Here is a 55,223-nt window from a genome sequence, read left to right as displayed (position 1 = left end):
GGCGTTTTTCGGCATGACGGTGGCCGATGCCATCAAGGAAAAGTCCAAGTCCGAATTGCTGCTGGGGTTCGCCTCGCTCGGCCGGCACGGCAAATTCTCGCCCTATGTGGCGGGAGACAGCCTGAGCATTGCCGACCTGTATTTCTACTACAGCCTTTCGCTGGCCTTGCAAGTGGGCAGGAAGGTCTTCGATATCGATTGGCTGGCAGACATGCCGGCGGCCAAGGCACTGATGGAGCGCTTGGAGCAGAACCCGAACGTGCAGCGGATCGCTGCGGACAGGGAGGCAGAGATGCCGGCGTTTTTGGCGATGATTGCTGCCAAGAAGTGAGCTTTTCGGAGATTTGAAGTCAGCTATCGCGAGCAAGCTCGCTCCCACATTTGAATCTCTGAATGTTCACAAGATTTGTGTCTACTGAAGATCTATTGTGGGAGCGGGCTTGCTCGCGAAGCTTTTAGCGGCTGGCGAGCAACGCCTGGCCGCGCACGACCGCTGCCTTGACCTGCGCCGGCGCGGTGCCGCCGATGTGGTCACGGGCATTGACGGAGCCTTCGAGGGTCAGCACGGCAAACACGTCCTGTTCGATCTGGTCGCTGAACTGGCGCAATTCGTCCAGGCTCATTTCCGCCAGGTCCTTGCCGGTGTCCACGCCATATTTCACGGCATGGCCGACAATCTCATGGCAATCACGGAACGGCAGGCCACGGCGCACCAGATAGTCGGCCAGGTCGGTGGCGGTGGAGAAGCCGCGCAGGGCCGCTTCGCGCATCACCGCGTGCTTGGGCTTGATGGCCGGGATCATGTCGGCGAAGGCCCGCAGCGAGTCGCGCAAGGTGTCGGCGGCGTCGAACAGCGGCTCCTTGTCTTCCTGGTTGTCCTTGTTATAGGCCAGCGGCTGGCCTTTCATCAGGGTCAACAGGCCCATCAGTGCGCCGAATACCCGGCCGCTCTTGCCGCGCACCAGTTCCGGCACGTCGGGGTTTTTCTTTTGCGGCATGATCGAGCTGCCGGTGCAGAAACGGTCGGGCAAATCGATGAATTGGAATTGCGCGCTGGTCCACAGCACCAGCTCCTCGGAGAAGCGCGACAGGTGCATCATCGCGATGCTCGCGGCGGCGCAGAATTCGATGGCGAAATCGCGGTCCGAGACGTTATCCAGCGAGTTGCCGCCCACGGCGTCGAAGCCCAGCAGTTGCGCGGTGTATTCACGATCGATCGGGTACGTGGTGCCGGCCAGCGCGGCGCTGCCCAGAGGCATGCGGTTGGTGCGCTTGCGGCAGTCCACCAGGCGCTCGTAGTCGCGGCTGAGCATTTCGAACCAGGCCAGCATGTGATGCCCAAACGTTACAGGTTGAGCGGTTTGCAGGTGCGTGAAGCCCGGCATGATGCTCTCGGCTTCGCGCTCGGCCTGTTCCAGCAGGCCTTTTTGCAGGCGCGTGATTTCGCCCAGGATCAGGTCGATTTCATCTCGCAGCCACAGGCGGATGTCGGTGGCGACCTGGTCGTTGCGGCTGCGGCCGGTGTGCAGCTTCTTGCCGGTCACGCCAATGCGGTCGGTCAGGCGTGCTTCGATGTTCATGTGCACGTCTTCAAGGTCGACGCGCCAGTCGAACTGGCCGGCCTCGATTTCAGTCTCGATGGTCTTCAGGCCATCGATGATGCTGTCGCGCTCGGCATCGGTCAGCACGCCGACCTTGGCCAGCATGGTGGCGTGGGCGATCGAGCCCATGATGTCGTGGCGATACAGGCGCTGGTCAAAGTTGACGGAGGCGGTGAAGCGGGCGACGAAGGCGTCGACGGGTTCACTGAAGCGGCCGCCCCAGGACTGATTGGTCTTGTCAGTGCTCATGAATTCGCTCGTGATCGGCTGTGGAGAAAGTAGCGGTTAAAGGCTGCGGCGGATGATAGCAGGGTTGCCGGGACTGGCGCTGGCACTGGTCGGCAGGTTTTTTCGATCGAGACCCGGGATCCAACCGGGTTTTCGCACAACGATATTTTTCGATTGAGCAATATCGTCGTGGCAACCGTCTACAGTGGACGGTAGGACTTTTGCTTTTTCCATCCATGGCGCACCGGACATATAGAAAAGGGGGGAGCTCATATTGGTCAGATCGACAGTTAATAATCCCTACGGCAACGCCGTGCGACAACGGGCCTCGGGCATCGGTCGGCAAGCGCTGGTAAAGATAGGCAACCGCCTCGCGGCACTTTTTGGCCCTCGAGCGAGTCTTAGCGTGGATCGCGGTGACGGATGTCACTTCCCCTGTCTACGCTATCCTTGTGCGAGACTCACGCAGGAATCCAGCGCAATATGAATGTCCTGATCGTTGATGACGAACCACTGGCCCGCGAGCGCCTGAGCCGAATGGTTGGCGAGCTCGAGGGTTACAGTGTCCTGGAGCCGAGCGCCACCAATGGCGACGAGGCATTGGCCCTTATTGACAGCCACAAGCCGGATATTGTGCTGCTCGACATTCGCATGCCTGGCCTGGACGGTTTGCAGGTGGCGGCGAAGTTGTGCGAACGAGAGTCGCCGCCCGCCGTGGTGTTCTGTACCACCCGGGACGACTTTCCGCCCGAGGTGTTGCAGGCCGGTGCCGTGGGCTACCTGGTCAAGCCGGTGGCGTCCGAGGCGTTGCTCGAAGCCTTGCGCAAGGCCGAGCGACCCAACCGCGTGCAACTGGCGGCGCTGACCCGTCCGGCCGCCGAAAGCGGCAGTGGCCCACGCAGCCACATTAGTGCGCGGACCCGCAAAGGCATCGAGCTGATCCCCCTGAACCAGGTGGTCTACTTCATTGCCGACCATAAATACGTGACCTTGCGCCATGAGAGTGGCGAGGTGTTGCTGGACGAGCCCCTCAAGGCCCTTGAAGACGAGTTCGGCGAACGCTTCGTACGCATCCACCGCAACGCCCTCGTGGCCCGCGAGCGCATCGAGCGTCTGCAACGCACCCCCCTTGGGCATTTCCAGCTGTTCCTCAAAGGTCTCAATGGCGACGCGCTGATTGTCAGCCGGCGGCACGTGGCCGGCGTGCGCAAGATGATGCAGCAGCTTTAAGCCAGGCGGTCCAAGGCGTTCAACGCGTTTCATTTCCAGGATCTGGCGGCCAGGGAGGCCTTGGGGTCGTGATTCAAATCAAAGCGGTTTTGACTGAGCTGTTATTATCTGCCGTATCTTTTAAGTACGGATTGATCAATGTCCCCTCGCGAGATCCGCATCGCCACCCGTAAAAGTGCCTTGGCCCTCTGGCAGGCCGAATATGTCAAAGCCCGCCTGGAAGCGGCCCATCCCGGCCTGATCGTGACCCTGGTGCCCATGGTCAGTCGCGGTGACAAGCTTTTGGACTCGCCGCTGTCGAAAATCGGCGGCAAGGGCCTGTTCGTCAAGGAGCTGGAAACCGCGCTGCTGGACAACGAAGCCGACATCGCCGTGCATTCGATGAAAGATGTGCCCATGGACTTTCCCGAAGGCCTGGGCCTGTTTTGCATCTGCGAGCGGGAAGACCCGCGCGATGCGTTCGTCTCCAACACCTTTGCCAGCCTTGAGGCGCTGCCTGCCGGGAGCGTGGTGGGCACGTCCAGCCTGCGTCGCCAGGCCCAATTGCTGACGCGTCGTCCAGACCTGCAAATCCGTTTTCTGCGCGGCAACGTCAACACGCGCCTGGCCAAGCTCGATGCCGGTGAGTACGACGCCATCATTCTCGCCGCCGCCGGCCTGATCCGCCTGGGCTTTGAAGACCGCATCACCTCGGCCATCAGCGTCGACGACAGCCTGCCCGCCGGTGGGCAAGGGGCGGTGGGTATCGAGTGCCGCAGCGCCGACAGCGACATCCACGCCCTGCTGGCGCCATTGCACCATGCAGACAGCGCCACGCGAGTATTCGCCGAACGCGCGCTGAACAAACACCTCAATGGCGGCTGCCAAGTGCCGATTGCCTGTTACGCCATACTGGAAGGCGAACAGGTCTGGTTGCGCGGCCTGGTGGGGGATCCCAACGGTGGCCGGCTGCTCAGCGCCGAGGCCCGGGCACCGCGCCAGGATGCCGAGGCGTTGGGCGTGCGGGTGGCTGAAGATTTGTTGAGCCAGGGTGCCGCCGACATTCTCAAGGCGGTCTACGGCGAGGCCGGCCACGCGTGACGGATTGGCGGCTGTTGCTCACCCGGCCGGCGGACGAGTCGTCGGCGCTGGCGGCTGTCCTGGCTGAAGCGGGGGTCTACAGCAGCAGCTTGCCGTTGCTGGATATCGAGCCGGTCCCGCTGTCCGATGCCGGGCGGGCGATATTCCAGGCACTGGATCAATACTCTGCCGTGATCGTGGTCAGCAAGCCGGCCGCACGCCTATGCGTCGAGCTGCTGCGCCAACACTGGCCCCAGCCTCCAGACCAGCCCTGGTTCAGCGTGGGCGCGGCCACCGGACAGATCCTTGCCGATGCCGGTCTCACGGTGTTTTATCCCGATAACGGCGACGACAGCGAAGCCTTGCTGGAACACTTGGTCTTGCGCCAGGCTGTTTCGCGGCCCGACCCCAAGGTCTTGATCGTGCGTGGCGAAGGTGGGCGTGGCTTGCTGGCAGAGCGTTTGCGCGAGCAAGGTGCTAGTGTCGATTATCTGGAATTGTACCGCCGCCACCTGCCCAGTTACGGTGAAGGAGCGTTGCCGGCGATAGTCGAGGCGGAACGCTTGAACGCACTGGTGGTCAGCAGTGGGCAGGGCTTCGAGCATCTGCGGCGGTTGGCCGGCGATGCGTGGCCGGCCCTGGCGCGATTACCGTTGTTTGTTCCAAGCCCAAGGGTTGCCGAGATGGCGCGTGCCGCCGGGGCCCGAACAGTTGTGGATTGCCGTGGCGCCAATGCCGCGGCTTTGCTGGCGGCTTTACGGGAACACTCCGTGCCGTTTTCTAATGCAAAGGATGGATACGTGAGCGAAACAGCCTTGCCAAAAGAAGATTTAGACCAGCCAGCGATCGATGCGCCGGTTGAACCCTCGCCCCCAGTGGCGCCGCGCCGCGGCAATGGGCTGGTCGTTGTTGCCTTGCTGCTCGGCGCCGCCGGTGTCGCCGTGGGCGGTTGGGGCGTATGGCAGGTACGGCACCTGCAAACCAATAACCAGCAGCAGTCCGCCCAGGTGCAGGCGCTGAACGACCAAGCCCAGACCCTCAAGCTCAACGAGCAACGCCTGAGCGAGCGCCTGGCGCAATTGCCCCCGGCCGAAGAGCTGGAGGAGCGGCGGCGCCAGGTGGCCCAGTTGCAAGGTGATCAGCAGCACCTGAACCAGCGCCTGGAAACCGTGCTGGGTGCCAGCCGCAAGGATTGGCGCCTGGCGGAGGCCGAGCACCTGTTGCGCCTGGCCAGCCTGCGTCTTTCCGCCCTGCAAGACATCGACAGTGCCCAGGCGCTGGTCCAGGGCGCTGACGAAATCCTGCGCGAACAGAACGACCCCGGTTCGTTCGCCGCCCGCGAGCAACTGGCCAAGACCCTCGCTGCGCTGCGCAGCACCGAGCAACCGGATCGTACCGGGCTGTTCCTGCAACTGGGCGCCTTGCGTGACCAGGTGTTGCAACTGACCGAACTGGCACCCGAGTACAAGGATCGTGGAGAGTCGCTGCTGGGCCTGACCGCCGATGGCGATGGGGCCAGCCGGTGGGCGCAGTGGTGGGACCAGATCTCGCGCTATATCCGCATCGACTTCAACGCCGACGAGAACGTCCGTCCGCTGTTGGCCGGGCAAAGCCTGGTGCAAGTGCGCCTGGCCTTGAGCCTGGCTCTGGAGCAGGCGCAATGGGCCGCCCTCAATGGTCAGGCGCCGGTATACACCCAGGCGCTGACCGAGGCCCGGGACGTATTGAAGAACAACTTCAACCAGGACAATCCGCAAAGCAAAATCATGCTCGAGCGCGTGGGTGAGCTGTCCAAGCAGCCGGTGACGGTGGTCACCCCGGACCTCACGGGCACGCTGAGCAGCGTCCAGGCCTACCTTGAGCGTCGCAACCTCAATGCCCAGGAGTCGGTCAAGCCGCTGCCCGCGCCAGGCGCGCAGGAGGCCACGCCATGAAGCGTCTCTACGTGATTCTGTTCGTGGTCATCGCTGCTGCGGCTTTGCTGGGCGTGGCGATTGCCGAGCATTCGGGTTACGTGCTGGTGGCATACAAGAACTTCCGTTATGAAGCTGGCCTGTGGGTCACCCTGGCCCTGGTGGCGGTGCTCTGGCTGGTGTGGCGAGGCCTGAGGGCGCTGATTGGGCTGGTGACCACGTCCAGCGGCGTGGTCAACCCGTGGTCGCGGCGCAACCGCAGTCGTCGGGTGCAAGTGGCGATCGAACACGGCCAGTTGGACCTGGCCGAAGGTCGCTGGGCCAGCGCCCAGCGACACCTGCATCGTGCCGCCGAAGCCGAGCGCCAACCGTTGCTGTATTACCTGGGCGCCGCCCGCGCTGCCAACGAACAAGGGCTTTACGAACAGAGTGACAGTTTGCTGGAGCGCGCCTTGGAGCGTCAGCCCCAGGCGGAACTGGCCATTGCGCTGACGCACGCGCAATTGCAGATGGATCGAGGTGACACGGATGGCGCATTGAGCACGCTGCAGGCCATGCATGAGCGTCATCCCCATAACGCCCAGGTCCTGCGCCAATTGCAACGGCTGCATCAGCAGCGCGGCGATTGGTCGGCGGTGATCCGGCTGTTGCCGGAGCTGCGCAAGGATAAGGTCCTGCCGCCGGCCGAACTGGCTGAACTGGAGCGGCGGGCCTGGGGCGAGAATCTCAGTCTGGCGGCCCACCGAGAGGAGGACGGCAGCGTCGGTTTGCAGTCGCTCAATCGCGCCTGGCAACAACTGACCTCTGCACAGCGCCAGGAGCCTACTCTGGTGCTGGCCTATGCCGAGCAACTGCGTCAGTTGGGCGCTCAGGTTGAAGCCGAGGAGGTGCTGCGCGGCGCGCTCAAGCGTCACTACGACAGCCATCTGGCGCGCCTGTACGGCTTGGTTCGCGGTAATGATCCGATCCGCCAGTTGCAAGCGGCCGAAGGCTGGCTCAAGGACCACCCGACCGATCCGAGCCTGCTGCTGACCCTGGGGCGCCTATGCCTGCAGAACAGTTTGTGGGGCAAGGCGCGGGATTATCTGGAAAGCAGCTTGCGCGTTCAGCGCAACCCCGAAGCCTGCGCCGAACTGGCGCGCCTGCTGGCGCAACTGGGGGATGCCGAGCGCAGCAACCAGTTGTTCCAGGAGGGGTTGGGGCTGTTGGATGAGCGTTTGCTGGCCGCGCCACTGCCGGTTCCGGCTCAGGTGTTGTCGACTTGAGATGAGTCATTGCGGCGCTCCCGCGTGGGTGGGAGCAAAGCTTGCTCGCGAAACAGGCACCTCGGTTTCTGAAAGACCGCGTCGTCTTTAATCGCGGGCAAGCCTTGCTCCCACCGGTGGCACCCGTTTGTTTTTGGGGCTTTGGTCATACCTTCAGCAAAGTCCTACAGCTGACCACGCCGAATCCTCTGCGACCTGTCGGGAATTCCCTACACCCTTGGTGAAGTGTCTGCGCGAGGCTGCCTTGAAAGGCCCGAGGGCTTTCCTCTACCGTAACTGCTTGTCTCTTTTGTTACGGAATCGCCATGTCTTTGGCCAGCTCACGCTTCTCGTTTCTCATGGCTTCCATCGCCGCCGCCCTGGCTTTGGGCATCAGCACTTATCTGGAGTATTCGGCCGGCCTGACGCCTTGCAGTCTGTGTGTCTTGCAGCGGTTTTGCCTGATGCTGTTCCTGGCGAACAGCCTCGTAGCGTGCGTACACGGTCCAGGCCAGCGAGGCAGTCTCTTCTATGGCGCCGCGGGATTGGTTTTTGCGTCCGGGGGCATGACTCTGGCGTGGCGTCAGGTCCTGATGCAAAGCCACTCGTTCGAGCCGTTATCCGATTGTGCGGCACCACTCAACCCGACGGGTTCTTGGTGGTGCGCGTTGCGTCGTGTCCTCGACGGCGCCGTCGATTGTGCAAATATCACGTGGACGTTGTTCGACCTGAGCATCCCCGAGTGGAGCCTGTTGTTTTTTCTCGCGGTGTCCAGCGCCATGACCTACTTGCTGCTGCGCCTTGCCTGGAGTGCTCTGGTACGACCGCTCAGCGGCGAGACGTCGCAGTTGGTCCGGGCCCTGGATTAAACACTTGTATGAACTTTATCTCCTGCGTACCTTGAAGCCGTTGTCGTGCGGGCATAATCTGGCCCGCACGTGTTATTGGAATTGTGCCGCTCGATCATGTTGTGTCTGGCTTGTCCCTGGTCATCAGGCGTGCGCAGGCTGCGAGGGGGCATGACTCACAAGGGAAGAAATCACCATGCTCGAAAGTTGTCAGAATGCTCAGGAACGCTGGGGTGGGGTGCATCTGCTGATCGATCGCTGGCTGCAGGAGCGTCATGAACTGGTTCGGGCCTACGATGATCTTGGCGCCAAGCCTGAAGCCTTGAGCGAAAGCCGCAAACCCTTGCAGGATTTCTGCGGTGTGCTGGTCGACTATGTGTCTGCCGGTCACTTTGAGATATACGAACAACTGACGGGCGAGGCCAAGGCCTTCAACGACAAGCGCGGCCTTGAACTGGCCGAGACGATCTATCCGCGCATCGATGTCATCACCGAGAAGCTGCTGGCGTTCAACGACCTGTGCGATGAAGGCAAGTGCGTAGCGGAAAAATTCAAGGAGCTGGGCGGCTTGCTGCACGAGCGTTTCGAATTGGAAGACTGCCTGATCGAAGTGCTGCACAACGCTCACAAGGAAGAAGCTGCGGTCCAGGCCTGAGGGTTCGCGGTCATGAAAAAACGGTGCGCATTGCGCACCGTTTTTCGTTGGGTCAGCGTCAGGTCGTCGCGCCCAGCAACTCGATTTCAAATACCAACGGTGTGTACGGCGGGATCACATCCCCAGCCCCTTCAGCGCCATAGGCCAGGGACGACGGAATCACCAGCCGCCATTTCGCGCCGACCGGCATTTGCGGCAATGCACTGCGCCAACCGTCGATCACGCTGTCAAGATTGAACCACTGTGCCTGACGGTTTGAGTCGAATACGGTGCCGTCTGGCAATCGACCGGTATACAGCACCTGGACCTTGCCGTGGGGGCCAGCCTTCGCGCCGTGGCCGGGCTTGATTTCGGTCAGCAGGATGCCGTCGGCAAGTTGCTGGACCCCAGGCCGGCTTTTTTCTTCGGTGAGAAATTTCTGCTCGGTTTTCAGCGCGGCTTCGGCCTGCGGCGTTGTCGATGGCGCGTTCAGTTGCGCCTGGTGCTCGGCCAGGATCTGTTCGATGCGTTCATCTTTCAGAGCCAGCGGTTTTCCCAGGTAGGCCTGTTGCAAACCTTCGACCAAGGCTTTGATCTGCAGGTCCGGCACGTCCTGGCGCAGGCGTTCGCCGAGGCTGGCGCCCAGGCTGTAAGCCAGATCGTGGGCATCGTTTACGCTGGTTTTTTCAACGGCCTGGACCGTGGCGCACGCCATGCACAGGAATAAAAACAGGTGACGCGACATGTGTGCTCTCCGGCCTCGAATCGAGGAATTATGCCAGTGTCCATATCTGTAGAGGTGGATTGCCAAGGCACTGGCGCAGAAGATTTTTCGTCCCTTGCAACGCAACGTCTTGTGTACTGTCAACATGCCCTAGCGGCGGTTGCAGCAGAGGTCTAGTATGAGCCGCACTCACGTCAGTCAGGAGGTAAACCATGTCGGCCACCAAGAAGCCTGTAAACACTCCGTTGCACTTGCTCCAACAACTCTCGGGCAGCTTGCTCGAACATCTGGAAAACGCCTGCTCCCAAGCCCTGGCTGATGCTGAAAAACTGCTCGCCAAACTGGAAAAACAACGCGGCAAAGCGCAGGAAAAACTGCACAAGTCGCGCACCAAATTGCAAGACGCAGCCACCGCTGGCAAGGCCAAGGCGCAAGCCAAGGCCAAGGACGTTGTGAAAGAGCTCGAAGACTTGCTCGATGCCTTGAAGGATCGTCAGTCCGAAACCCGCGCCTACATTTTGCAACTCAAGCGTGATGCCCAGGAAAGCCTGAAACTGGCCCAGGGTGTCGGTCGTGTGCAAGAAGCTGCGGGCAAGGCGCTGTCGCTTCGTGCTGCCAAGCCTGCCGCTGTATCGGCCAAGAAGCCAGCGGCTAAACCCGCCGTGGCAAAAGCACCGGCCAAAGTCGCTGCCAAGCCCGCCGCCAAAGCACCGGCCAAGGCGGCCAGCAAACCGGCTGCCAAACCCGTCGCTGCCAGCGCTGCAAAACCTGCGGCAAAAAAACCAGCGGTCAAGGCTGCTGCCAAGCCAGCCGCAAAAACGGCGGCCGCTAAACCTGCCGCTGCCAAGCCCGCTGTAAAAGCCGCTGCTAAACCCGCCGCTAAACCTGCGACAAAAGTTGTAGCCAAGCCTGCCGCTAAAACCGCCGCTGCAAAACCTGCCGCGATGAAAACCGTTGCCGCTAAACCGGCTGCCAAAGCGGCGGTAAAATCCACTGCCAAACCTGCTGCTGCCAAACCTGCCGCCAAGCCTGCGGCAACCAAAACGGCTGCGGCCAAGCCTGTTGCGAAAACGGCTGCCAAGCCCGTCGCTGCCAAAGCGCCTGCCAAAGCGGCGGCTAAACCCGCTGCCAAACCAGCCGCTGCCGCCAAGCCTGCTGTCGCGAAGCCAACGGCTGCCAAGCCAGCCACGGCCAAGCCAGTTGCCGCCAAGCCCGCCGCTAAACCGGCCGTGAAGAAGCCAGCCGCTGCAAAACCTGCGACTGCGCCAGCCGCCAAGCCAGCGACACCGGCTCCGGCGCCGACCGCGACACCTGCGCCTACCGCCAGCACTCCGGCCACGGCGACCAGCCCAGCCGCCGTTGCGCCGACCACCAGCAGCACCCCAACCAGCGCTTCCTAAGTGCCGGACACCGCGACGCGCAGCTGATGCAGCGCGTCGCGGTTCGCTGGGTCTGCACTCGCCACCAGCCCTTGCAGCCATAGCGCTGAATCATTCGGTTGTTCCTCAGGCCAATCCCCGGCCGCCGCCTGTAATCGTTCCAGCAATCGTCGTTCGGCTTCCAATTCCAGTCGCTTGACCTGTTCGCGCAGGCTCTCGAGTGCCGTGTCTTGCCGGGCACCGGTCTTCCATTGACTGCGAAGCGCGCGCAAGGGCCTCACTACCTCTGCCTCCCAAGGCTCGGTCAATTGTCGAAGCTGTTGCAGCCGTTGTTCATTGCAGGTTACGCCGCGTCGTTCCAGCCACAGTCCGCAAAGCAGCAGGCAGACATTGACGCCGGCGCTCTGTAGCGTGAGGCAGGCAGGCTCTACGCCAGGCTTGGCATAGAGGTCGAGGGAAAAGCTCCACAGGTCAGGGGACATCGTGCTACTCGCGCCAGTTGCGAGCGAAGCTGGTAGACTCCGCCGCCATTATGATCCGACTTCAGAACCTGACTTTACAGCGTGGCCCGCAACGTCTGCTAGAAGACGCCGAGCTGACCCTGCACGCCGGCCACAAAGCCGGCCTCATCGGTGCCAACGGCGCCGGCAAATCGAGCCTGTTCGCCTTGCTGCGAGGCGAGCTGCACCCGGACTCGGGCGATTGCCTGCTGCCGGCCGACTGGCGTATCGCTCACATGCGCCAGGAGGTCGACACCCTCGATCGTCTGGCGGTGGACTACGTGCTCGATGGCGACCTGCGCCTGCGCCAGGTGCAACGCGACTTGGCGGCAGCCGAAGCGGCCCACGACGGTGCCGCACAGGCCCGCCTGCACGCGGAACTCGACAGTGCCGACGGCTATACCGCCGATGCCCGCGCGCGCAAGTTGCTCGCCGGCCTGGGCTTTACCAATGAACAGATGGACCGCCAGGTCGGGGACTTCTCCGGTGGCTGGCGGATGCGCCTGAACCTGGCGCAGGCCCTGATGTGCCCTTCGGATCTGCTGCTGCTCGATGAACCGACCAACCACTTGGACCTCGACGCCATCATCTGGCTCGAAGACTGGCTCAAGGGTTACCCGGGCACGCTGCTGTTGATTTCCCACGACCGCGATTTCCTCGACGCGGTGGTGGATCACGTGGCCCATGTCGACCAGCGCAAACTCACCTTGTACCGCGGCGGCTACAGTGCCTTCGAGCGCGCCCGTGCCGAACGCCTGGCCCAGCAACAGCAGGCCTACGAGAAGCAACAGGCGCAACGTGCGCACATGGAAAGCTACATCGCCCGCTTCAAGGCCCAGGCCACCAAGGCCCGCCAGGCCCAGAGCCGGATCAAGGCACTGGAGCGGATGGAAGAGCTGTCGGCGGCCCACGTCGATTCGCCATTCGATTTTGTCTTCCGCGAATCGACCAAGATTTCCAGCCCGTTGATCGACCTGTCCGACGCGCGCCTGGGGTATGGCGACAAGACCGTGCTGGAGAAGGTCAAGCTGCAACTGACCCCAGGTGCGCGGATCGGTCTGCTGGGCCCCAACGGGGCCGGTAAGTCGACCCTGATCAAGAACCTCTCGGGCGAACTGCAGCCATTGGCTGGACGCTTGACCCGAGGCGAAAACACCGTCGTTGGCTATTTCGCCCAGCACCAGCTCGACTCCCTGGATTCCAAGGCCAGCCCGCTGCTGCACCTGCAACGCCTGGCGCCAACCGAGCGCGAGCAAACCCTGCGCGATTTCCTCGGTGGGTTCGATTTTCGCGGGGCACGCATCGACGAGCCGGTGCTGAATTTCTCCGGTGGCGAAAAGGCGCGCCTGGCGCTGGCGTTGATCGCCTGGGGCCGGCCGAACCTGTTGCTGCTCGACGAACCGACCAACCACCTGGACCTGGAAATGCGCCTGGCCCTGACCATGGCCTTGCAGGAATTCAGTGGCGCGGTGCTGGTGGTGTCCCACGATCGGCATTTGCTCAAGAGCACCACGGATAATTTCTTCCTGGTCGCCGACGGCAAGGTCGAGGAATTCGACGGTGACCTGGAAGATTATGCCCGTTGGCTGGTGGAATACCGCCAGCGCAACGCGCCGGTCAGCAGCACGCCGGTCAACCCGGACAAGACCGACAAAAAGGCCCAGCGCCAGGCCGCCGCCGCATTGCGCCAGCAACTGGCGCCGCACAAGCGCGAGGCCGACAAGCTCGAAGCCGAGCTGGGCAAGCTGCATGAAAAGCTGCAGAAAATCGAAACCAGCCTGGGCGACAGTGGTCTCTACGAGGCGGCGCGCAAGGACGAGTTGCGTGACCTGCTGGCCGAACAGGCCAGGCTGAAAGTTCGGGAAGCGGAGCTCGAGGAGGCGTGGATGCAAGCCCTGGAACTGCTGGAAAACCTGCAAGCGGAGCTGGAGGCGTTGTCCTGATGGAAGCGTTGGCGTTGCCTGTCCCTGTCATGTGGATCGAGCCGATCTGGCTCGGTGTGCAAATCCTGCTGATCCTGTTGGTGGGATATGTCGCCCAGCGGTTCGTTGCGCGTGCGCTCACGGGCCTCGGCGAGCGCTACCCACTGCCGACGCAATTGGTGATCATCCTGCGCGGTGTGCTGCGCTGGCTGATCATGGGCAGTGCCGTGCTGGTGGCGCTGGAGCGCCTGGGTGTCTCGGCCACGGTACTCTGGACGGCGATCTCGGGTTTCGTGGCGGTGGCAGCGGTGGCGTTCTTCGCCATCTGGAGCGTGCTGTCTAACCTGTTCTGCGCCGTGTTGATCTACACCGTAGGACCGTTTCGCCTGGGCGATGTGGTCGAGCTGGTGGACACCACCGACAAGCCTGGCATCAAAGGGCGCGTGGTGGCGATCAATCTGCTGTACACCACGCTGATCGAACCCGAGGAACTCGGCACCGGCAGCGCCATGGTGCAAGTGCCCAACAGCCTGTTCTTCCAGCGTTCGGTACGGCGCTGGCGTGGCAGCGAAGCGTTTCCGGTGGGTGGGTTCGTCGAATAATCCGGCCTCGCCGATTGGCCTTTTTTTACAAAAAAGCGATGGTCAATCCTGCGGCGGCGCATTAGCTTAGCCGTTTTCGACGAATCCGAGCCGAGGTGTGCAATGGTGCTGGAAACATGGATGGCGTTTTTCGCCGCCTGTTGGGTGATCAGTCTTTCCCCGGGCGCCGGCGCCATTGCATCGATGTCCAGTGGCTTGCGCTACGGGTTTTGGCGCGGTTATTGGAATGCCCTGGGTCTGCAACTGGGCCTGGCGCTGCAAATCGTGATCGTCGCCGCCGGTGTTGGCGCGATCCTCACGGCGTCGGCCACCGCGTTCTATGCGATCAAGTGGTTCGGCGTGGCCTACCTGGTCTACCTGGGTGTCAAACAGTGGCGGGCCATCCCTGGCGATATCAGTGATGATTCCGTCGTGCGGCCTATCGGCAACCCTTTGGCTCTGGTGTTTCGCGGTTTTCTGGTCAACGTCAGCAACCCCAAGGCGTTGGTGTTCATGCTGGCGGTGTTGCCGCAGTTCATCAATCCCCACGCACCGTTGATCCAGCAATACCTGATCCTGGGCGTCACAATGATCGTCGTCGATCTCATCGTCATGGCGGGGTACACCGGGTTGGCGTCCAAGGTCCTGCGCCTGTTGCGCACACCGAAGCAGCAACGGCGGATGAATCGCACGTTTGCTGGCCTGTTCATCGGCGCGGCGGGCTTGCTCGCGACGATTCGCAAGGCTGCGGTGTAACCGGCTATACACAACACCTGTGGCGAGGGGATTTATCCCCGCTCGAGTGCGCAGCACTCGCAAAATTCTTGGGGCTGCTTCGCAGCCCAGCGGGGATAAATCCCCTCGCCACAGAAGTATCTAAGCATTTACCGAGCGGTGTGGCTCAGCGCAGGATCACCGGCGCGGTATCCCGGGGCAGATTATTGCGCTGCATCGGCTCGCCGGGCTGTTGGTAGCTCGGGCCACCGAGTTGTTCGCTCAGCTGCCGCGCCACATCTTCACCCAGGGCCTTGGACACTTCGCGCACCACCCGTGGACGGTTGAGGCTGATACGCACGTCCCGGTGGTTCAATAATTTGGTGTCCTGGCCTTCGCCCATGGCCGTAAAGGCCGAGGTGATTTCGTAGGTCTTGGTGTTGATCAGGCTGAAGTCCGCCACCAGGGTCAGCGCCAGCACGGCCGAGTAGCTGTCGGTATTGGCCAGCTCGTTGATGTCGCGGGTGAAGTCGATGTCCGACACCGTGCCGAACAGCACGTAGTCGGCACCCTTGAAGTTCCCGGCCTTGATGCGCTTGATAACGTCATAGACGTCGCCATTGGACGCTGCCGTGTGGGGCGTGCCCTGGGTCAGCTGGAACATCCCGCTGCGCAGGATCTCGCCCTTGATGTCGCCGGTGAACTTGCGCAGTTCGCCCTGCTCGATGTAGCTGCTGGTGGCTTCCATCTCGTCGTAGCTCGAGGAAGCGCTGGCGCTGTAGGGGTTCGCCTGGAAGTTGCTCTGCGCTGAAACGGTGTGGATGTATTCCTCCACCCGCTCCTGGTACGCCAGGTCAGTCACTGCGACTTTTGGGGCCGCCTGCGCGCTGAATGCGCAGGCCAGGGCCATGATGCCTATCCATGTGCGCATGGTTTAGCGCTCCGTGGTCTTGCGGATTTCTTTTTCGTCCATCCACTCGGCCAGACCGCTCTCGACGTCGATCAATTGCAGGCTGAATTTGTAGAAGACGTCCTTGTAGTCGCTGCTGCGCTTGACGATCGAGCTGATGGAGCCCTCGAGGCGGTACTTGGCAGCGATCATGTTGCCGGTCTTGGCCACGGTGCTTTTCTTGTACAGGCCGCTCTGGTTCTGCAGCTTGAGCTGGTCGACCTGGCTGTCCATGGCGGTGTTGTCGCTGGCGAAACGGGCGGCGCCGGTCTTCATCAGTTGGGTCTTGATGCTGGTGGTGATTTCGCGGGTGTCGATGTATTCGCTGGTCTTGTTCTTCACGTCATAGACCTGGACCACCGGACGGCCCTGCAGGATGCCGGACTGGGCCAGGGAGCGGGTCATGGATTCGGCGATCATTTGCAGGTCGGTGGAGCCGAACTCGTTGGTCACGGTTTCCACGGCCTTGGTATCGCCGTAGCTGATGTTCTTGTTGCCCAGGACCGGCGAGTTGTTGGCGCAGCCGCTGACCAGCAGGGCGGCGAGGGCGAGGGATGAAATGCGTACGAACATGTGTGGCTCTCGAAAACTGAAAAAAAGGGATAACGCTTCACTCGGGCGTTTGTTGTGGGAGCGAGCTTGCTCGCGATAGCCGTGTGTCAGTCACATCGTGGCTGGCTGATCCAGCGCTATCGCGAGCAAGCTCGCTCCCACAGTTTTTTTGCGTCTTTAAGGGGTATTGATTTCCAAACGGAAATCCACGGCCTTGGGCGTCGGAGCGATGGCCGGCAGGAAGCTGGTCTGTTCGCCGTACAGCGTCAGGCTTTTCCAGGTTTCTTCCTCGGCGATCGGAAAGCCTTCCGGCCCCAGCCAGGCAAAGCGGTAGTACATCGTCTTGTTGTTGTAGCTGGTGTTGCTCAACTGGACATTGACGGTCATGTAGCCGTTTTCCCGGGCCACGCGCATGGCGCCGACCACGATGTTCTTGGTCTTGCCCATCGCCACGACCTTGCTGGCGGCGCTGCCCGGTTCCGGTGGCGGCGGGGTGGCGCAACCGGCCAGCAAGGCCAGGGCGCCGACGGCGATCAGTTTTAAACGCATGTGAACAAGACTCCGTTCTTAAGGTTGCTTGAGGGCAATGGCGGTCGGGTTGGCGCTTGGCATCACCTGGGCCGCGAGGCCACCGGCGAACACTTGGTTACCCACGGCGCGAAGGCTGATGACCTGGTAGCGCTGGTCCACGGTGACCTTGACCACCGAGCCGCCCACCGCGCTTGGCAAGGTGACCTGGTGCTCGCCTTTCTTCAGGCGCAGGCGCACCACCTGGGTGTAGTCGGGCAGGGTGCGCCAGGTCCGGGTATCGGCCCCTTCGAATACCGCCGAAGTGAGGCCGACGGCCAGGCCCGCCAGGGGATTGGTCTCGTTGATCTGCTTTTGCGCCACGCCACGGGTGACGGCGCGCACAGTCGTGCGCAGGATGATGCCCGGCATGTCGTCGCGCAGGGCCCGACGGGACATGGCGGTGGTGCTGTTGAGTTGGGTCAGGTCCAGCTGACGGCCGTCGACACCGATCTGGCCGAAGGTGGCCGTGGAAGTGTCGGGCTTGATCAGTGGGAACGACAGCGGCGTGATGACCAGGTTGCCGCTGATTGGCAAGGGCAAGGGAATGCGGATCGAATCCCGGGACGGTGCCAGGCCACTCTGCACCACGATCAGGATGTCGCTGTCGTCGCTCTTGGCGACGGGCTTGTCGAGGTTACGCAGGGCCTGCTCCAGCAGCGGTGTGTTGGGGCGCAGCTCGGCGGCCTTGCGATAACCCGGTGCGGCCAGGTCCTTTTCACCCAGGGCTTCGTAGACGAAACCGGCCAGGTAATGGCTGAATGCGCTCTGGTAACTGTTCTTGAGGCTGACCACTTCCGGGGCGTCGAGGCTGGCCACCGGGTAACCCTGGAGGTCCTTGTATTCGGTCTTGACCCCTTGTTTCTCGGCTTCTTCCTCGCGCTTGAGGTATTCCTTGTCCCGCAGGTCGGCGATCACCGCTTCGCGTTCGTGGGTCTTCTTGATCTGGGTCCGCGCTCCGTCGAAGTCATTCACCGCCAGCAGGTTCAGGGCCATCTGCGTGGTCAGCATGACCTTTTCGTAGTCATAGCCTTCGTAGCGGCGGACTTTATCGTTGACCAGGAAACTGCCGAACTGGGCCAGGTACTTGGCCGTGTCGAGCTTGACCGAATCTTCCCACTGGGCAACTTGTCGGTCGGCACTGCTCCAGGCGGTCTGGCTGCCGGACAAGTCACCCTTGGCACGCAACAGCTCACCTTTCTCGAAGTAGTACAGCAGGTCCTTGTCTTGGCTGGAGTTGTTCTTTTCCAGCAGGGTCAATGCGCCGTCGACGTTGCCGGACGCCAATTGCTGGTTGGTCTGGGCCAACTCGTTGTCATAGTTGCGAAAGGCCGAGCAGCCGGACAACAAGGTGATCGCGCCGAGGGCGACCGAAAGAACGGCACGGGATGCCATGAACATTTTCTTCCCTGATAACAGCCGGGGTGTGCGGGTCGGGCTGGAGCGATCCCACGGACAAACGTCGGAACGCTGTCGGTTCCTCATAAAAAGAGGAGCTTTTATGCCATCGAATAATAAGAAGGCGGCGGGATTATAAACATGGCGCTTGGCTATGTAATGGCTTTTCAATTCCTAAATGCTGTTTTTGTGACATCACCTCCAAAGCATTAAAATCCGATGAAAATCGGCGCCCAGGCCACATCCGCCCTTGAGCCGAAGCCATTGGAAGTGAACAATGTGTTACTTCTTATTACCAACTGAGAGTCATTCATGACTGCGCCGTTCCGTTTCCTGGCCTGGCTTGTACTGCCATTGCTTGCTTTGTGCAGCTCTGCGCTGCAGGCCGACACCCTCGAGAGTGCCCCCCAGGCGCTGCATTTGTTGGATTACATCGGGGCGGATTACCCGGCGACGGTCGAGGCGGGCAAGGTCATCGACGAGGCGGAATACCACGAGCAGCTGGAGTTTACCCAGGCGCTGGACGGGGTGGTCGCCGGGTTGCCGGCCAAGCCGGAAAAGACTGAGCTGGTTCAAGGTATTGGGGCCCTGCGCACGGCGATCACCCAGCGCCAGGACGGCGGCGATGTCGCCCGCCTGGCGCGGCAACTGGGGGCCAAGCTGGCGGTAGCGTATGAAGTCAGCCAGGCACCGGTCATCACGCCCGACCCCGCCCGCGGCGCGCCGCTGTATGCGCAGAATTGCTCGGTGTGCCACGGCGCCAACGGTGCCGGCGACGGTCCTGCCGGTGTTGGCCTGGAACCGCCGCCCGCCAACTTGCGCGACGCCCAGCGCCTGGATCGCCTGAGTCTCTATGGGATCTACAACACCCTCGGCATGGGTATCGAAGGCACCGACATGCCGGCTTTCGCCGATCAGCTCGACGACCGTCAACGCTGGGACCTGGCAACCTACATCGCCAGTTTCAGCGCCGACCCGGCCGCGGCAAAAAGTGAGCAGGCCTTTAATCTCGCTGATCTGGCGCGCCAGACCCCGGCCGAAGTGCTCGCCGCGCAAGGCCCCGCAGCGGCGGCGACATTCCGTGCCCAGCGTGCCCAACCGCCGCAGGTGCAACGTGGCCCGGCGCAGTTGCTCGACTACACCGCCGCTACCTTGGATAAAAGCATCGCGGCGTATCGCGCCGGTGACCACGACCAAGCCTATGACTTGTCGGTAGCGGCTTACCTGGAAGGTTTCGAGCTGGTGGAAAGCTCGCTGGACAACGTCGATGCCAACGTGCGCAAGGACACCGAAAAGGCCCTGATGGCCTACCGTCAGTCGTTGCAGGACGGTTTGCCGGTGGAGCAGGCCGTACAGCGCCTGGACGTGGCCAAGGCCAAACTGAAAGAGTCCGCTGGCCTGCTGGGTGGCGATGGCTTGAGCTGGTCGCTGAGCTACATCTCCGGGTTGCTGATCTTGCTGCGTGAAGGGTTGGAAGCGATCCTGGTGCTGGCGGCGATCCTGGCGTTCCTGCGCAACACCGGCCAGCAGTCGGCGGTGCGCAGCGTCAACGTCGGTTGGGGCCTGGCGCTGCTGGCCGGCCTGGCGACCTGGGGGCTGGCGGCGTATGTGATCGACGTCAGCGGCGCACAGCGAGAGCTGCTCGAAGGCGCGACGGCGTTGTTCGCCAGTGTGATGGTGCTGTGGCTGGGTGTCTGGATGCACGACCGTCGTCACGCGGCGGCCTGGCAGGATTACATCAAGAGCAGCCTGGTGGGCGGCGGTGGTCGGTTTGGGTTTGCGATCCTGGCGTTCTTCTCGGTCTATCGCGAACTGTTCGAAGTGATCCTCTTCTACGAAACCCTGTGGTTGCAAGCGGGTCCTGCCGGGCATAACGCAGTGCTGGCCGGCGGTGCGACAGCGCTGGTGTTGCTGGTGGGGCTGGCCTGGGTGATCCTGCGCGGCTCGGCGAAACTGCCGCTGGCGCTGTTCTTCAGCATCAACGCCGCGTTGCTATGCGCACTGTCGGTGGTGTTTGCCGGTCATGGCGTGAAGGCGTTGCAGGAAGCCGGGATTTTCGGCACCCATCCGGTGGCCTTCTTCGACTTCGACTGGCTGGGCATTCATGCCGATGCCTATTCGCTGGCCGCTCAAGTGGTGGCGATCCTGGCGATCGTGGTGCTGTATGGTCGCAGTTGGGTAGCGGAGAAGCGTCGGGTCCAGGTTTCCTGAACAGCGGCATTCGCTGCGCTCATGATCGCGAGCAAGCTCGCTCCCACACGATGTAGGCTGTCCTGTGTGGGAGCGAGCTTGCTCGCGATGCATTTAAAAAGAGGAAAAACTCCAATGCGCGTATGGATCGACGCCGATGCCTGTCCCAAGGCGGCGAAGGAACTGGTGGTCAAGTTCGCCCTGAAGCGCCGGTTCGAGGTGGTGCTGGTGGCCGGTCAACCGCAGATCAAGCCGGCTCTGGCCTGTGTGAAGCTGATCGTGGTGCCCAGCGGCCCTGACGCGGCGGACGACTACCTGGTGGAACATGCCGTGCCGGGTGAGCTGGTGATCTGCAGCGACGTGCCCCTGGCAGATCGGTTGGTGAAGAAGGGCGTTGCGGCCCTGGACCCGCGAGGCAAGGAGTTTGACGCGCAAAACATGGGCGAGCGGCTGTCGGTGCGTAACCTGTTCACCGATCTGCGCGAACAGGGCCATATGGGCGGCGGCCCGGCGGCGTACAGCGAGCGGGACAAGCAGGGGTTTGCCAATGCTTTGGATCGGATTCTGACGCGCCTGGCCCGAATGGCTTGAGTCCTGTGTAACCCCTGTGGGAGCGAGCTTGCTCGCGATAGTGTCGGATCAACCGGCATCTCTATCGGCTGACACACCGCCTTCGCGAGCAAGCTCGCTCCCACCGGGGCTCGGCGTGTTGCTAGGCGTCGTTCTCGTGCGTCAGCTCCAACACCCGGTCCACCAGCTTGTTGATGCCTGAGGCCGCTTCGCTGATGTTCTGCGCCAGCATGTAGGCCGGGGTGCTGACCAGTTTGCGCGCGCGGTCTTCGACAATGTCGGTGACCGCGCAGTCTTCGTGAGTGCCGCCCATTTTGCCCACGGCTGCCGCCGTGTCCGGGTCGTTGCCGATGGTGCACGTCACCCCCGGGCCATAGATCTTGGCCGCCAGGGCCGGGGAGATGCAGATCAGCCCGACGGGTTTACCCGCCTCGGCAAAGGCTTCGGTCAAGGCCAGGACCTCTGGCTGGACGGTGCAGCCGGCGCCTTCGACGGCAAAGTTGGAGAGGTTTTTCGCCGAGCCAAAACCACCGGGTACGATCAAGGCGTCGAAATCCTCGACCCTGGCTTCACGCAAATCCTTTACGTTGCCCCGGGCGATCCGCGCCGACTCCACCAACACGTTGCGGCTCTCGGGCATTTCCTCGCCGGTCAGGTGATTGATCACATGCAGTTGGGCAATGTTGGGGGCGAAGCACTGGACCTGCGCCCCGCGCTGGTCGAGACGCAGCAAGGTGATCACGCTTTCGTGGATCTCGGCGCCGTCATACACGCCACAGCCGGAAAGGATCACTGCAATTTTTTTGCTCATGGGCTTTTCTCCAGATTCATGGCGTTAAATGTCTACTAATTTGTCACTCGTTGCCATAGGGGGATCGGGCAGCTACACCTAATCTGCCGACTATCCCCCTACCTCGCATGCCCGGGTTGCGTCATGAACTTCATCCTGTATGCCGTGCCGTTCTTCTTCGTGCTGATCGCCGTCGAGTTGCTGGCCGACCGCTGGCGGGGTGTGAGCCACTACCGCGTGGCGGACGCGATCAACAGCTTGAGCACCGGCGTGCTGTCGACCACCACGGGGCTGTTGACCAAAGGCGTGGGGCTGGTGACCTACGCTTTTGCGCTGAAACACCTGGCCGTCATCGAACTGCCTGCCGACCGGGTCTGGACCTGGGTGTTCGCCTTCGTGCTCTACGACCTCTGTTACTACTGGCTGCACCGCATGGGCCATGAGCGCAACATCCTCTGGGCCGCCCATTCGGTTCACCACCAAAGCGAGGACTACAATCTCTCCACCGCGTTGCGCCAGACCAGCACCGGGTTCCTGTTGAGCTGGATTTTCTACGTTCCGCTCGCCGTGCTGGGCGTGCCGCTGGTGGTCTTCGTCAGCGTCGCGGCGTTGAATTTGCTGTACCAGTTCTGGGTCCACACCCAGCACATTCCCAAGCTCGGTTGGCTGGAGTGGTGTTTCGTGACGCCGTCCAATCATCGTGCCCACCATGCACAGAACCCTCTCTACATGGATCGCAACTACGGCGGGGTGTTCATTATTTGGGACCGTCTATTTGGCACCTTCCAAGAAGAAGACGATAACGAGCCGGTGATTTTTGGCGTGACCACGCCGCTGGCGAGTTGGAATCCGTTGTGGGCCAACCTGCAGTTCTATGCACAGCTATGGGCCGATGCGCGGCGGGCCGGACGCTGGTGGGACAAGCTGCGGATCTGGTTCATGCCCACCGGTTGGCGTCCGGCGGACGTCGCGGCCCTGTACCCGCTGAACAAGCCGGACCTGAGCCAGTTCCACAAATTCACCGTGCCGCTGGACCCGCGCCCAGCAGTGGTACGTGGGGCTGCAGTTCTGCGTCTACATTGCTTTGGGCAGTTATTTGATGAACCTTGAAAGCAGCCTGCCGGTCGCCGCCCTGGTGCTGGGGTGGGGCGTGGTGGCGTTCGGTCTGTTCGTGTTGGGCGTGGCCCTGGAGAATCGCCCGTGGGCGCTGAAGCTGGAGCTGTTGCGGCTGGCCTCGAACCTGCCGCTGGTGTGGCTGGCGCCCTTGGCCGGGTTGTGGCCGGCCAGCGCTGTGGCCTGGGTTGGTCTGCTCAGCTACAGCCTGCTCAGTGGCATCGGGCTGTATTGCTGCCGCAGCCGGTTTACTCGGTTGGCGTCGTAGGTGCGTCGGACCTGGCTTGTTCCAGGCGTTCGGCTTCGAGGACTTTCCTGGCCAGCCGCGCATTCTTGATGCGTCGGCGCAACCACAGGACCAGGCCCAGTACCAGCAGTGCGCCGAGTACCCACAGCTCGTATTTCTTGATGCTGCCCAACATGCCTTCCAGCACGGCGCCGAAGTGGTACGCGGCAGCGGCCAGGGCCGTGGCCCAGATCGCCGCACCAATGCCGTTGAGCAACAGGTAGCGGCCCGGCGGGTAGCCCGACAGGCCGATCGCCACCGGCATCACCGTGCGCAGGCCATAGACGAAACGGAAGCTCAGCACCCAGATGTCCGGATGCCGGCGAATGTGTTCCAGCGCGCGATCCCCCATCAACTGCCAACGCGGCTTGCGCGCCAGAAGCTTGCGGCCGTGCTTGCGTCCCAGGAAATACCACAGCTGATCGCCCGCGTAGCTGCCGCAGAACGCCACGACCACCACCAGGTTGATGTCCATATAGCCACGGAACGCCAGGAAACCTGCGAGCACGAGGATGGTTTCGCCTTCGAAGAACGTGCCGATAAACAAGGCCAAGTAGCCGAAGTCATGCAGAAATTGTTGGAGCATTGTCTGGGTGCTGGCGAAATGAACGCGCAGCCTAACCCTTCAGGCACATTCAGGAAAGTATCGAAATGTGTCTCGACGTGAACAATTCCTACAGAAGACAATGACTGCGACTACCGGTCGCGTCTTAGCACAACTGTCACACGTCCGTCATAATGTCCGCTTATAACTGTCACGCTCGCCCGTCTGCGGGCTCAGGAGTCTGCCGTGAGCTTTACCCCCGCCAATCGTCTGTTCCCTGCTACCCGCCTGCGTCGCAACCGCCGTGATGAGTTCTCTCGTCGGCTGGTGCGTGAAAACGTGCTGACCACCGATGACCTGATCCTGCCGGTATTCGTGCTGGACGGTGAGAACCGTCGCGAAGCGGTGGCGTCGATGCCCGGGGTGGAACGCCTGACCATCGACCTGCTGCTCGAAGAAGCCGCCCACTGGGTCGAGCTGGGCATTCCGGCGCTGGCCCTGTTCCCGGTCACGCCACCGGCGCTCAAGTCCCTGGACGCCGCCGAGGCCTGGAACCCGGAGGGCATCGCCCAACGGGCGACGCGTGCCCTGCGGGCGCGTTTCCCGGAGCTGGGGGTGATCACCGACGTGGCGCTGGACCCGTTCACCACTCACGGGCAGGACGGTATCCTCGATGAAGAGGGCTATGTGCAGAACGACATTACCGTCGATGCACTGGTCAGGCAGGCGCTGTCCCACGCCGAGGCTGGTGCCCAGGTGGTGGCCCCCTCGGACATGATGGACGGGCGCATACAGGCGATCCGCGAAGCCCTCGAGGTGGCCGGTCACGTCAACGTGCGGATCATGGCCTATTCGGCCAAGTACGCCAGCGCCTATTACGGCCCGTTCCGCGATGCGGTCGGCTCGGCCCTGAACCTGGGCAAGGCCAACAAGGCCTCTTATCAGATGGACCCGGCCAACAGTCAGGAAGCCTTGCACGAAGTGGCGGCTGACTTGTCAGAGGGGGCAGATATGGTCATGGTCAAGCCTGGCATGCCCTACCTCGACATTCTTTGCCGGGTCAAAGACGAATTCAAAGTGCCGACCTTTGTTTATCAGGTCAGCGGCGAGTACGCCATGCACATGGCCGCGATCCAGAACGGTTGGTTGGGCGAAGGGGTGATCCTGGAGTCCTTGACCGCTTTCAAGCGCGCAGGCGCTGATGGCATCCTGACTTACTTTGCCGTGCGCGCCGCCCAATTGTTACGAGAGCAGAAATAGCCTCCCAGGAACTTGCGATGAATACCGAAGGACTCTCCGAAGTTGCCGTAAAAGACGCTCAACCCGTGGTCGAGCAAGTTGCCGAAACACCGCCGGAGCTGGAGCCCGCTCCCCCGGCCGTCGTCGAGCCCGCCCCGGCGCCGGCGATTGCCATTCCGAACCTGGATGACAGCAGCCTGTACATCCATCGCGAGCTGTCGCAACTGCAGTTCAACATCCGCGTGCTGGAGCAGGCGCTGGACGAGTCCTATCCGCTGTTGGAACGGCTGAAATTCCTGCTGATCTTTTCCAGCAACCTGGATGAGTTCTTCGAAATCCGCGTCGCCGGCCTGAAGAAGCAGATCACCTTCGCCCGTGAACAGGCGGGTGCCGACGGCCTGCAACCGCACCAGGCCCTGGCCCGTATCAGCGAGCTGGTCCACGGTCATGTGGACCGGCAATACGCGATCCTCAACGACATCCTGTTGCCGGAGCTGGAAAAGCACCAGGTGCGCTTCATCCGCCGGCGTTACTGGAACACCAAGATCAAGACCTGGGTGCGCCGCTATTTCCGCGACGAGATCGCGCCGATCATCACGCCGATCGGTCTCGATCCGACGCACCCGTTTCCGCTGCTGGTCAACAAGAGCCTGAACTTCATCGTCGAACTGGAAGGGATCGACGCCTTCGGTCGCGATTCCGGCCTGGCGATCATTCCGGCGCCGCGCCTGTTGCCGCGCATCATCCGTGTGCCGGAAGATGTCGGCGGCCCGGGCGACAATTATGTGTTCCTGTCGTCGATGATCCACGCCCACGCCGATGACCTGTTCCAAGGCATGAAGGTGAAGGGTTGCTACCAGTTCCGCTTGACGCGTAACGCCGACCTGTCGGTGGACACCGAGGACGTCGAAGACCTGGCCCGCGCCCTGCGCGGCGAGCTGTTCTCCCGTCGCTACGGCGATGCGGTGCGCCTGGAGGTGGCCGACACCTGTCCGAAACACCTGTCCGACTACCTGCTCAAGCAGTTCAACCTGCACGAGACCGAGCTGTATCAGGTCAACGGTCCGGTCAACCTGACCCGACTGTTCAGCATCACCGGCCTGGACAGTCACCCGGAACTGCAATACCTGCCGTTCACGCCGCAGATCCCGAAACTGCTGCAAAACAGCGAGAACATTTTCAGCGTGGTCAGCAAGCAGGACATCCTGCTGTTGCACCCGTTCGAGTCGTTCACGCCGGTGGTCGACCTGCTGCGCCAGGCCGCCAAGGACCCTCACGTCCTGGCGGTGCGCCAGACCCTGTACCGCAGCGGCGCCAACTCGGAAATCGTCGATGCCCTGGTGGACGCGGCGCGAAACGGCAAGGAAGTCACCGCGGTGATCGAATTGCGCGCCCGCTTCGACGAAGAATCCAACCTGCAACTGGCCAGCCGCCTGCAAGCGGCCGGCGCGGTGGTGATCTATGGCGTGGTCGGCTTCAAGACGCACGCCAAGATGATGCTCATCCTGCGCCGTGAGGCCGGCGAGATCGTGCGTTACGCCCACTTGGGCACCGGCAACTACCACGCTGCCAACGCCCGCCTGTACACCGACTACAGCCTGCTGACCTCCGACGATGCCTTGTGCGAAGACGTCGGCAAGCTGTTCAGCCAATTGATCGGCATGGGCAAGACCCTGCGCATGAAGAAACTGTTGCACGCGCCGTTCACCTTGAAAAAGGGCATGCTCGACATGATCGCCCGGGAGACGCAGTTCGCCCTGGACGGCAAGCCGGCCCACATCATTGCCAAGTTCAACTCGCTGACCGATCCGAAGATCATCCGCGCGTTGTACAAGGCCAGCCAGTCAGGTGTGCGCATCGACCTGGTGGTGCGGGGCATGTGCTGCCTGCGGCCGGGCATCCCGGGGGTGTCCCACAACATCCATGTACGCTCGATCATCGGGCGGTTCCTGGAGCATACCCGGGTGTTCTACTTCCTCAACGGCGGGGAGGAGCAGATGTTCCTGTCCAGCGCCGACTGGATGGAGCGTAACCTCGACAAACGGGTCGAGACCTGCTTCCCGGTGGAAGGCAAGAAGCTGATCCTGCGGGTCAAGAAGGAATTGGAAAGCTACCTCACCGACAACACCCACAGCTGGAGCCTGCAGTCGGATGGCCGCTACATCCGCAACACGCCGACCGGCAACCAGAACCCGCGCAGCGCCCAGGCGACATTGCTGGAGCGCTTGAGCAGCCCGGTGTTGGCGGTTCGTTAAGGTTGGGGTGATGCAGTTCTGATGGTTTAAGGATATCTGTGGCGAGGGGATTTAGCGAAACGTCGCACCGCCCCGCTGGGCTGCGAAGCAGCCCTGAAACCTGCCAGCCAGTTGTGTCAGGTTGATTACCTTCCAACTCTTTGGGGCCGCTTCGCGGCCCAACGGGGATAAATCCCCTCGCCACAATAGATCTGTGTTGTGGCGGGGCTCAGTGAATGTTCAACACAATCCCGACCCGGGTCAGCCAGTCGGCTTCCTGGGCGAAGTCGGCCTGGGTCAACTGGTTTTCTTCCAGCCATCCGTCGGGGAACATCACGTCCAGTTGATCGCCGTCGGCATGCAGGGCGACCTGCGGCATTTCCTGGGTGCCACGGATGTGATGGAACAGGATCGCAAAACGCAGCAGTACGCACAGGCGAATCAGCTTGATGCCGTCATCGCCGAACTCGGCAAATTTATCCTTGGGAATGTTGCGCCGATGGCCGCGCACCAATAGCGCGAGCATCTGCTGGTCTTCTCGGGAGAAGCCCGCCAGGTCCGAATGCTCGATCAGGTAGGCGCCATGCTTGTGGTAGTGATAGTGGGCGATGTCCAGGCCCACTTCATGGACCTTGGCGGCCCAGCCCAGCAATTCGCGCCAGACCCCGTCGTTCAAGTCCCAGTCATCGGCCACCTGGTCGAAGGCATGCAGTGCCTTGCGTTCGACCCGTGCGGCCTGCTCCAGATCGACGTGATAACGCTCCATGAGCGAGCCCAGGGTGCGTTCACGCACGTCTTCGTGATGATGACGCCCCAGCAGGTCGTAGAGCACGCCTTCGCGCAGAGCGCCCTCGCAGTGGTCCATGCGTTGCAGTTCGAGGGCGTCGAAAATCGCTTCGAGGATCGCCAGGCCCGCCGGGAAAATCGCCCGGCGATCGGGCTTGATGCCTTCGAAATCGATCTTGTCCGCTTCGCCGAGCTTGAACACTCTGCGTTTGAGCCAGGCCAGGCCCTCGGCGTTGACCTCCCCAGTACCGTGGCCGCCAGCCTTGAGCGCCAGACCGATGGCGCGAATGGTCCCGGAGGAGCCGATGGCTTCGTCCCAGGTCAGGCGGTGCAGGGCGTGTTCGATGCTCATGATTTCCAGGCGCGCCGCCGTGTAGGCCTGGGCGTAGCGGGCCGGGGTGATCTTGCCGTCGCGGAAATAACGCTGGGTGTAGCTGACGCAGCCCATCTGCAGGCTTTCGCGCAGCAGCGGTTCGAAGCGCTGGCCGATGATGAATTCGGTACTGCCACCACCGATGTCCGCCACCAGGCGCTTGCCCGGAGTGTCGGCCAGGGTATGGGAGACGCCCAGGTAGATCAGGCGGGCTTCTTCACGGCCGGAGATGACTTCCACCGGATGGCCGAGGATCTCTTCGGCGCGACGGATGAACTCGCCACGGTTGCGTGCCTCGCGCAGGGCGTTGGTGCCGACGATCCGCACCGCGCCCAGGGGCATACCGTTGATCAGTTGGGCAAACCGCTTGAGGCAATCGAGCCCGCGTTGGATGGATTCTTCGCTGAGCTTGCGCTCTTCGTCGATCCCGGCGGCCAGTTGGACCTTTTCGCCGAGCCGCTCAAGAATGCGGATTTCCCCGTTCTGGGCCTTGGCGACGACCATGTGGAAGCTGTTGGAGCCCAGGTCGATGGCAGCGATCAGGGACAGATTCTTGGCTTGGGATTGCGGCATGGTCAAAAAGTCTCGGTCGATAACCTCGCCATCCTGCCACGATCGACCGCTTACGCCAACGCAAAGGCGACCGCTTCGCGGTCAATCGCGAGCAAGCTCGCTCCCACATGTGTTTTGTCTCGCCTGCGCAATAGCCGGCAACCGAGAACCTGTGGGAGCGAGCTTGCTCGCGATGAGGCCAGAGCCGGCACCACAAACCTCAGGCCACAGGCTCGACCGTCCCGATGAAGTTCGCCAGCTCCGCGGTCTGCGGAGCGGCGAACAGCACCTTGGGATCGCCCACCTCATGCACCTTGCCCTGGTGCATGAACACCAGTTTGTCGCCCACTTCCCGGGCGAAACGCATTTCGTGGGTGACCATGATCAGGGTCATGCCTTCCTTGGCCAGTTGCCGCACCACGCTGAGCACTTCATTGACCAGTTCCGGGTCCAGTGCCGAGGTGATTTCGTCGCACAGCAGCACTTTCGGCGACATTGCCAGGGCGCGGGCAATCGCCACCCGTTGCTGCTGGCCGCCGGACAACCGGTCGGGGAAGGCGTCGAATTTCTCCCCAAGCCCGACCCGCTCCAGCATCTGCCGCGCCAGTACGGCCGCCTTGGCCTTGGGCACTTTTTGAACAACTTGCGGCGCGAGCATCACGTTCTCGCCCACTGTCAGGTGCGGGAACAGGTTGAATTGCTGGAACACCATTCCGACTTTCTGTCGCAGGCTGCGCAGGTCGGCGCGGGCGGCATCAAGGTATTCGCCGTCGACTTCGATCACGCCGTCGTTGATCGACTCCAGGCCATTGAGGGTGCGCAGCAAGGTGGATTTGCCCGAGCCGCTGCGGCCGATGATCGCTACCACCTGGCCTTCCTCGACGCTCAGGTCGATGCCTTTGAGCACGTGATGATCGCCGTAGTATTTATGCAGGGCGGTAATTCTAAGCAGAGGCATGCAGTCTCCTTTCCAGGTAGCGCGCACTGAGGGACAAGGGGTAGCAGAGCAGGAAATAACCGAGGGCCACCAGGCCATAGACCATGAACGGCTCGAACGTGGCGTTGGCGAGCATGCCGCCGGTCTTGGTCAGTTCGGTAAAGCCAATGATCGAAGTCACGGCAGTGCCTTTGACCACCTGCACGGAAAAGCCCACGGTCGGCGCCACGGCGATGCGCAGGGCCTGGGGCAGGATCACGTAGCGCAACTGCTCCAGCGGGTTGAGGGCCAGGCTCGCCGAGGCTTCCCACTGGCCGTTGGAAATCGAGTCGACACAACCGCGCCAGATCTCCGCCAGGTAGGCACTGGTGAACAGCGTCAGGGCAATGGCCGCCGCCATCCACGGCGAAATCTCCACCCCGGCCAGCGCCACGCCGAAGAACACCAGAAACAGTTGCATCAACAGCGGCGTGCCCTGGAACAACTCGATGTAGGTACGGGCGATGTTACGGGGCAGGGCGCTTTTGGAGATGCGCAGCACCATCACCAGCAAGCCGATCACACCGCCGCCGATAAATGCCACCAGCGACAGCGCCAGGGTCCATTGCAGGCCGGTGAGCAGGTTGCGCACCACGTCCCAGAAAGTGAAATCGCTCATTGGCCGCTCCTGGCAATGTAGCGGCGCCCCACCCAGTTCAGGAACTGGCGGATCAGCAGCGCCATGCACAAATAGATCAGCGTGGTCAGTGCGTAGGTTTCAAAGGCGCGGAAGTTGCGCGACTGAATGAAGTTGGCGGCGAAGCTCAACTCTTCGGTGGCGATCTGCGAACAGACCGCCGAGCCGAGCATCACGATGATGATCTGGCTGCTCAGGGCTGGCCAGACCTTGCCCAATGCCGGCAGCAGCACCACGTGGCGGAAGGCCTCGAAGCGGCTCATCGCCAGGGCCGCGGCCGCTTCCAATTGCCCCCGCGGGATGGCCTGGATACCGGCGCGGATGATCTCGGTGGAGTAGGCGCCGAGGTTGATCACCATCGCCAACACCGCCGCCTGCCATTCGGAAATCTGCAGGCCCAGGGACGGCAAACCGAAGAAGATGAAAAACAACTGCACCAGGAACGGTGTGTTGCGGATCAATTCCACGTACACACCGAAGAGCGCCGCGAACGGGCGAATGTTCCACGCCCGCACCACGCCGCCGACGATGCCCAGGCCGACCCCGAGCAACGTGCCGATGGCCGTCAGTTCCAGGGTGAACAGCGCACCGCGCAGCAGTAACTCGGTGTTTTGCACCACCGGCAGAAAATCGAACTGATAAGCCATGCTCAGCCTCTCAAGCGACGGTCAGAGATCGGCCGGCAGCGGCTGCTTGAGCCAGGTCTGGGAATTCTTCTCCAGGCTGCCATCGGTCTTGGCGGTGGCCAGGATCTGGTTGACCTTGTCCAGCAGCGCCGGCTCGTTCTTGTTTACGCCCACGTACACCGGCGAGTCCTTGAGTTTCACCTTCAGCGCCGGAACACGCTTGGGGTTGCGTTCGCTGATCGCGACCATCACCACGTTGCCGCTGGCGATCAGGTCCACCTGGCCGGCCAGGTAGGCGGCGATGGTCGAGTTATTGTCTTCGAAGCGCTTGATGGTGGTGCCTTCGGGGGCGACCTTGGTCAGCTCGATGTCTTCGATGGCGCCACGGGTGACGCTGATGGTCTTGCCCTTGAGGTCGTCCAGGCCATTGATCGCGGCATCGGGTGGACCAAAGACGGCCAGGTAGAACGGCGCATAGGCACTGGAAAAGTCGATGACTTTTTCCCGCTCCGGGTTCTTGCCCAGGCTGGAAATCACCAGGTCGACCTTGCCCGTGGTCAGGAAGGGGATGCGGTTGGTGCTGTTGACTGGCGTCAGTTCAAGCTTGACCTTGAGCTGGTCGGCCAGCAGTTTCGCGGTGTCGATGTCCAGGCCGCGGGGTTTCATGTCCGGGCCCACCGAGCCGAACGGGGGGAAGTCCTGGGGCACGGCGACCTTGAGGGTGCCGCGCTTGACCACGTCCTCCAGGCCATCGGCGTGGGCGGGCAGCTGACAAAGCATCAGGCTGGCAAACAGGGCTGTGAGCAGGGCGCTGCAACGCTGAATCATGGCGAATCTCCGCAATCGGTGATGTGATTTCTGCGTTCGGACAGAGCACAGGCCATGCCAAGGCCACTTTTAACCGGCCAAAGCCACGGTTTTGCTGGTGGGCAGCGGTCTTACTGGTCTGAACAGTTGCATCGTGTTTCGCACCGTTATCGGGCGTCGGTATTTGTCGCCGAACCCTGCTGGGGCACGACTTGCCGGGCGCGGCGAATAGCTTTACAACTAGCCGCTCACTGGCCCGGTTCGTCTGAAAAAATCATGAATTCCATCGCTCGTGCCGTTCCTGAAGTGGCCCTGCAAGCCATCCGCAAACTGATCGTCGATGAAGGCTTCGGCCCAGGCGATGCGTTGCCGTCGCAGCGGGACCTGGCGCTGCAACTGGGCGTGAGCCGGGCGTCGTTGCGCGAAGCGTTGTCCTCCCTGAGTGCCTTGGGCATGATCAGCGTGCAGCCGGGCAAGGGGGTGTTCGTGCAGGCGCCGGTAGAGGCCCCGCGCACCGAGTCGGCGCCGGGCTGGCCGTTCGCCGCCCAGGCATCGCCGGTGGACATCTTCCAGTTGCGCTACGCCCTGGAGGGCTTCGCGGCGGGGTTGGCGGCGGTGACGCTCAGCGCCGATGAGCTCGACCGGTTGCAAGACAATGTCGAAGCCATGCGCCGAGAGTTGAAGGTCGGGGATTTCGACGCCGCCGCGCGGCTGGATTTCGAATTCCATCGGCGAATCCTGCTGGCCAGCGGCAACCAGGCGATGCTGAGCATCCTTACCGCCAGCGCCGACATCTTCCTGGAAAGCCAGAAACTACCGTTCATCCGGGCGGAGCGGGCGATGGAAACCTGGCAAGAGCACCGCAAGATCCTTCGCGCCCTGGCCCGTCGGGCTTCTGCTGCGGCGCAAAAAGCCATGCAGGAACATGTACGTAACGCTGCGCTGCGTACCGGGATTTCGTTCGTCGCCCCTACGGCTTCATGAGCCGGGCCATATTCAAATACATCTTGCGCCATAGCGAGACTCAATCAACTGCGGCTTCCTGAACCCGGGAAGGGCCGCTATGATGGGCCACGTTTTTTTGCTGATGACCCCGGAGATTTCCATGAGCAGCGATCTGATCAAACACGTTAGCGACGCTAGCTTCGAAGCTGACGTACTCAAAGCCGAAGGCGCGGTACTGGTCGACTATTGGGCTGAGTGGTGCGGTCCCTGCAAAATGATCGCCCCCGTCCTGGACGAGATTGCCGAGACCTACAAGGGCAAGCTGACCGTTGCCAAGCTGAACATCGACGAGAACCAGGAGACTCCGGCCAAGCACGGCGTGCGTGGTATCCCGACCCTGATGCTGTTCAAGAACGGCAACGTCGAAGCCACCAAGGTCGGTGCGTTGTCGAAGTCGCAACTGGCTGCTTTCCTCGACGCCAACATCTAAGCGCCGAATGCCACTGAAAAAGCCCCGCAAATCGCGGGGCTTTTTCGTTATCCGGGGCTAGACGCTTGCAAACCCAGGTGTTACATTCGGCCCCGCACTGGTTTCTCCATTGCCCCCTGCAAGCCGTCGCCGACGCTCTCCTTTCGAATAAGTACGCGATCCTGTCGCCTTCTCTGCGGCGCGGCCTCATTAAGCCAAAAGCTTAATTTCCCCCCTCCATAAATGATTACGTCATTCCTATATGAATCTGACTGAACTCAAGCAAAAGCCGATTACCGAACTGCTCGAATTGGCCGAACAGATGGGCATAGAAAATATGGCCCGTTCGCGCAAGCAGGACGTGATTTTCTCCCTGCTCAAGAAGCACGCGAAAAGCGGCGAGGAAATCTCTGGTGATGGCGTGCTGGAGATTCTCCAGGACGGCTTCGGCTTCCTTCGCTCCGCAGACGCTTCCTATCTCGCCGGTCCAGACGATATCTACGTCTCGCCGAGCCAGATCCGTCGCTTCAACTTGCGTACCGGTGACACCATCGTTGGCAAGATCCGCCCTCCGAAGGAAGGCGAGCGTTATTTCGCCCTGCTCAAGGTCGACACGATCAACTTCGACCGTCCGGAAAACGCGAAGAACAAGATTCTCTTCGAGAACCTGACCCCGCTGTTCCCGACCGTGCGCATGAAGATGGAAGCCGGCAACGGTTCCACCGAAGACCTCACCGGTCGTGTCATCGACCTGTGCGCACCCATCGGCAAGGGGCAGCGTGGCCTGATCGTAGCGCCGCCGAAAGCGGGCAAGACGATCATGCTGCAGAACATCGCGGCCAACATCGCCCGTAACAACCCTGAAGTTCACCTGATCGTGTTGCTGATCGACGAACGTCCGGAAGAAGTGACCGAGATGCAGCGCACTGTGCGCGGCGAAGTGGTCGCCTCGACGTTCGACGAGCCGCCAACCCGCCACGTGCAGGTTGCCGAAATGGTGATCGAGAAGGCCAAGCGCCTGGTCGAACACAAGAAAGACGTGGTGATCCTGCTGGACTCCATCACCCGTCTGGCCCGTGCCTACAACACCGTGATCCCGAGCTCCGGCAAGGTGCTGACCGGTGGTGTCGATGCCCATGCGCTGGAAAAACCGAAGCGTTTCTTTGGCGCCGCGCGGAACATCGAGGAAGGCGGTTCGCTGACCATCATCGCCACCGCACTGGTTGAAACCGGTTCGAAGATGGACGAAGTGATCTACGAGGAATTCAAGGGCACCGGCAACATGGAGCTGCCTCTGGATCGTCGTATCGCCGAGAAGCGTGTCTTCCCGGCCATCAACATCAACCGTTCCGGCACGCGCCGCGAAGAGTTGCTGACCGCCGACGACGAGTTGCAGCGCATGTGGATCCTGCGCAAGCTGCTGCATCCGATGGATGAAGTCGCCGCCATCGAGTTCCTGGTCGACAAGCTGAAGACGACCAAGACCAACGATGAGTTCTTCCTGTCGATGAAACGCAAGTAAATCGCCAAGACAGGCCAGCAAGAGCCGGGGAAACCCGGCTTTTTGCTATCTGTGCATTCACTATTCTGGACGGGCGGCGTTAAACTCGGGCCCCCGAACGCCACGGCCACCATGAGGCTTTTGCATGCAGTATCGCGACTTGCGCGACTTTATCAGCGGGCTGGAACAGCGCGGCGAACTCAAGCGCATCCAGGTACCGGTGTCTCCTGTCCTGGAAATGACCGAGGTCTGCGACCGCACCCTGCGCGCAAAAGGCCCGGCGCTGTTGTTCGAAAACCCGACGGGTTATGACATTCCGGTGCTGGGGAACCTGTTCGGCACGCCGGAGCGCGTGGCCTTGGGCATGGGCGCCGAAGCTGTCAGCGAACTGCGCGAAATCGGCAAGCTGCTGGCGTTCCTCAAGGAGCCCGAGCCGCCGAAAGGCTTGAAGGACGCTTGGTCCAAGCTGCCGATTTTCCGCAAGATCATTGCCATGGCGCCGAAAGTCGTCAAGGACGCGATCTGCCAGGAAGTGGTCATCGAGGGCGACGATGTCGACCTGGCCATGCTCCCGGTGCAGACCTGCTGGCCGGGCGACGTGGGGCCGCTGATCACCTGGGGCCTGACCGTCACCAAAGGCCCGAACAAGGACCGCCAGAACCTGGGCATCTACCGTCAGCAGGTGATTGGCCGCAACAAGGTCATCATGCGCTGGCTGAGTCATCGCGGCGGTGCATTGGACTACCGTGAGTGGTGTGAAAAACACCCCGGCCAGCCCTTCCCGGTGTCGGTGGCCCTGGGCGCGGACCCGGCGACCATCCTCGGCGCCGTCACGCCCGTGCCCGACAGCCTTTCCGAATACGCGTTCGCCGGCCTGTTGCGGGGCAATCGTACCGAGCTGGTGAAATGCCGTGGCAATGACCTGCAAGTTCCGGCCACCGCCGAGATCATTCTTGAAGGTGTGATCCATCCCGGCGAAATGGCCGATGAAGGTCCGTACGGCGACCACACCGGTTACTACAACGAAGTGGACAGCTTCCCCGTGTTCACCGTCGAGCGCATCACCCATCGGATCAAGCCGATTTACCACAGCACCTACACCGGCCGTCCACCCGATGAGCCGGCGATTCTCGGCGTGGCGCTGAACGAAGTGTTCGTGCCGATCCTGCAGAAGCAGTTTCCGGAAATCACTGACTTCTATTTGCCACCGGAAGGCTGTTCGTATCGCATGGCCGTGGTGACCATGAAGAAGTCGTATCCGGGGCACGCCAAGCGCGTGATGCTCGGGGTCTGGTCGTTTTTGCGACAGTTCATGTACACCAAGTTCGTTATCGTCACCGACGACGATATCAACGCACGGGACTGGAACGACGTGATCTGGGCCATCACCACGCGCATGGACCCCAAGCGCGACACGGTGATGATCGAGAATACGCCGATCGACTACCTCGACTTCGCCTCGCCGGTGTCTGGCCTGGGGTCGAAGATGGGACTCGATGCCACGCATAAATGGCCCGGTGAAACCACTCGCGAGTGGGGCCGGGTTATCGTCAAGGATGAAGCCGTTACCCAACGGATCGATGCCATCTGGAATCAGTTAGGAATAGATTGATGCGTGTAACCTTGCAGCCTTCCGGGGCGGTGCTGGAAATACGGCCCGCCGAGCGGATTCTCGATGGCGCGCGGCGCCTGGGCTATGAATGCCCGCAAAGCTGCCGCAACGGCAACTGCCACGTCTGTGGTGCGTTGCTGGTGGAAGGCCGTGTGGAACAGGCGGGCGAGGTGCGCGACCACGGTGAGATCTTCACGTGCATCGCCGAGCCGTTGGAGGACTGCGTGGTGTTGTGGGATGGTGTGCTGTCGCCGGGCGAGCTACCGGTACGCAACCTGGCGTGCCAGGTGATCGAGTGCGCCGACGTGGGTGGCGATGTCTGGCGAGTGCGGCTGCGGGCGCCAGCGGGCAAGCCACCGCGCTATCACGCCGGGCAGTACCTGATGATCGAACGGGAAAACGGCGAAAAATCGGCGTTCTCCCTGGCCTCGGCGCCGCATTCCGGGCGCGAGCTGGAGTTGCATGTGTTGGTGCGCGAAAACAGTGCACAGGCGCTGCTGGAACAACTGCAACGCAACCCCAGCGTGCGCGTCGAAATGCCTTTTGGCGACACGCATTTGTCCGAGCTGCCGGACGGGCCATTGGTGCTGATCGCCGCCGGAACCGGCATGGCGCAGATGCACAGCCTGATCGAGCATTGTCGTGCCGCGGGTTTCAAGCACCCGGTGCATCTGTATTGGGGCGTGCGGCGGCCGGACGATTTCTATGAAATCGAGCATTGGGACGAATGGAAAAAACTGCCGAACCTGTTCCTGCATAAAGTCGTCAGCGACTTGTGTGGCTGGGAAGGGCGCTGCGGGATGCTCCATGAAGCAGTGTGCGAGGACCTCAGCGATCTTTCCGGCGTGCACGTCTACGCCAGCGGCTCGCCGGCCATGATCTACGCCACGCTCGATGCGCTGGTGGAAGCCGGCATGGACGCCCATCAAATGCGCGCCGATGTGTTTGCCTATGCGCCGCGGGCTTAGCGGCTGACCTGAAATCTGGCTTCATACGCTTTTGTGATCTGGATCGTGCGCTGTTGTGGCGAGGGAGCTTGCTCCCGCTCGGTTGCGCAGCAACCGCCTCTTTTGGGACTGCTATGCAGTCCAGCGGGAGCAAGCTCCCTCGCCACACAACAGCCCATGTCCACCTGTCGATATAACTGCATATATTTCGTTTCGATATTTAGTCTCAAGGCTAGATACCGATAACGTATATAACGACTGGATGGCATTTAACTTGCCTTGATCCCCATGAACGTCAACCCCATGACGAGCCCCCATTCACTTCCGACCCGCGAGGAGCCAACCGCTACCGGCCATGACCGCTATCGAATCCGCCATTACCTGTGCCTTGTATCCGCCACGACTCGAGCTGGGGCCGCAGCTGACCCGTGAGCAATTGCTCGCCTCGATGCAATCGACCATGAGTCTTCACCAGGGTGGTCCGGTCTGGCTGTTCGCGTACGGTTCATTGATCTGGCGGCCGGAATGCACGGCGGTGGAGCGCATGCGCGGTCGGGTCCATGGTTATCATCGCGGGTTGTATCTGTGGTCCCATGAGCACCGCGGCACCCCGGAGTTGCCGGGGCTGGTGTTCGGGCTGGATCGCGGCGGTTCGTGCAGCGGGTTCGCCTACCGATTGCCGGAGGAGAATCTCGAGGATTCGCTGTTTGCCCTGTGGCAGCGCGAGATGCCGGTCCCGTCCTATCGTCCGCACTGGCTCAGTTGCCGTCTCGAGGATGGCAGCCGGGTGCAAGCCTTGGGTTTTGTGCTGGAGCGGCACCTGCCCAGCTATGCCGGCAACGTGCCGGACCATGTGCTGAGCCAGGTGTTCGAAAGCGCCTGTGGGCGTTACGGCACCACTCGCGATTACGTCGAGCAGACCGTTCACGCCCTGCGCAGCCACGCCATGCCAGACCGGAATCTGGAGGCGCGGCTCAAGCGCTGCAAATCAGCGCTGGATCAGGCGACCGCTTCGCGGCTCTGACTGGCTATTTGCTTGTGCCACAGCGTTGGCGCGAGGAACGCCATTGCCAGCAGGCAGGCGCCGATCAACAGCACAAAGCCACCGTCCCAGCCGAAATGGTCCACGGTGTAGCCCATGGCGGCGCTGGCCGCGACCGAGCCACCCAGGTAACCAAACAGACCGGTGAAGCCGGCAGCTGTACCGGCGGCTTTCTTCGGTGCCAGTTCCAATGCTTGCAAACCGATCAACATCACCGGGCCGTAGATCAGGAAGCCGATGGAAACCAGGGCGATCATGTCAACGGTCGGGTTGCCGGCCGGGTTCAGCCAGTACACCAGCGTGGCCACGGTCACCAGGGCCATGAACACCATGCCGGTCAGGCCACGGTTGCCACGGAAGATTTTGTCCGACATCCAGCCACACAGCAGCGTGCCGGGAATGCCCGCCCACTCGTAGAAGAAATAGGCCCAGGAACTCTTGTCCACCGTGAAGCCCTTGGCTTCCTTGAGGTAGGTCGGCGCCCAGTCCAGCACGCCGTAGCGCAGCAGGTAGACGAAGACATTGGCCATGGCGATGTACCAGAGCATTTTGTTGCGCAGCACGTATTTGACGAAAATTTCCTTGGCGCTGAATTCGTTCTCGTGGCTCGCGTCGTAGCCTTCGGGGTAGTCGTCCTTGTATTTCTCGATGGGCGGCAGGCCCACCGATTGAGGCGTGTCGCGCATGGTCACGAAGGCAAACACCGCAACGACGAGCGCTACGGCAGCGGGCACATAGAATGCCGCGTGCCAGTCGTTGAACCAGCCCATACCCAGCAGGAACAGCGGGCCGATCAGGCCGCCGCCGACGTTGTGCGCCACGTTCCACACCGACACCACGCCGCCACGTTCCTTCTGCGACCACCAGTGCACCATGGTCCGTCCGCTTGGCGGCCAACCCATGCCTTGGGCCCAGCCGTTGATAAACAGCAGGATGAACATCATGGTCACGCTGGAGGTTGCCCAGGGCGCGAAACCGAATACGAACATCACCCCCGCCGATACCAACAAGCCAAAGGGCAGGAAGTAGCGCGGGTTGGAACGGTCGGACACCAGGCCCATCAGGAACTTCGACAGCCCGTAGGCGATGGCGATGGCCGACATGGCCAGGCCCAACTGGCCACGGGTATAGCCCTCGTCGATCAGGTACGGCATGGCCAGGGAGAAGTTCTTGCGCAGCAGGTAATACCCGGCGTAGCCAATGAATATCCCGGCGAAGATCTGCCAGCGAAGGCGTCGATAGGTGCTGTCTATTTTTTCTTCAGGCAATGGAGCCTGATGGGCGGCGGGGCGAAAGAAAGCAAACATTCAAGAGCTCCAGATTTCTTGTTTTGACTGCGGATGCGAATGTTACAGTTTCGTTACCGAAAATAGCATCGGTTCGCATCAACAAAAAAGCCGGAATGTTGGCGATATCGTGTTCTTTTATGAACATGTCGCTCAGGTATAAATGAAGGGCGGTATGGGAATGGCGAAACCGGGTCGCAGCGTGACGACCCGGTATAAACCGTTTGGGTAAGCAATCAGCGAACCTGAACCACCACTTTCCCGACCGCCTTGCGTTGGCCAAGATCATTGATGGCTTGTGCCGCGTTGCTCAGCGGGTACACCTGCGACACCAGCGGCTTGAGCTTGCCCTCGGCGAACCAGCCGAACAATTGCTGGAAGTTGGCGGCGTTGTCCTGGGGTTGGCGTTGGGCGAAGGAGCCCCAGAATACGCCCACCACGGCGGCGCCCTTGAGCAGCGCCAGGTTCACCGGCAGTTCGGGAATGCGTCCGCTGGCGAAGCCCACCACCAGCAGCCGGCCGTTCCAGGCGATGGCGCGGATGGCCTGGTCGAACAGGTCGCCACCCACCGGGTCGTAGATCACATCGGCGCCCTGGCCGTCGGTGAGGCGCTTGATTTCATCCTTCAGGCTGGTTTCGCTGTAGTTGATCAGTTCGTCGGCGCCGGCTGCCTTGGCTACGGCAAGTTTTTCCGCGCTGCTGGCGGCGGCGATGACCCGGGCGCCCATGGCCTTGCCGATTTCCACGGCCGCCAGGCCCACGCCACCGGAGGCACCGAGCACCAGCAAGGTTTCGCCGGGTTGCAGGTTGGCCCGTTGCTTGAGGGCGTGCATCGAGGTGCCATACGTCATGCTGAAAGCGGCGGCGGTGTTGAAGTCCATGGACGCGGGAATCGGCAACACGTTGTAGCCCGGCACCGCCACTTGTTCGGCAAAGCTTCCCCAGCCGGTCAGCGCCATCACCCGGTCGCCGACCTTCAAGTGGCTGACTTTCTCACCCACCTCACTGACCACGCCCGCCGCTTCGCCACCGGGGGAAAACGGAAAGGGGGGCTTGAATTGATATTTGCCCTCGATGATCAGTGTGTCAGGGAAATTCACCCCGGCGGCGTGCACGTCCAGCAGCACTTCGTTCTTCTTGGCGACGGGGCTGGCGACGTCTTCCAGCACCAGCGATTCGGCGGGGCCGAATTCTTTGCACAGCACGGCTTTCATCAGGGCTATTCCTTTGGGAGTGATGGCCGATAAGTGTAGGTGTGAGAGACAACGGGTCAACGAGCATGCCCCGCCCTGATAGCCGGCCATAAGCTTGTGCTTGAACGGCGGGTCGGTATGCTGGGCCGCAAACCGGATGAGGAGTCAATTGTGAAAGCGTGGATCATGTTGATGCTGGCCCTGTCGCTGCCTGTGGCGGCGATGGCCGAAGAGGCCAAGGAAGCGAAAGAGGGCGAGGCACCGAAAGTCAGTTACATCACCCTCAGCCCGCCATTCGTGGGCAACTATGGCCTGGACGGCACGGCGAAGCTGAAGGTCTACAAGGCCGATGTGGCCCTGCGCGTGACCGGTGATGCCGCCGCTGCGGCGGTCAAGGCCAACGAGCCATTGATCCGCAACCAACTGGTGGCGTTGTTCGCCCAGCAGACCACCGAGGCGATGAACAACCTCGAAGCCAAGGAAAAACTGCGTCAGGAAGCCTTGAAGCAGACCCAGCAGGTCATGAACGACGAGACCGGCAAGCCGATGGTGGATGATCTGTTGTTCAACAACCTGATCATTCAATAAGTCGGCGTTGTTGGGGCGACCCTATCGCGAGCAAGCTCGCTCCCACAGGGATTTCGTGATCGACGCAAATCCCCTGTGGGAGCGAGCTTGCTCGCGATAGCGGCCTGTCGGACAGCGAATCGCTCAAGGTTTCAGCGCAACCACTGCCGCCCACTGCTCAGCCGTCACCGGCATCACCGAAAGCCGCGAGCCTTTCTGCACCAGCGGCATTTGCGCCAGGGCGGTCTGTTGCTTGAGGTAGTCGAGCTTCAGCACGTAGCGGAACGTCTCGACGTGGGCCACGTCGATCGCGGTCCACGGGTTTTTTTCCGGGCTGGCCTTGAGGTCGAAATAATGGCTGTCCGGGTCCAGGGCCGTAGGGTCGGGATAGGCCGCCTGGATGATTTTGCCAATCCCGGCGATGCCTGGCTCGGGGCAGCTGGAGTGGTAGAAAAAGAACGTGTCACCCACCGCCATGGCTCGCAGGAAATTGCGCGCCTGGTAGTTGCGAACGCCGTCCCAGCGGGCCTGGCCGAGCTTTTCCAGGCCCTGGATGGACAATTCGTCGGGCTCGGACTTCATCAGCCAATAGGCCATGATTTTTTCTCCTGGGCGGTGGGTATCAAAATAGTTCGGCGATTTTATGACAAACCGACAGTCGGTTGACGCCAGCATTTGCGTGTCGGGGCCGGTTGCCGCAAAATGCCGGCCTTCCAAGCTTGACGCTGCTGCACGGCCAATAAGAAAACCGCTGCTGTCATCGTGTGTGATATGCCTTGAGGGGGGCAATCGATGAAACGCAAACCGGATTTGTTGTGGATCTTGGTCATTCTGTTCGGTCTGGGTGTCGTGACCACGGGTTACGCCCAAAGCCTGTGGACCAACAAGACCGAGGCGCCGATGGACATCACCCAACCCGCGCCATCGCTCAAACGCTGAACCTGCTTTCCAGGCGCCGCTGATTACCGCGGCGTCAACCCCGCGATATACCAATGCCTGTCGCTGACCGTTCCCTGCAGCGGCACGTCCCAGCTTGCCTGCGCCAATCGTTCGACCTTCTGGCATTCATGGGCCAGCCCCAACAGCGTTGGCTTGCGCCACTGCTTGCGTCGCGCCAGGTACGCCAGGCTGCGGTCGTAAAAGCCGCCGCCCATGCCCAGCCGACCTCCCGCATCGTCAAACCCTACCAATGGCAACAACACCAGGTCCAGCGTCCAGACCTTGCGTTGCCGGGCGATGTTCTTGCGTGGCTCGGGGATGCGAAACCGGTTGGGGTGCATTTTTTCGCCGGGGTGGATGCGTTGGAACACCATCTTGGTCTGCGGCCACGGGCTGAGCACCGGCAGGTAAGTGGCCTTGCCCCGGCGCTGGGCCGCGCGCAGCAGCAGGCGCGGGTCGATCTCGCCATCGTTGGGCAGGTACAGGGCGATGTGCTTCGCACGGCGGAACAACGGATGCTGGGCCAGTTGTTTGTACAGCCCGCGGCCGGCTTGCCGTTGCTGGGCGGGCGTCAGGGCGCGCCGGGCCTGGCGCAGCAGGCGGCGAAGTTGTGGGCGGGGCAGCAGCGCGGGTTCAGTCATGTCGAGGTTTCACGCAGTGGCGATGGCGCACAGCGTAACCGCAAAACAGGACGCTCAGAAATGCCTGCGCCCGGAAACGACAATGCCAGTCCACATGGACTGGCATTGTCTGGAGTCAGGCTCCCCGGATGAACCGCTGTCGGCTTAGCCCTTGAACCCGAAAGTTCAAGGTGGAAGTTGCAGGGGGCGTTAAGGCTTTCCGTCAAGCGGACATGCACACCGGCCCCCAACGTGCAACCCCCGTGGTTGTGCGTATCGGCTCAGGGACATCACCAACTGGCAAGCACCCCAGGGAGTGAGGCGAGTATACCCCAGGCAGCCTCGCGAATCAGCCCTTGCTGACGTCTGGATCGGTGGCGAGCACCAGATCCACCCGATCGAGCAGGTCGCGTACCTGCTCACGGGTCGAGCCACTGACCTGTACGTCCGGCGTATCCTGGCGATGCAGCAGGTCGTGGGTGATGTTCAAGGCGGCCATCACGGCGATGCGGTCGGCGCCGATGACTTTGCCGCTGCTGCGGATCTCGCGCATCTTGCCGTCCAGGTAACGGGCGGCGCTCACCAGGTTGCTGCGCTCTTCCTGGGGGCAGATGATCGAATATTCTTTGTCGAGGATCTGCACGGTAACGCTATTGCTTGAACTCATGAGTCTTGCTCCAGGGCCTTTAGGCGCGAAATCATCGATTCGACCTTACGCCGGGCGATTTCGTTTTTTTCAATGAGGTGCGCGCGTTCCTCGCGCCAGGTTTTTTCCTGAGCTAATAGGAGTCCGTTTTGGCTCTTAAGTTGCTCGACCCGGTCAATTAGCAGTTCGAGTCTGGCCATCAGCGCTTGCAGGTCGGTGTCTTCCATTGTGTCCACTGAAGAATGTGTCTGATGGAGGGATGTGGGTCGCACAGCCTCTGATAGTCTTGGCGAGTCTGTCGATGTAGGATACAAGGCCTCCATTCTAGACATAGCGCCGTCTGGCGCCTAGCTGCCCATGCCCATTCAGAATTCCCCGTATCAAGCATTCGCCACCCTGCTGAGCACCAGCGGTCATCCTGTCTCGCCTGCCGAACTACATGGCCTGTTGCTCGGCCGCAGTTGCGCCGGCGCCGGTTTCGATGCCGACGGCTGGTTGGCCGACGCCGCCGAACTGCTGGAAGGCGAGCCGGCGGACAACGTCCGTAACGCGCTGATCGGCCTGCAGGAAATGGTCAAGGGCGAGTTGACCAGCGATGACATGACCGTCGTCCTGCTGCTGCCCACTGACGACGCCCCCTTGGCTGAACGCGCCGCGGCGCTGGGCCAGTGGTGCCAGGGCTTCCTCGCCGGCTTCGGCCTGACCCGCCGCGAATATGCGCTGAGCGAAGAGGCCAAGGAAGTGTTGCAGGACTTGGCCGCGATCTCCCAAGTCCAGGATGCTCTGGAAGAGTCCGACGACGGCGAAAGCGACTACATGGAAGTGATGGAGTACCTGCGGGTCGCACCATTGCTGCTGTTCACCGAGACCAAGAAAACCGATGCAGCGGCCCCCAAGCCGTCCTTGCATTAAATTTCAGAGGGAACCCCGTCTGCCCATGATTCATATCCCGAAATCGGAATACAGCCGTCGCCGCAAGGCCCTGATGGCGCAGATGGAACCCAACAGCATCGCAATCCTGCCCGCCGCCGCCGTTGCGATCCGCAACCGCGACGTCGAGCATGTCTACCGCCAGGACAGTGACTTCCAGTACCTCAGCGGCTTCCCCGAGCCGCAAGCGGTGCTGGTGCTGATGCCCGGCCGCGTCCATGGCGAGTACATCCTCTTTTGTCGCGAGCGCAACGCCGAACGTGAGCTGTGGGACGGCCTGCGCGCTGGCCAGGAAGGGGCGATCCGTGACTACGGTGCCGACGACGCGTTTCCCATCACCGACATCGACGACATCCTGCCGGGCCTGATCGAAGGGCGCGACCGGGTGTATTCGGCCATGGGCAGCAATCCAGAATTCGACCGGCACTTGATGGAGTGGATCAACGTGATTCGCTCCAAGGCCCACCTCGGCGCGCAGCCGCCGAACGAATTCGTTGCCCTGGATCACTTGCTGCACGATATGCGCCTGTATAAATCGGCAGCGGAACTGAAGGTCATGCGCGAAGCGGCGCGGATCTCCGCCCAGGCGCACATTCGGGCGATGCAGGCGGCGCGCCCGGGGTTGCATGAGTTCAGCCTGGAGGCCGAGCTCGATTATGAATTCCGCAAGGGTGGGGCGAAGATGCCGGCCTATGGCTCGATCGTCGCGGCGGGGCGCAACAGCTGCATCCTGCACTACCAGCAGAACGATGCGCTGCTCAAGGACGGCGATCTGGTGTTGATCGATGCCGGCTGTGAAATCGACTGCTACGCCAGCGATATCACCCGTACCTGGCCGGTCAGTGGCAAGTTTTCGCCCGAACAGAAGGCGATCTACGAAGTGGTGCTGGCCGCCCAGGAAGCCGCGTTTGCCCAGATCGCTCCGAACAAACACTGGAACCAGGCCCACGAAGCGACGGTCCGGGTCGTTACCGAAGGGTTGGTGCACCTGGGGCTGCTGGAGGGCGAGGTGGACGAGTTGATTGCCAGCGAGGCCTACCGGGCGTTCTACATGCACCGCGCCGGCCATTGGCTGGGCATGGACGTGCATGATGTGGGCGAATACCGGGTTGGCGGCGAGTGGCGGGTCCTGGAAATCGGCATGACGCTGACGGTGGAACCGGGCATCTATATCAGCCCGGACAACCGCAGCGTCGCGAAAAAATGGCGCGGCATTGGCGTGCGCATCGAGGATGACGTGGTAGTGACCAAAACCGGTTGTGAAATCCTGAGCCGAGGCGTGCCGAAAACGGTCGCCGACATCGAGGCCCTGATGGCCGCCGCCCGGACGCAAGCGGCATGAGCCGGGTCAATCTGGCGATCATTGGCGGTGGCCTGGTCGGCGCGAGCCTGGCGCTGGCCCTGCAGGTCGGTGCCAAGGCCCGGGGCTGGAGGATCATCCTGATCGAGCCCTTCGCCCCCGGCGACGCCTGGCAGCCAAGCTACGATGCCCGGTCTTCGGCATTGTCCTACGGTGCCCGGCAGATTTATCAACGCTTGGGTGTCTGGCAAGAGATTTCCCGTCGCGCCGAACCGATCAAGCAGATCCACGTCTCCGATCGCGGGCGGTTTTCCACGGCGCGGCTGTCGGCCATGGAAGAGGGCGTGCCGGCCTTGGGCTACGTGGTGGAAAACGCCTGGCTCGGCCAGTGCCTGTGGCAAGGTCTGGACCCGGAGGTGGTCAGTTGGCGCTGCCCGGCGCAGGTTACGCGTATGGAGCCACTGGTCGGCGGTTATCGCCTGACCCTCGACGACGAAACCACCCTGGAGTGCGACCTTGCCGTTCTGGCCGATGGCGGTCGCTCCAGCCTGCGCGAGCAGTTGGGCGTCGGCGTGCGCAGTCGTCCCTATGACCAGAGCGCCTTGATCGCCAACATCACCCCCAGCGAAGCCCACAATGGCATGGCCTTCGAGCGCTTCACCGATGACGGCCCGATGGCCTTGTTGCCGCTGCCGGAGAATCGTTGCGCGCTGGTCTGGACCCGCCAGGGCATGGACGCGCAACGGCTGGCGGCCCTCGACGAGCGCAGCTTCCTCGCCGAATTGCAGGGGGTGTTCGGTTATCGCCTAGGTACGCTGAAGCAGGTAGGTGTACGGCACCTGTACCCGCTGGCGCTGGTGGAGGCCGAAGAGCAGGTCCGTCCGCACCTGGCGATTCTGGGCAATGCCGCCCACAGCCTGCATCCGATTGCCGGGCAGGGGTTCAACCTGTCCCTGCGCGATGCCCAGGCCCTGGCCGATGCCTTGCTCGACAGCGACCGCGAGCCGGGGGATTTCGCCGTGTTGCAGGCCTACCGCGAGAGCCAGCGCATGGACCAGGCCCTGACCGTGGGCTTCTCCGATCAGGTTACGCGGCTGTTCGGCAGCAGCCTGCCGTTGGTGTCCCTGGGCCGGAACCTCGGTTTGCTGGGTCTCGACCTGCTGCCCCCGGCCAAGCGCTGGTTCGCCCGCCAGGCCATGGGGTTGGGGACACGTCCCGATGCGTGAGGCTGGGGTGGTCATTTCTTTTCATGGGCGGCTGATGTCGCCCGCAAAACAGGCTTAGAGCATGGAATTGCGTGCAGATCTGCTGATTGTCGGCGCTGGTATGGTCGGCAGCGCCCTGGCGCTGGCGTTGCAGGGCAGTGGCTTGCAGGTGTTGTTGCTCGACGGCAGCCCGATGAGCGTCAAGCCCTTCGATCCCCAGGCCGCGTTCGAGCCGCGGGTGAGTGCCTTGTCGACGGCCAGCCAGCGGATCCTCGATCGCCTGGGCGTCTGGGAGGGCATCACCGCCCGGCGTGCCAGCCCTTACACCGACATGCACGTCTGGGACGGCAGTGGCACCGGGCAGATCCATTTTTCGGCAGCCAGCCTGCATGCCGAGACGCTTGGGCACATTGTTGAAAATCGCGTCGTGCAGGATGCCCTGCTGGACCGCCTGCATGACTGCGACCTGGGCTTGTTGGCCAACGCCCGGCTGGAGCAGATGCGTCGTTCCGGCGACGACTGGCTGCTAACCCTGGCCGATGGCCGCACGTTGCGGGCCCCCCTGGTCATTGCCGCCGATGGCGCAAATTCCGCTGTACGCCGCCTGACCGGCGTGGCGACGCGCGAATGGGATTACCTGCACCACGCCATCGTCACCAGCGTGCGCAGCACCCGGCCGCATCGACTGACGGCATGGCAGCGCTTCACCGACAACGGCCCGCTGGCGTTCCTGCCCCTTGAGCGTGACGGTCAGCACGACTGGTGCTCGATTGTCTGGTCCACCACCCCCGAAGAAGCGCAGCGCTTGATGGCGCTCGAGGACACTCAATTCTGCTGCGAACTGGAACGCGCCTTCGAAGGCCAGCTTGGCCCGGTACTGAGTGCCGACCCGCGCCTGTGCGTGCCGCTGCGCCAGCGACATGCCAAGCGCTACGTGGCCGAAGGGCTGGCGTTGATCGGTGACGCGGCCCATACCATCCATCCGTTGGCCGGGCAGGGGGTGAACCTGGGCTTCCTCGACGCCGCCGTGTTGGCCGAAGTGTTGTTGCACGCGGCCGGCCGTGGCGAGCGGTTGGCGGACGTGAAGGTGTTGAGCCGCTACGAGCGCCGGCGCATGCCCCACAATCTGGCGCTGATGGCGGCGATGGAGGGCTTCGAGCGGTTGTTCCAGGCCGATCCGCTGCCGGTGCGCTGGTTGCGCAACACCGGGCTGAAACTGGTGGATCGCCTGCCTGAGGCCAAGGCTTTGTTCGTGCGCGAGGCGTTGGGGTTGAGTGGGGATTTGCCGGATTTGGCCAAGGTCTGAGATGTGGGTTGGGGCTTATGGCCTCATCGCGAGCAAGCTCGCTCCCACAGTCGTCACCGGATCAAATGTGGGAGCGAGCTTGCTCGCGATGAGGCCGGCACAGCCACCTCAATCCATCTGTGCAACATTTGGAAATGTGTCCACCCACTGTTCGATTGAGATGCCAAATGTGAGTCCTTATCATTTGCGTCTCTTTCGCCATCCAGAGACCGCTACCATGTTGGCAACCAAGCGCCTGCTGTCCGCCCTCGCCTTGACCCTGATCGGCACCACTGCCGCCCAGGCCGCCGATGAGGTGGTGGTCTACTCCTCGCGTATCGATGAACTGATCAAGCCGGTCTTCGATGCCTACACCAAGAAAACCGGCGTCCCGGTGAAGTTCATCACCGACAAGGAAGCGCCGTTGATGCAGCGGATCAAGGCCGAAGGCGAGAACGCCACCGCCGACCTGCTGCTCACCGTCGATGCCGGCAACCTCTGGCAGGCCGAGCAGATGGGCATTCTCCAGCCGTTCACCTCCCCGGTGATCGACGCCAACATCCCGCCTCAATACCGTGCTTCGTCCCACGCCTGGACCGGCTTGAGCCTGCGGGCGCGGACCATTGTCTATTCCACCGACCGGGTTAAACCGGGCGAATTGACCACCTATGAAGCGCTGGCCGGCCAAGAGTGGGAAGGCCGTCTGTGCCTGAGGACCTCGAAAAAGGTCTATAACCAGTCCCTGACCGCCACACTGATCGAAACCCATGGTGCGGAAAAAACCGAGGAAATCCTCAAGGGCTGGGTCAGGAACCTGTCCACCGACGTGTTCTCCGATGACACCGCATTGCTTGAAGCAATCAATGCTGGCCAGTGCGATGTCGGTATCGTCAACACCTACTACTATGGCCGCCTGCACCAGCAGAAGCCGGACTTGAAGGTGAAGCTGTTCTGGCCGAACCAGGCTGATCGCGGCGTGCACATCAACCTCTCGGGCATTGGCCTGACCAAGCATGCACCGCATCCGGACGCCGCCAAGAAACTGGTGGAGTGGATGACCACGCCAGAAGCGCAAAGCATCTTCGCCGACGTGAACCAGGAATTCCCGGCCAACCCGAAGGTCGAGCCATCCAGAGAAGTGGCCGCCTGGGGCGCGTTCAAGGCCGATACCTTGCCGGTGGAAGTGGCGGGTAAACGCCAGGCCGAAGCTATTCGCATGATGGATCGCGCTGGCTGGAATTAACCCCAGCCAGACACGATTCCCTGTGGTGGTTATAAAATAGATGCCCGCGCCAATGCGCGGGCATCATCATTTGAACGAGAGCTCCCCTTGGCCCACCCCGCCCAACGCCGCTGGTATCCCCTGGTCTTCGCCATCGCTGCGCTGGTCCTGTTGCCCTTGAGTGTCTTGCTGCTGTCCTGGCAGAGCATCGACCAGCAGATCTGGTCCCACTTGTGGGATACGCAGATGCCGCGTTTGTTGGGCAACACCCTCACGTTGATCCTTGGCGTGGGTGTCGGAGTGACCTTGCTGGGTGTCAGCCTCGCCTGGCTCACCAGCCTATGTGAATTCCCGGGACGTCGCTGGCTCGATTGGGCATTGATGCTGCCGTTCGCGATTCCGGCCTATGTGTTGGCGTTTGTCTTCGTTGGCCTGCTGGATTTCGCCGGTCCCGTGCAGACGCTGATGCGTGAATGGTTCGGCAGCGGCCTGCGCCTGCCCCGGGTTCGTTCCACCGGCGGGGTGATCCTGGTGCTGGTGCTGGTCTTTTACCCTTACGTCTACCTGCTGGCGCGCAGTGCCTTCCTGGCCCAGGGCAAGGGCTTGATGGAAGCTGCCCGGGTGCTGGGTCAGTCGCCATGGCAGGCGTTCTGGCGCGTGGCGCTGCCGATGGCCCGACCAGCCATCGGTGCGGGCGTGGCGCTGGCGCTGATGGAAACCCTGGCGGATTTCGGCGCGGTGTCGGTGTTCAACTTCGACACCTTCACCACCGCCATCTACAAGACCTGGTACGGCTTCTTCAGCCTCTCCAGCGCTGCCCAACTGGCCAGCCTTCTGTTGCTGGCGGTGATGCTGGTGCTCTACGGCGAACGCCGGGCCCGCGGCGCTCACCGGGCCAGTAACGAGCGGCCCCGGGTCAAGGCGTTGTACACGTTGCGCGGCCTCAAGGCCGTGGCGGCCAGTGGCTGGTGCTCCCTGGTATTTGCCTGCGCGTTTGTCATCCCGGTGTTGCAGTTGGTGGTGTGGTTCTGGCAACGCGGTCGTTTCGACCTGGATGAACGTTATGCCGGGCTGATCGTCCACACCCTCTACCTGGGCGGCCTGGCGGCACTGCTCACCGTCTGTGTGGCCTTGCTGCTGGCGTTCGCCCGGCGGTTGGCGCCGACCCGTCCGATTCGTGCCGGCGTCGGCCTGGCGAACCTGGGGTATGCCTTGCCCGGCTCGGTGCTGGCGGTGTCGATCATGCTTGCGTTCAGCTACCTGGACCGTGAGCTGGTCATTCCACTGTCGACCTGGCTTGGCGGTGCAGGCAAGCCATTGTTGCTGGGCAGCCTGTCGGCGCTGTTGCTGGCGTATCTGGTGCGTTTCCTGGCCGTGGCTTACGGCCCGTTGGAGAGCAGCCTGGCGCGCATTCGCCCGTCCTTGCCCGAAGCGGCACGTAGCCTTGGGGTCAGTGGGCCGCGACTGTTTTTCAAAGTGTATCTGCCATTGCTGTTGCCCGGCACCTTGAGCGCGGCGTTGCTGGTGTTCGTCGATGTGCTCAAGGAAATGCCCGCGACGCTGCTGATGCGCCCGTTCGGCTGGGACACGCTGGCGGTGCGGATCTTCGAGATGACCAGCGAAGGGGAGTGGGCCCGGGCCGCGCTACCGGCGCTGACGTTGGTATTGGTGGGGTTGTTGCCGGTCATCGGATTGATACGACGTTCGGCCCATCGAAACAGCTAGGTGCCAGTCCTACCTCATGCGGCTACAATGCGCGGCATTCGGTGCGGTCCGTCTGTCGGACCGGGCAACTGAGAACGTCAGAAAACTCCTTTTTTCAGACGTTCGCGCTACGCAGTGCCCGTCCGCACCTTCGCCAAGCCCGGAAGGAGAAACCCATGGGACAGCGTACGCCTCTTTATGACCTTCATCTCGCCCTTGGCGCGAAGATGGTCGATTTTGGCGGTTGGGATATGCCTTTGCATTACGGCTCGCAGGTCGAAGAACACCATCAGGTGCGTCGCGACTGCGGTGTGTTCGATGTATCCCACATGACCGTGATCGACGTCGCCGGCTCCCAGGCCAAGGTCTGGCTGCAGCGCTTGCTGGCCAATGACGTCGACCGCTTGCAAGACACAGGCAGTGCCTTGTACAGCGCGATGCTCAATGAACGCGGCGGCATCGTCGACGACATGATCATCTACCGTGTCGAGGACGGTTATCGCCTGGTCTTCAACGCCTCGACCCGCGATCAGGACCTGGCCTGGATGCAGGCACAGCTCGGTGACTACGACGTGCAACTGCATGAGCGCCCCGAGCTGGCGATGCTGGCGATCCAGGGCCCCCACGCCCGGCATAAGATTGCCGAGCTGGTCACACAATCCCGTGGGCAAATCATCCAGCAACTCAAGCCTTTCGAAGGGCGCGTCGACGGCGAATGGTTCATCGCCCGGACCGGCTATACCGGCGAAGATGGCCTGGAGATCGTCCTGCCCGCCCAGGAGGCCCCGAGTTTCTTCAACGACCTGGTCGGCGCTGGCATTTCGCCCATCGGCCTCGGCGCCCGCGATACCTTGCGTCTGGAGGCCGGCATGAACCTGTACGGCCAGGATATCCACCAGGATGTTTCACCGCTGGCCTCGAACATGGCCTGGAGTATCGCCTGGGAACCGGCGAGCCGTCAGTTTATCGGGCGCAGCGCGCTGGAAACCGAGCTTGCCGCCGGTGTGCAGCACAAACTGGTCGGGCTGGTGCTGGAGGAGCGGGGTGTTTTGCGCGCCCATCAGGTGGTTCGCATCGCCAATGTTGGCGAAGGGGAGATCACCAGTGGTAGTTTTTCTCCTACGCTTAGCAAGTCGATCGCCCTGGCACGTGTTCCGATGGCAACCGCTGACCGTGCCGAGGTAGAAATTCGTGGTAAGTGGTACCCGGTACGGGTGGTCAAACCGACCTTCGTCCGCCATGGCAAAACCCTGATCTAACCTTTTGCGGCGGGCCGCTGGCCGCTGACACTTTCTATTGAGGACACAGAATATGAGTGATATCCCTGCCGAATTGCGTTTTGCCGAAAGCCATGAGTGGGCACGCCTGGAAGCTGACGGTACCGTCACTGTGGGCATCAGCGATCATGCGCAGGAAGCCTTGGGCGATGTGGTGTTTGTCGAGCTGACCGAGGTCGGTACGGTCTTTGAGGCGGGCGCCCAGGCCGGCGTGGTGGAGTCGGTCAAGGCCGCTTCCGATATCTATTCCCCTATCGCAGGTGAAGTGATCGCGGTCAATGAGGAGTTGGGCGGTTCGCCTGAGCTGCTGAACTCCGATCCGTACGGCGCCTGGATCTTCAAGCTCAAGCCAAGCAACACGGCTGAGCTGGACAAGTTGCTGGACGCGGCGGGTTACAAGGCTGCCATCGGCGAATAAGGACGACTGCACCTGTGGGAGCGCGCTTGCTCGCGATAGCGGTGGATCAACGGCATTGATGTGGGCTGACACTCCGCTATCGCGAGCAAGCTCGCTCCCACAGGGGTGGGAATAGCCTTGGGATTATCACCGGGCAAAAAAATGCCGCTCACTGAGCGGCATTTTTTATTGGCCGGGCATCAGTCCTGGGCGACGGCGTTTTTCGCCAGGATCGCGTTGGCCAGTTCCATGTCGGTGGCTTGCAGGCCTGGGTTGTCGGCACGCACTTTCTGCATCGCCGCTTCCAGGTAAGGGCCACGGATACCGCCATCACTGGCGACGAAGCTGCCGGCATCGTCCTGGGCGGCGACGATCAGTTTGTGATCCTTGAAGGTCAGGTAGGTGGAACCGGTGGTCGCACCGGACGAGATGACGTTACGCCAAAACGTGTCGGCCATTGCCGAGCCAACAGGAAGAGACAGCAAGGCTACGGTAGCGACAGCAAGTTTGAGACGCATGATAGGTGACTCCACTGGGTTAACTATGACGTTGGATTACCTGCGTCTCGATTCAGTTCCATGACTTGTCAGTCAGCCCGTTCCACCTGCAGCACCGCCCCCTCCTGCGCCACCACCCTGACCCGTGTGCCAACGGCCGACTCGGGCCCCTTGGCCAGCCAGACACTGTCGGCCACCTTGATCTTGCCACGGCCATCGACAATCGCTTCATGCACCAGGAAGACCTTGCCGATCAGTTCCTGCCCGCGCAGGTTCAGGTGCGGCTGATCGCTTTGGCGCACGGCGCTGCGTTGGCGTCGCCACCAGTACAGCGCCGTGGCGATGGCGAACAGGCCGAACAACAGGAACTGCATTTCCCATGGCATCTGCGGCAGGATGAACGTGAGCACGCCGACTGCCGCGGCGGCCATGCCGATCCACAGCAGGTAACCACCGGCGCCGAACACTTCAAGAATCAGCAGGATGACACCCAGCGCCAGCCAGTCCCAGTACGACATGTGTTGCAGGAACCCCCACATACGCGCGCCTCAAGCTTTCTTGCTGTCGAAGGTAGCCCTGACGATCTCGCCGATGCCACCGACCGCACCGATGACCTGGCTGGCTTCCAGCGGCATCAGGATCACCTTGCTGTTGTTGGCTGAGGCCAGTTTGCCCAGTGCATCGATGTATTTCTGCGCGACGAAGTAGTTCACGGCCTGGACGTTACCGTCGGCAATGGCCTGGGACACCACCTGGGTGGCCAAGGCTTCGGCTTGCGCCTGGCGCTCGCGGGCCTCGGATTCCAGGAACGCCGCCTGGCGGCTGCCCTCGGCCTCAAGGATCTGCGCTTGCTTCTTGCCTTCGGCGGTGAGAATCGCCGACGCTCGCAGGCCCTCGGCTTCGAGGATCTGGGCACGCTTGATACGTTCGGCTTTCATTTGCCCCGACATGGCGGCCATCAGGTCCGCAGGAGGGCTGATGTCCTTGATCTCGATCCGGGTGATCTTGATGCCCCACGGCGCCGTGGCTTCATCGACGGTGCGCAGCAATTTTTCGTTGATGCCGTCGCGCTGGCTCAGCATCGCGTCCAGCTCCATGGACCCCAGCACGGTGCGGATATTGGTTTGCAGCAGGTTGCGGATGGCGTGTTCGAGGTTGTTGACCTCGTAGGCCGCCTGGGCCGTATTGACCACCTGGAAGAAGCACACGGCGTCGATCTGTACCGTGGCGTTGTCGGCGGTGATGACTTCCTGGGGCGGGATGTCCAGTACGCTTTCCATGACATTGATCTTGCGCCCGATGCGATCCATCACCGGGATGATGATGTTCAGGCCGGGTTTGAGGGTGTTGGTGTAGCGGCCGAACCGCTCGACAGTCCATTGGTAGCCCTGGGGCACGACCTTGAAGCCCATGAAGAGAATGGCGACCACCAGGCCGATGAAAAGTAAAAGTACGCTACCGATCTGCATGACGGTTCCCTGTGCGAATTGAGATGGACCTGCGAGCCCTGAGTGTAGGGCAAGCGGCCATTATCCTCACTCTGTGGGAGCAAAGCTTGCTCGCGATGCAGGCGCCTTGCTCTCACAGCCTCTCGCCACCGCTACTTCTGTTCACTCTGCGGTGTCACGCGCAGGACTTCCTCGACAGTGGTCAAGCCCGCCGCCACCTTTTGCGCCCCCGACAGCCGCAGGCTGCGCATGCCTTCCTTGAAGGCCTGGCGGCGCACCGCCAGCAGGTCGGTGTCGGGGTGGATCAAGGCCTTGACGCTGTCGGTCAGTTGCATGATTTCGTAGACACCGGCGCGGCCGCGGTAACCGGTGTCGCGGCATTCCAGGCAGCCGACGGCCTGTTGGGCATTGCTCGGCAACGGTGC

General features: G+C 62.0%; 55 protein-coding genes, 1 other RNA gene and 2 pseudogenes (2 of these 58 cut by a window edge). 33 read left to right on the top strand and 25 right to left on the bottom strand.

Going from position 1 to position 55,223, the window contains the following annotated elements; translation table 11 throughout:
- Window positions 1–331, top strand: partial view of a glutathione S-transferase family protein gene (locus AB7M32_RS03455; RefSeq protein ID WP_454249090.1) — the 3' portion only. Its footprint begins 329 nt before the window's first position; 331 of the gene's 660 nt are visible here — the last part of the coding sequence; its start codon lies beyond the left edge, outside the window; the stop codon is at window positions 329–331.
- A 124-nt stretch (window positions 332–455) separates the two neighbouring features.
- Here the strand turns inward: AB7M32_RS03455 and argH are convergent, their stop codons facing one another.
- Window positions 456–1,850 (bottom strand): argininosuccinate lyase, encoded by a 1,395-nt coding sequence (gene argH / locus AB7M32_RS03450; RefSeq protein WP_060740099.1) that lies wholly within the window; start codon window positions 1,848–1,850, stop codon window positions 456–458.
- Between the two features lie 462 nt (window positions 1,851–2,312).
- On the opposite strand from argH, the gene AB7M32_RS03445 reads away from it, so the two are divergent.
- The 7 genes and pseudogenes from AB7M32_RS03445 (at window position 2,313) to AB7M32_RS03415 (ending at window position 8,778) form a co-directional block, all read left to right on the top strand.
- Window positions 2,313–3,059 (top strand): LytR/AlgR family response regulator transcription factor, encoded by a 747-nt coding sequence (locus AB7M32_RS03445; RefSeq protein ID WP_060740100.1) that lies wholly within the window; start codon window positions 2,313–2,315, stop codon window positions 3,057–3,059.
- Between the two features lie 138 nt (window positions 3,060–3,197).
- Window positions 3,198–4,139, top strand: coding sequence for a hydroxymethylbilane synthase (gene hemC, locus AB7M32_RS03440; RefSeq protein WP_158455129.1), 942 nt, complete (start codon window positions 3,198–3,200; stop codon window positions 4,137–4,139).
- Window positions 4,136–4,882, top strand: a pseudogene (locus AB7M32_RS03435) (uroporphyrinogen-III synthase); the annotation flags it as partial. The gene hemC and the pseudogene AB7M32_RS03435, both read left to right, overlap by 4 nt.
- 36 nt (window positions 4,883–4,918) lie before the next feature.
- On the top strand, window positions 4,919–6,052 hold the full coding sequence (locus AB7M32_RS03430; RefSeq protein WP_454252094.1) for a uroporphyrinogen-III C-methyltransferase: 1,134 nt from the start codon (window positions 4,919–4,921) through the stop codon (window positions 6,050–6,052).
- Entirely contained in the window at window positions 6,049–7,296 is a 1,248-nt protein-coding gene (locus tag AB7M32_RS03425) for a heme biosynthesis HemY N-terminal domain-containing protein (RefSeq protein WP_454249089.1), read from the top strand. The genes AB7M32_RS03430 and AB7M32_RS03425 overlap by 4 nt, the downstream gene beginning before the upstream one ends.
- Before the next feature lie 305 nt (window positions 7,297–7,601).
- Window positions 7,602–8,144 carry a disulfide bond formation protein B gene (locus tag AB7M32_RS03420; RefSeq protein ID WP_454249088.1) on the top strand — a complete coding sequence of 181 codons (543 nt, stop codon included), beginning with the start codon at window positions 7,602–7,604 and terminating at the stop codon, window positions 8,142–8,144.
- Between the two features lie 175 nt (window positions 8,145–8,319).
- Window positions 8,320–8,778, top strand: a complete 459-nt coding sequence (locus AB7M32_RS03415) for an Rsd/AlgQ family anti-sigma factor (protein WP_060740104.1) — start codon at window positions 8,320–8,322, stop codon at window positions 8,776–8,778.
- Window positions 8,779–8,836: 58 nt separating this feature from the next.
- Here the strand turns inward: AB7M32_RS03415 and AB7M32_RS03410 are convergent, their stop codons facing one another.
- On the bottom strand, window positions 8,837–9,502 hold the full coding sequence (locus AB7M32_RS03410) for an FKBP-type peptidyl-prolyl cis-trans isomerase (RefSeq protein ID WP_454249087.1): 666 nt from the start codon (window positions 9,500–9,502) through the stop codon (window positions 8,837–8,839).
- A gap of 191 nt (window positions 9,503–9,693) precedes the next feature.
- Here AB7M32_RS03410 and AB7M32_RS03405 point away from each other — a divergent pair, with 191 nt between their 5' ends.
- Window positions 9,694–10,881: an AlgP family protein gene (locus AB7M32_RS03405; protein ID WP_454249086.1), complete on the top strand. Its 1,188-nt coding sequence runs from the start codon at window positions 9,694–9,696 to the stop codon at window positions 10,879–10,881.
- Here the strand turns inward: AB7M32_RS03405 and AB7M32_RS03400 are convergent.
- Complete coding sequence (locus AB7M32_RS03400) at window positions 10,878–11,342, bottom strand: TIGR02444 family protein (RefSeq protein WP_454249085.1); 465 nt, start codon at window positions 11,340–11,342, stop codon at window positions 10,878–10,880. The two genes, AB7M32_RS03405 and AB7M32_RS03400, sit on opposite strands and share 4 nt — an antisense overlap.
- A 50-nt stretch (window positions 11,343–11,392) precedes the next feature.
- Here AB7M32_RS03400 and AB7M32_RS03395 point away from each other — a divergent pair, with 50 nt between their 5' ends.
- The 3 genes from AB7M32_RS03395 (at window position 11,393) to rhtB (ending at window position 14,619) form a co-directional block, all read left to right on the top strand.
- Window positions 11,393–13,303 (top strand): ATP-binding cassette domain-containing protein, encoded by a 1,911-nt coding sequence (locus AB7M32_RS03395; RefSeq protein ID WP_092443020.1) that lies wholly within the window; start codon window positions 11,393–11,395, stop codon window positions 13,301–13,303.
- Entirely contained in the window at window positions 13,303–13,884 is a 582-nt protein-coding gene (locus AB7M32_RS03390) for a mechanosensitive ion channel family protein (RefSeq protein ID WP_072406002.1), read from the top strand. Before AB7M32_RS03395 ends, AB7M32_RS03390 begins: the two co-directional genes overlap by 1 nt.
- Before the next feature lie 102 nt (window positions 13,885–13,986).
- Complete coding sequence (gene rhtB / locus AB7M32_RS03385) at window positions 13,987–14,619, top strand: homoserine/homoserine lactone efflux protein (protein ID WP_454249084.1); 633 nt, start codon at window positions 13,987–13,989, stop codon at window positions 14,617–14,619.
- Between the two features lie 145 nt (window positions 14,620–14,764).
- Here the strand turns inward: rhtB and AB7M32_RS03380 are convergent, their stop codons facing one another.
- The 4 genes from AB7M32_RS03380 to AB7M32_RS03365 all read right to left on the bottom strand — a co-directional run bounded on the left by AB7M32_RS03380 (window position 14,765) and on the right by AB7M32_RS03365 (window position 18,040).
- A complete protein-coding gene (locus AB7M32_RS03380) occupies window positions 14,765–15,508 on the bottom strand; it encodes a penicillin-binding protein activator LpoB (protein WP_072405997.1) in 744 nt (247 codons plus the stop codon).
- A 3-nt stretch (window positions 15,509–15,511) separates the two neighbouring features.
- Complete coding sequence (gene lpoB / locus AB7M32_RS03375; protein WP_003177333.1) at window positions 15,512–16,099, bottom strand: penicillin-binding protein activator LpoB; 588 nt, start codon at window positions 16,097–16,099, stop codon at window positions 15,512–15,514.
- A gap of 156 nt (window positions 16,100–16,255) precedes the next feature.
- Complete coding sequence (locus tag AB7M32_RS03370; RefSeq protein WP_003206754.1) at window positions 16,256–16,627, bottom strand: YcfL family protein; 372 nt, start codon at window positions 16,625–16,627, stop codon at window positions 16,256–16,258.
- An 18-nt stretch (window positions 16,628–16,645) separates the two neighbouring features.
- Window positions 16,646–18,040 carry a COG3014 family protein gene (locus tag AB7M32_RS03365; protein ID WP_454249083.1) on the bottom strand — a complete coding sequence of 465 codons (1,395 nt, stop codon included), beginning with the start codon at window positions 18,038–18,040 and terminating at the stop codon, window positions 16,646–16,648.
- A gap of 315 nt (window positions 18,041–18,355) precedes the next feature.
- Here AB7M32_RS03365 and AB7M32_RS03360 point away from each other — a divergent pair, with 315 nt between their 5' ends.
- Window positions 18,356–20,254: an FTR1 family protein gene (locus tag AB7M32_RS03360; protein ID WP_454249082.1), complete on the top strand. Its 1,899-nt coding sequence runs from the start codon at window positions 18,356–18,358 to the stop codon at window positions 20,252–20,254.
- 114 nt (window positions 20,255–20,368) lie between these two features.
- Entirely contained in the window at window positions 20,369–20,824 is a 456-nt protein-coding gene (locus AB7M32_RS03355; protein WP_454249081.1) for a YaiI/YqxD family protein, read from the top strand.
- A gap of 121 nt (window positions 20,825–20,945) precedes the next feature.
- On the opposite strand, the gene elbB is transcribed toward AB7M32_RS03355, so the two are convergent.
- Window positions 20,946–21,614: an isoprenoid biosynthesis glyoxalase ElbB gene (gene elbB / locus AB7M32_RS03350; RefSeq protein ID WP_158455144.1), complete on the bottom strand. Its 669-nt coding sequence runs from the start codon at window positions 21,612–21,614 to the stop codon at window positions 20,946–20,948.
- Window positions 21,615–21,737: 123 nt separating this feature from the next.
- Between elbB and AB7M32_RS03345 the strand changes: the two are divergent.
- Window positions 21,738–22,974 (top strand): annotated as a pseudogene (locus AB7M32_RS03345) (sterol desaturase family protein).
- Here the strand turns inward: AB7M32_RS03345 and AB7M32_RS03340 are convergent.
- Complete coding sequence (locus AB7M32_RS03340) at window positions 22,955–23,578, bottom strand: DedA family protein (RefSeq protein ID WP_072405987.1); 624 nt, start codon at window positions 23,576–23,578, stop codon at window positions 22,955–22,957. The pseudogene AB7M32_RS03345 and the gene AB7M32_RS03340 overlap by 20 nt on opposite strands.
- Window positions 23,579–23,782: 204 nt before the next feature.
- Between AB7M32_RS03340 and hemB the strand changes: the two genes are divergently transcribed.
- Both hemB and ppk1 read left to right on the top strand, forming a co-directional pair.
- Complete coding sequence (hemB, locus tag AB7M32_RS03335; protein ID WP_072405986.1) at window positions 23,783–24,796, top strand: porphobilinogen synthase; 1,014 nt, start codon at window positions 23,783–23,785, stop codon at window positions 24,794–24,796.
- A gap of 17 nt (window positions 24,797–24,813) precedes the next feature.
- Window positions 24,814–27,030, top strand: a complete 2,217-nt coding sequence (ppk1, locus tag AB7M32_RS03330) for a polyphosphate kinase 1 (RefSeq protein ID WP_454249080.1) — start codon at window positions 24,814–24,816, stop codon at window positions 27,028–27,030.
- Between the two features lie 208 nt (window positions 27,031–27,238).
- On the opposite strand, the gene ppx is transcribed toward ppk1, so the two are convergent.
- From ppx to AB7M32_RS03305, 5 genes are all read right to left on the bottom strand, one after another.
- Complete coding sequence (gene ppx, locus AB7M32_RS03325; protein WP_072405984.1) at window positions 27,239–28,741, bottom strand: exopolyphosphatase; 1,503 nt, start codon at window positions 28,739–28,741, stop codon at window positions 27,239–27,241.
- Between the two features lie 199 nt (window positions 28,742–28,940).
- Window positions 28,941–29,678 carry an amino acid ABC transporter ATP-binding protein gene (locus AB7M32_RS03320; RefSeq protein WP_454249079.1) on the bottom strand — a complete coding sequence of 246 codons (738 nt, stop codon included), beginning with the start codon at window positions 29,676–29,678 and terminating at the stop codon, window positions 28,941–28,943.
- Window positions 29,665–30,315 carry an amino acid ABC transporter permease gene (locus tag AB7M32_RS03315; RefSeq protein WP_053126442.1) on the bottom strand — a complete coding sequence of 217 codons (651 nt, stop codon included), beginning with the start codon at window positions 30,313–30,315 and terminating at the stop codon, window positions 29,665–29,667. Before AB7M32_RS03315 ends, AB7M32_RS03320 begins: the two co-directional genes overlap by 14 nt.
- Window positions 30,312–30,980, bottom strand: coding sequence for an amino acid ABC transporter permease (locus AB7M32_RS03310; protein WP_454249078.1), 669 nt, complete (start codon window positions 30,978–30,980; stop codon window positions 30,312–30,314). The genes AB7M32_RS03315 and AB7M32_RS03310 overlap by 4 nt, the downstream gene beginning before the upstream one ends.
- A gap of 21 nt (window positions 30,981–31,001) precedes the next feature.
- On the bottom strand, window positions 31,002–31,787 hold the full coding sequence (locus AB7M32_RS03305; RefSeq protein WP_230147702.1) for a transporter substrate-binding domain-containing protein: 786 nt from the start codon (window positions 31,785–31,787) through the stop codon (window positions 31,002–31,004).
- Between the two features lie 255 nt (window positions 31,788–32,042).
- Here AB7M32_RS03305 and AB7M32_RS03300 point away from each other — a divergent pair, with 255 nt between their 5' ends.
- From AB7M32_RS03300 to AB7M32_RS03275, 6 genes are all read left to right on the top strand, one after another.
- Entirely contained in the window at window positions 32,043–32,750 is a 708-nt protein-coding gene (locus AB7M32_RS03300; protein ID WP_454249077.1) for a FadR/GntR family transcriptional regulator, read from the top strand.
- A gap of 121 nt (window positions 32,751–32,871) precedes the next feature.
- On the top strand, window positions 32,872–33,201 hold the full coding sequence (gene trxA / locus AB7M32_RS03295; protein WP_003206727.1) for a thioredoxin TrxA: 330 nt from the start codon (window positions 32,872–32,874) through the stop codon (window positions 33,199–33,201).
- A gap of 241 nt (window positions 33,202–33,442) precedes the next feature.
- Window positions 33,443–34,702, top strand: a complete 1,260-nt coding sequence (rho, locus tag AB7M32_RS03290; RefSeq protein WP_003206716.1) for a transcription termination factor Rho — start codon at window positions 33,443–33,445, stop codon at window positions 34,700–34,702.
- A gap of 124 nt (window positions 34,703–34,826) precedes the next feature.
- Entirely contained in the window at window positions 34,827–36,293 is a 1,467-nt protein-coding gene (gene ubiD / locus AB7M32_RS03285; RefSeq protein WP_014340789.1) for a 4-hydroxy-3-polyprenylbenzoate decarboxylase, read from the top strand.
- A complete protein-coding gene (locus AB7M32_RS03280) occupies window positions 36,293–37,261 on the top strand; it encodes a CDP-6-deoxy-delta-3,4-glucoseen reductase (protein WP_454249076.1) in 969 nt (322 codons plus the stop codon). Before ubiD ends, AB7M32_RS03280 begins: the two co-directional genes overlap by 1 nt.
- A gap of 334 nt (window positions 37,262–37,595) precedes the next feature.
- The gene (locus tag AB7M32_RS03275; protein WP_072405977.1) at window positions 37,596–38,264 is read left to right on the top strand and encodes a gamma-glutamylcyclotransferase; all 669 of its coding nucleotides are present in this window, start codon (window positions 37,596–37,598) and stop codon (window positions 38,262–38,264) included.
- Here the strand turns inward: AB7M32_RS03275 and glpT are convergent.
- Window positions 38,240–39,589: a glycerol-3-phosphate transporter gene (glpT, locus tag AB7M32_RS03270; protein ID WP_454249075.1), complete on the bottom strand. Its 1,350-nt coding sequence runs from the start codon at window positions 39,587–39,589 to the stop codon at window positions 38,240–38,242. The two genes, AB7M32_RS03275 and glpT, sit on opposite strands and share 25 nt — an antisense overlap.
- Before the next feature lie 215 nt (window positions 39,590–39,804).
- Window positions 39,805–40,782, bottom strand: a complete 978-nt coding sequence (locus AB7M32_RS03265; RefSeq protein WP_092474748.1) for an NADPH:quinone oxidoreductase family protein — start codon at window positions 40,780–40,782, stop codon at window positions 39,805–39,807.
- 150 nt (window positions 40,783–40,932) lie between these two features.
- Here AB7M32_RS03265 and AB7M32_RS03260 point away from each other — a divergent pair, with 150 nt between their 5' ends.
- A complete protein-coding gene (locus tag AB7M32_RS03260; RefSeq protein WP_092333064.1) occupies window positions 40,933–41,349 on the top strand; it encodes a flagellar basal body-associated protein FliL in 417 nt (138 codons plus the stop codon).
- Window positions 41,350–41,472: 123 nt separating this feature from the next.
- On the opposite strand, the gene AB7M32_RS03255 is transcribed toward AB7M32_RS03260, so the two are convergent.
- Window positions 41,473–41,925, bottom strand: coding sequence for an EVE domain-containing protein (locus AB7M32_RS03255; RefSeq protein WP_454249074.1), 453 nt, complete (start codon window positions 41,923–41,925; stop codon window positions 41,473–41,475).
- 195 nt (window positions 41,926–42,120) lie between these two features.
- Here AB7M32_RS03255 and AB7M32_RS03250 point away from each other — a divergent pair, with 195 nt between their 5' ends.
- The gene (locus AB7M32_RS03250; RefSeq protein ID WP_092203200.1) at window positions 42,121–42,267 is read left to right on the top strand and encodes a hypothetical protein; all 147 of its coding nucleotides are present in this window, start codon (window positions 42,121–42,123) and stop codon (window positions 42,265–42,267) included.
- Window positions 42,268–42,290: 23 nt separating this feature from the next.
- Here the strand turns inward: AB7M32_RS03250 and AB7M32_RS03245 are convergent, their stop codons facing one another.
- The 4 genes from AB7M32_RS03245 to AB7M32_RS03230 form a co-directional block, all read right to left on the bottom strand.
- Window positions 42,291–42,908, bottom strand: coding sequence for a 5-formyltetrahydrofolate cyclo-ligase (locus AB7M32_RS03245; RefSeq protein WP_454249073.1), 618 nt, complete (start codon window positions 42,906–42,908; stop codon window positions 42,291–42,293).
- A 117-nt stretch (window positions 42,909–43,025) separates the two neighbouring features.
- A non-coding RNA gene (gene ssrS / locus AB7M32_RS03240) (6S RNA) lies at window positions 43,026–43,206 on the bottom strand.
- Window positions 43,207–43,236: 30 nt separating this feature from the next.
- The gene (locus AB7M32_RS03235; RefSeq protein WP_039590276.1) at window positions 43,237–43,554 is read right to left on the bottom strand and encodes a cell division protein ZapA; all 318 of its coding nucleotides are present in this window, start codon (window positions 43,552–43,554) and stop codon (window positions 43,237–43,239) included.
- Window positions 43,551–43,760, bottom strand: coding sequence for a TIGR02449 family protein (locus AB7M32_RS03230; RefSeq protein ID WP_003177365.1), 210 nt, complete (start codon window positions 43,758–43,760; stop codon window positions 43,551–43,553). The genes AB7M32_RS03235 and AB7M32_RS03230 overlap by 4 nt, the downstream gene beginning before the upstream one ends.
- A gap of 130 nt (window positions 43,761–43,890) precedes the next feature.
- On the opposite strand from AB7M32_RS03230, the gene AB7M32_RS03225 reads away from it, so the two are divergent.
- The 8 genes from AB7M32_RS03225 (at window position 43,891) to gcvH (ending at window position 52,874) form a co-directional block, all read left to right on the top strand.
- Entirely contained in the window at window positions 43,891–44,445 is a 555-nt protein-coding gene (locus tag AB7M32_RS03225) for a YecA/YgfB family protein (RefSeq protein ID WP_060740134.1), read from the top strand.
- Between the two features lie 25 nt (window positions 44,446–44,470).
- On the top strand, window positions 44,471–45,805 hold the full coding sequence (gene pepP / locus AB7M32_RS03220; RefSeq protein WP_454249072.1) for a Xaa-Pro aminopeptidase: 1,335 nt from the start codon (window positions 44,471–44,473) through the stop codon (window positions 45,803–45,805).
- Window positions 45,802–46,989, top strand: a complete 1,188-nt coding sequence (gene ubiH, locus AB7M32_RS03215) for a 2-octaprenyl-6-methoxyphenyl hydroxylase (RefSeq protein ID WP_072405971.1) — start codon at window positions 45,802–45,804, stop codon at window positions 46,987–46,989. The genes pepP and ubiH overlap by 4 nt, the downstream gene beginning before the upstream one ends.
- Before the next feature lie 67 nt (window positions 46,990–47,056).
- The gene (locus tag AB7M32_RS03210) at window positions 47,057–48,274 is read left to right on the top strand and encodes a 2-octaprenyl-3-methyl-6-methoxy-1,4-benzoquinol hydroxylase (RefSeq protein ID WP_454252093.1); all 1,218 of its coding nucleotides are present in this window, start codon (window positions 47,057–47,059) and stop codon (window positions 48,272–48,274) included.
- 217 nt (window positions 48,275–48,491) lie between these two features.
- Window positions 48,492–49,496 (top strand): extracellular solute-binding protein, encoded by a 1,005-nt coding sequence (locus AB7M32_RS03205; protein ID WP_454249071.1) that lies wholly within the window; start codon window positions 48,492–48,494, stop codon window positions 49,494–49,496.
- Window positions 49,497–49,583: 87 nt separating this feature from the next.
- Window positions 49,584–51,200, top strand: a complete 1,617-nt coding sequence (locus AB7M32_RS03200; RefSeq protein WP_454249070.1) for an ABC transporter permease — start codon at window positions 49,584–49,586, stop codon at window positions 51,198–51,200.
- Between the two features lie 155 nt (window positions 51,201–51,355).
- Window positions 51,356–52,438, top strand: coding sequence for a glycine cleavage system aminomethyltransferase GcvT (gcvT, locus tag AB7M32_RS03195; RefSeq protein ID WP_454249069.1), 1,083 nt, complete (start codon window positions 51,356–51,358; stop codon window positions 52,436–52,438).
- A gap of 52 nt (window positions 52,439–52,490) precedes the next feature.
- Window positions 52,491–52,874 (top strand): glycine cleavage system protein GcvH, encoded by a 384-nt coding sequence (gcvH, locus tag AB7M32_RS03190; RefSeq protein ID WP_454249068.1) that lies wholly within the window; start codon window positions 52,491–52,493, stop codon window positions 52,872–52,874.
- A gap of 179 nt (window positions 52,875–53,053) precedes the next feature.
- Here the strand turns inward: gcvH and AB7M32_RS03185 are convergent, their stop codons facing one another.
- From AB7M32_RS03185 to AB7M32_RS03170, 4 genes are all read right to left on the bottom strand, one after another.
- The gene (locus AB7M32_RS03185) at window positions 53,054–53,371 is read right to left on the bottom strand and encodes a DUF2388 domain-containing protein (RefSeq protein ID WP_072405965.1); all 318 of its coding nucleotides are present in this window, start codon (window positions 53,369–53,371) and stop codon (window positions 53,054–53,056) included.
- A gap of 68 nt (window positions 53,372–53,439) precedes the next feature.
- On the bottom strand, window positions 53,440–53,889 hold the full coding sequence (locus AB7M32_RS03180) for an NfeD family protein (protein ID WP_454249067.1): 450 nt from the start codon (window positions 53,887–53,889) through the stop codon (window positions 53,440–53,442).
- 9 nt (window positions 53,890–53,898) lie between these two features.
- Window positions 53,899–54,819 (bottom strand): SPFH domain-containing protein, encoded by a 921-nt coding sequence (locus AB7M32_RS03175; RefSeq protein ID WP_014340768.1) that lies wholly within the window; start codon window positions 54,817–54,819, stop codon window positions 53,899–53,901.
- Window positions 54,820–54,950: 131 nt separating this feature from the next.
- Window positions 54,951–55,223 carry the final stretch of a GspE/PulE family protein gene (locus tag AB7M32_RS03170; protein ID WP_072405963.1) on the bottom strand. 1,512 nt of this gene lie beyond the right edge of the window, so only the last 273 of its 1,785 coding nucleotides appear in the window; its start codon lies off the right edge, out of view; the stop codon is at window positions 54,951–54,953.

The organism is Pseudomonas sp. R151218B TE3479, from assembly GCF_053629195.1.
The sequence above is the reverse complement of the archived record's forward strand: the minus strand, read 5'-3'. Positions and strand labels throughout refer to the sequence as shown.

Coding starts and splice junctions, on each gene's coding strand:
- AB7M32_RS03390 (WP_072406002.1), top strand. CDS start 13,303: ATGGAAGCGTTGGCGTTGCCTGTCCCTGTCATGTGGATCGAGCCGATC.
- AB7M32_RS03205 (WP_454249071.1), top strand. CDS start 48,492: ATGTTGGCAACCAAGCGCCTGCTGTCCGCCCTCGCCTTGACCCTGATC.
- AB7M32_RS03410 (WP_454249087.1), bottom strand. CDS start 9,502: ATGTCGCGTCACCTGTTTTTATTCCTGTGCATGGCGTGCGCCACGGTC.
- rhtB (WP_454249084.1), top strand. CDS start 13,987: ATGGTGCTGGAAACATGGATGGCGTTTTTCGCCGCCTGTTGGGTGATC.
- AB7M32_RS03250 (WP_092203200.1), top strand. CDS start 42,121: ATGAAACGCAAACCGGATTTGTTGTGGATCTTGGTCATTCTGTTCGGT.
- AB7M32_RS03235 (WP_039590276.1), bottom strand. CDS start 43,554: ATGAGTTCAAGCAATAGCGTTACCGTGCAGATCCTCGACAAAGAATAT.
- elbB (WP_158455144.1), bottom strand. CDS start 21,614: ATGAGCAAAAAAATTGCAGTGATCCTTTCCGGCTGTGGCGTGTATGAC.
- AB7M32_RS03405 (WP_454249086.1), top strand. CDS start 9,694: ATGTCGGCCACCAAGAAGCCTGTAAACACTCCGTTGCACTTGCTCCAA.
- AB7M32_RS03245 (WP_454249073.1), bottom strand. CDS start 42,908: ATGACTGAACCCGCGCTGCTGCCCCGCCCACAACTTCGCCGCCTGCTG.
- AB7M32_RS03360 (WP_454249082.1), top strand. CDS start 18,356: ATGACTGCGCCGTTCCGTTTCCTGGCCTGGCTTGTACTGCCATTGCTT.
- AB7M32_RS03310 (WP_454249078.1), bottom strand. CDS start 30,980: ATGGCTTATCAGTTCGATTTTCTGCCGGTGGTGCAAAACACCGAGTTA.
- AB7M32_RS03340 (WP_072405987.1), bottom strand. CDS start 23,578: ATGCTCCAACAATTTCTGCATGACTTCGGCTACTTGGCCTTGTTTATC.
- AB7M32_RS03320 (WP_454249079.1), bottom strand. CDS start 29,678: ATGCCTCTGCTTAGAATTACCGCCCTGCATAAATACTACGGCGATCAT.
- AB7M32_RS03230 (WP_003177365.1), bottom strand. CDS start 43,760: ATGGAAGACACCGACCTGCAAGCGCTGATGGCCAGACTCGAACTGCTA.
- glpT (WP_454249075.1), bottom strand. CDS start 39,589: ATGTTTGCTTTCTTTCGCCCCGCCGCCCATCAGGCTCCATTGCCTGAA.
- gcvH (WP_454249068.1), top strand. CDS start 52,491: ATGAGTGATATCCCTGCCGAATTGCGTTTTGCCGAAAGCCATGAGTGG.
- lpoB (WP_003177333.1), bottom strand. CDS start 16,099: ATGTTCGTACGCATTTCATCCCTCGCCCTCGCCGCCCTGCTGGTCAGC.
- gcvT (WP_454249069.1), top strand. CDS start 51,356: ATGGGACAGCGTACGCCTCTTTATGACCTTCATCTCGCCCTTGGCGCG.
- AB7M32_RS03185 (WP_072405965.1), bottom strand. CDS start 53,371: ATGCGTCTCAAACTTGCTGTCGCTACCGTAGCCTTGCTGTCTCTTCCT.
- AB7M32_RS03275 (WP_072405977.1), top strand. CDS start 37,596: ATGACCGCTATCGAATCCGCCATTACCTGTGCCTTGTATCCGCCACGA.
- AB7M32_RS03265 (WP_092474748.1), bottom strand. CDS start 40,782: ATGAAAGCCGTGCTGTGCAAAGAATTCGGCCCCGCCGAATCGCTGGTG.
- AB7M32_RS03280 (WP_454249076.1), top strand. CDS start 36,293: ATGCGTGTAACCTTGCAGCCTTCCGGGGCGGTGCTGGAAATACGGCCC.
- AB7M32_RS03255 (WP_454249074.1), bottom strand. CDS start 41,925: ATGGCCTATTGGCTGATGAAGTCCGAGCCCGACGAATTGTCCATCCAG.
- AB7M32_RS03425 (WP_454249089.1), top strand. CDS start 6,049: ATGAAGCGTCTCTACGTGATTCTGTTCGTGGTCATCGCTGCTGCGGCT.
- AB7M32_RS03315 (WP_053126442.1), bottom strand. CDS start 30,315: ATGAGCGATTTCACTTTCTGGGACGTGGTGCGCAACCTGCTCACCGGC.
- AB7M32_RS03415 (WP_060740104.1), top strand. CDS start 8,320: ATGCTCGAAAGTTGTCAGAATGCTCAGGAACGCTGGGGTGGGGTGCAT.
- AB7M32_RS03445 (WP_060740100.1), top strand. CDS start 2,313: ATGAATGTCCTGATCGTTGATGACGAACCACTGGCCCGCGAGCGCCTG.
- AB7M32_RS03395 (WP_092443020.1), top strand. CDS start 11,393: ATGATCCGACTTCAGAACCTGACTTTACAGCGTGGCCCGCAACGTCTG.
- argH (WP_060740099.1), bottom strand. CDS start 1,850: ATGAGCACTGACAAGACCAATCAGTCCTGGGGCGGCCGCTTCAGTGAA.
- AB7M32_RS03355 (WP_454249081.1), top strand. CDS start 20,369: ATGCGCGTATGGATCGACGCCGATGCCTGTCCCAAGGCGGCGAAGGAA.
- AB7M32_RS03175 (WP_014340768.1), bottom strand. CDS start 54,819: ATGCAGATCGGTAGCGTACTTTTACTTTTCATCGGCCTGGTGGTCGCC.
- AB7M32_RS03420 (WP_454249088.1), top strand. CDS start 7,602: ATGTCTTTGGCCAGCTCACGCTTCTCGTTTCTCATGGCTTCCATCGCC.
- AB7M32_RS03305 (WP_230147702.1), bottom strand. CDS start 31,787: ATGATTCAGCGTTGCAGCGCCCTGCTCACAGCCCTGTTTGCCAGCCTG.
- AB7M32_RS03370 (WP_003206754.1), bottom strand. CDS start 16,627: ATGCGTTTAAAACTGATCGCCGTCGGCGCCCTGGCCTTGCTGGCCGGT.
- ppx (WP_072405984.1), bottom strand. CDS start 28,741: ATGCCGCAATCCCAAGCCAAGAATCTGTCCCTGATCGCTGCCATCGAC.
- ubiH (WP_072405971.1), top strand. CDS start 45,802: ATGAGCCGGGTCAATCTGGCGATCATTGGCGGTGGCCTGGTCGGCGCG.
- pepP (WP_454249072.1), top strand. CDS start 44,471: ATGATTCATATCCCGAAATCGGAATACAGCCGTCGCCGCAAGGCCCTG.
- AB7M32_RS03380 (WP_072405997.1), bottom strand. CDS start 15,508: ATGCGCACATGGATAGGCATCATGGCCCTGGCCTGCGCATTCAGCGCG.
- hemC (WP_158455129.1), top strand. CDS start 3,198: ATGTCCCCTCGCGAGATCCGCATCGCCACCCGTAAAAGTGCCTTGGCC.
- AB7M32_RS03180 (WP_454249067.1), bottom strand. CDS start 53,889: ATGTGGGGGTTCCTGCAACACATGTCGTACTGGGACTGGCTGGCGCTG.
- AB7M32_RS03365 (WP_454249083.1), bottom strand. CDS start 18,040: ATGGCATCCCGTGCCGTTCTTTCGGTCGCCCTCGGCGCGATCACCTTG.
- trxA (WP_003206727.1), top strand. CDS start 32,872: ATGAGCAGCGATCTGATCAAACACGTTAGCGACGCTAGCTTCGAAGCT.
- AB7M32_RS03300 (WP_454249077.1), top strand. CDS start 32,043: ATGAATTCCATCGCTCGTGCCGTTCCTGAAGTGGCCCTGCAAGCCATC.
- ppk1 (WP_454249080.1), top strand. CDS start 24,814: ATGAATACCGAAGGACTCTCCGAAGTTGCCGTAAAAGACGCTCAACCC.
- rho (WP_003206716.1), top strand. CDS start 33,443: ATGAATCTGACTGAACTCAAGCAAAAGCCGATTACCGAACTGCTCGAA.
- ubiD (WP_014340789.1), top strand. CDS start 34,827: ATGCAGTATCGCGACTTGCGCGACTTTATCAGCGGGCTGGAACAGCGC.
- AB7M32_RS03400 (WP_454249085.1), bottom strand. CDS start 11,342: ATGTCCCCTGACCTGTGGAGCTTTTCCCTCGACCTCTATGCCAAGCCT.
- AB7M32_RS03225 (WP_060740134.1), top strand. CDS start 43,891: ATGCCCATTCAGAATTCCCCGTATCAAGCATTCGCCACCCTGCTGAGC.